This is a genomic window from Rhodovulum strictum, from assembly GCF_009649175.1.
Lineage (GTDB): Bacteria > Pseudomonadota > Alphaproteobacteria > Rhodobacterales > Rhodobacteraceae > Rhodovulum > Rhodovulum strictum.
In genome coordinates this window covers 166,793-224,463 of record NZ_WJPO01000001.1, presented here as the reverse complement: position 1 = coordinate 224,463, position 57,671 = coordinate 166,793, and the positions used below count along the sequence as shown (strand labels likewise).

Annotated in this window: 47 protein-coding genes and 1 riboswitch (2 of these 48 running past the window's edge); of the genes, 29 read left to right on the top strand and 18 right to left on the bottom strand. The window is 68.6% G+C overall.

The features are described 5' to 3' along the window. From GH815_RS01065 to GH815_RS01055, 3 genes are all read left to right on the top strand, one after another. Positions 1 to 691: the 3' portion of a DUF1624 domain-containing protein gene (locus GH815_RS01065; protein WP_246176244.1), read on the top strand. 53 nt of this gene lie to the left of the window's left edge; the window shows 691 of its 744 coding nt (coding positions 54–744); its start codon lies beyond the left edge, outside the window; the stop codon is at positions 689 to 691. 252 nt (positions 692 to 943) lie between these two features. Next, positions 944 to 1,522, top strand: coding sequence for a hypothetical protein (locus tag GH815_RS01060; RefSeq protein WP_153746874.1), 579 nt, complete (start codon positions 944 to 946; stop codon positions 1,520 to 1,522). A gap of 39 nt (positions 1,523 to 1,561) precedes the next feature. Further along, complete coding sequence (locus GH815_RS01055; RefSeq protein WP_153746873.1) at positions 1,562 to 3,406, top strand: methyl-accepting chemotaxis protein; 1,845 nt, start codon at positions 1,562 to 1,564, stop codon at positions 3,404 to 3,406. Between the two features lie 95 nt (positions 3,407 to 3,501). On the opposite strand, the gene GH815_RS01050 is transcribed toward GH815_RS01055, so the two are convergent. The 5 genes from GH815_RS01050 to GH815_RS01030 all read right to left on the bottom strand — a co-directional run bounded on the left by GH815_RS01050 (position 3,502) and on the right by GH815_RS01030 (position 9,410). Beyond that, positions 3,502 to 4,776, bottom strand: coding sequence for a TRAP transporter large permease (locus GH815_RS01050; protein ID WP_153746872.1), 1,275 nt, complete (start codon positions 4,774 to 4,776; stop codon positions 3,502 to 3,504). A gap of 1 nt (position 4,777) precedes the next feature. Then, positions 4,778 to 5,305 (bottom strand): TRAP transporter small permease, encoded by a 528-nt coding sequence (locus GH815_RS01045; protein ID WP_343030598.1) that lies wholly within the window; start codon positions 5,303 to 5,305, stop codon positions 4,778 to 4,780. Positions 5,306 to 5,362: 57 nt separating this feature from the next. After that, positions 5,363 to 6,370 (bottom strand): TRAP transporter substrate-binding protein DctP, encoded by a 1,008-nt coding sequence (dctP, locus tag GH815_RS01040; RefSeq protein ID WP_153746871.1) that lies wholly within the window; start codon positions 6,368 to 6,370, stop codon positions 5,363 to 5,365. A gap of 24 nt (positions 6,371 to 6,394) precedes the next feature. After that, complete coding sequence (locus GH815_RS01035; RefSeq protein ID WP_211365027.1) at positions 6,395 to 7,294, bottom strand: shikimate dehydrogenase; 900 nt, start codon at positions 7,292 to 7,294, stop codon at positions 6,395 to 6,397. 88 nt (positions 7,295 to 7,382) lie between these two features. Continuing rightward, a complete protein-coding gene (locus GH815_RS01030) occupies positions 7,383 to 9,410 on the bottom strand; it encodes a transketolase family protein (RefSeq protein ID WP_343030597.1) in 2,028 nt (675 codons plus the stop codon). A 185-nt stretch (positions 9,411 to 9,595) separates the two neighbouring features. Between GH815_RS01030 and GH815_RS01025 the strand changes: the two genes are divergently transcribed. The 6 genes from GH815_RS01025 (at position 9,596) to GH815_RS01000 (ending at position 15,214) form a co-directional block, all read left to right on the top strand. Continuing rightward, the gene (locus GH815_RS01025; protein ID WP_153746870.1) at positions 9,596 to 10,450 is read left to right on the top strand and encodes a transketolase; all 855 of its coding nucleotides are present in this window, start codon (positions 9,596 to 9,598) and stop codon (positions 10,448 to 10,450) included. Then, positions 10,447 to 11,478: a transketolase family protein gene (locus tag GH815_RS01020; protein ID WP_153746869.1), complete on the top strand. Its 1,032-nt coding sequence runs from the start codon at positions 10,447 to 10,449 to the stop codon at positions 11,476 to 11,478. The genes GH815_RS01025 and GH815_RS01020 overlap by 4 nt, the downstream gene beginning before the upstream one ends. Positions 11,479 to 11,522: 44 nt before the next feature. Beyond that, entirely contained in the window at positions 11,523 to 12,278 is a 756-nt protein-coding gene (locus GH815_RS01015) for an SDR family NAD(P)-dependent oxidoreductase (protein ID WP_153746868.1), read from the top strand. Positions 12,279 to 12,404: 126 nt separating this feature from the next. Further along, a complete protein-coding gene (locus GH815_RS01010; RefSeq protein ID WP_153746867.1) occupies positions 12,405 to 13,370 on the top strand; it encodes a TRAP transporter substrate-binding protein in 966 nt (321 codons plus the stop codon). After that, positions 13,370 to 13,945, top strand: a complete 576-nt coding sequence (locus tag GH815_RS01005; protein WP_153746866.1) for a TRAP transporter small permease — start codon at positions 13,370 to 13,372, stop codon at positions 13,943 to 13,945. The genes GH815_RS01010 and GH815_RS01005 overlap by 1 nt, the downstream gene beginning before the upstream one ends. Before the next feature lie 12 nt (positions 13,946 to 13,957). Beyond that, positions 13,958 to 15,214 (top strand): TRAP transporter large permease, encoded by a 1,257-nt coding sequence (locus tag GH815_RS01000; RefSeq protein WP_153746865.1) that lies wholly within the window; start codon positions 13,958 to 13,960, stop codon positions 15,212 to 15,214. On the opposite strand, the gene GH815_RS00995 is transcribed toward GH815_RS01000, so the two are convergent. Further along, positions 15,208 to 16,194, bottom strand: a complete 987-nt coding sequence (locus GH815_RS00995) for a LysR family transcriptional regulator (protein ID WP_153746864.1) — start codon at positions 16,192 to 16,194, stop codon at positions 15,208 to 15,210. The two genes, GH815_RS01000 and GH815_RS00995, sit on opposite strands and share 7 nt — an antisense overlap. A gap of 94 nt (positions 16,195 to 16,288) precedes the next feature. Between GH815_RS00995 and GH815_RS00990 the strand changes: the two genes are divergently transcribed. Further along, complete coding sequence (locus tag GH815_RS00990) at positions 16,289 to 17,086, top strand: DUF1194 domain-containing protein (RefSeq protein WP_153746863.1); 798 nt, start codon at positions 16,289 to 16,291, stop codon at positions 17,084 to 17,086. Between the two features lie 10 nt (positions 17,087 to 17,096). On the opposite strand, the gene GH815_RS00985 is transcribed toward GH815_RS00990, so the two are convergent. The 5 genes from GH815_RS00985 to GH815_RS00965 form a co-directional block, all read right to left on the bottom strand. Continuing rightward, positions 17,097 to 19,124 carry a M3 family metallopeptidase gene (locus GH815_RS00985; protein WP_153746862.1) on the bottom strand — a complete coding sequence of 676 codons (2,028 nt, stop codon included), beginning with the start codon at positions 19,122 to 19,124 and terminating at the stop codon, positions 17,097 to 17,099. Between the two features lie 67 nt (positions 19,125 to 19,191). Then, the gene (locus GH815_RS00980; protein ID WP_153746861.1) at positions 19,192 to 21,393 is read right to left on the bottom strand and encodes a hybrid sensor histidine kinase/response regulator; all 2,202 of its coding nucleotides are present in this window, start codon (positions 21,391 to 21,393) and stop codon (positions 19,192 to 19,194) included. A gap of 10 nt (positions 21,394 to 21,403) precedes the next feature. After that, on the bottom strand, positions 21,404 to 21,928 hold the full coding sequence (locus GH815_RS00975; RefSeq protein WP_153746860.1) for an oxidoreductase: 525 nt from the start codon (positions 21,926 to 21,928) through the stop codon (positions 21,404 to 21,406). Between the two features lie 210 nt (positions 21,929 to 22,138). After that, positions 22,139 to 23,353: a CoA transferase gene (locus GH815_RS00970; protein ID WP_343030596.1), complete on the bottom strand. Its 1,215-nt coding sequence runs from the start codon at positions 23,351 to 23,353 to the stop codon at positions 22,139 to 22,141. Beyond that, complete coding sequence (locus GH815_RS00965; RefSeq protein ID WP_246176242.1) at positions 23,350 to 24,204, bottom strand: FAS1-like dehydratase domain-containing protein; 855 nt, start codon at positions 24,202 to 24,204, stop codon at positions 23,350 to 23,352. Before GH815_RS00965 ends, GH815_RS00970 begins: the two co-directional genes overlap by 4 nt. A 240-nt stretch (positions 24,205 to 24,444) precedes the next feature. Here GH815_RS00965 and GH815_RS00960 point away from each other — a divergent pair, with 240 nt between their 5' ends. After that, positions 24,445 to 26,424 (top strand): DNA/RNA non-specific endonuclease, encoded by a 1,980-nt coding sequence (locus GH815_RS00960; protein ID WP_153746858.1) that lies wholly within the window; start codon positions 24,445 to 24,447, stop codon positions 26,422 to 26,424. Here the strand turns inward: GH815_RS00960 and GH815_RS00955 are convergent. The 3 genes from GH815_RS00955 to GH815_RS00945 form a co-directional block, all read right to left on the bottom strand. Continuing rightward, positions 26,411 to 27,778: a lipase/acyltransferase domain-containing protein gene (locus GH815_RS00955; RefSeq protein ID WP_153746857.1), complete on the bottom strand. Its 1,368-nt coding sequence runs from the start codon at positions 27,776 to 27,778 to the stop codon at positions 26,411 to 26,413. The genes GH815_RS00960 and GH815_RS00955 overlap by 14 nt on opposite strands. Positions 27,779 to 27,999: 221 nt before the next feature. Then, entirely contained in the window at positions 28,000 to 28,779 is a 780-nt protein-coding gene (locus GH815_RS00950; protein WP_153746856.1) for an SDR family oxidoreductase, read from the bottom strand. A gap of 123 nt (positions 28,780 to 28,902) precedes the next feature. Then, entirely contained in the window at positions 28,903 to 29,529 is a 627-nt protein-coding gene (locus GH815_RS00945) for a ParA family protein (RefSeq protein ID WP_153746855.1), read from the bottom strand. Between the two features lie 130 nt (positions 29,530 to 29,659). Between GH815_RS00945 and GH815_RS00940 the strand changes: the two genes are divergently transcribed. From GH815_RS00940 to metH, 6 genes are all read left to right on the top strand, one after another. Further along, positions 29,660 to 30,490, top strand: a complete 831-nt coding sequence (locus GH815_RS00940; RefSeq protein ID WP_170290268.1) for a universal stress protein — start codon at positions 29,660 to 29,662, stop codon at positions 30,488 to 30,490. Positions 30,491 to 30,741: 251 nt separating this feature from the next. Next, entirely contained in the window at positions 30,742 to 30,948 is a 207-nt protein-coding gene (locus tag GH815_RS00935; protein WP_132693150.1) for a cold-shock protein, read from the top strand. Positions 30,949 to 31,137: 189 nt separating this feature from the next. Continuing rightward, positions 31,138 to 32,178 (top strand): TRAP transporter substrate-binding protein, encoded by a 1,041-nt coding sequence (locus GH815_RS00930; RefSeq protein WP_153746853.1) that lies wholly within the window; start codon positions 31,138 to 31,140, stop codon positions 32,176 to 32,178. Then, positions 32,178 to 32,696 carry a TRAP transporter small permease gene (locus GH815_RS00925; RefSeq protein ID WP_153746852.1) on the top strand — a complete coding sequence of 173 codons (519 nt, stop codon included), beginning with the start codon at positions 32,178 to 32,180 and terminating at the stop codon, positions 32,694 to 32,696. The genes GH815_RS00930 and GH815_RS00925 overlap by 1 nt, the downstream gene beginning before the upstream one ends. Beyond that, positions 32,689 to 34,047 carry a TRAP transporter large permease gene (locus tag GH815_RS00920; RefSeq protein ID WP_153746851.1) on the top strand — a complete coding sequence of 453 codons (1,359 nt, stop codon included), beginning with the start codon at positions 32,689 to 32,691 and terminating at the stop codon, positions 34,045 to 34,047. The genes GH815_RS00925 and GH815_RS00920 overlap by 8 nt, the downstream gene beginning before the upstream one ends. A gap of 84 nt (positions 34,048 to 34,131) precedes the next feature. After that, the gene (gene metH / locus GH815_RS00915) at positions 34,132 to 37,905 is read left to right on the top strand and encodes a methionine synthase (RefSeq protein WP_211365026.1); all 3,774 of its coding nucleotides are present in this window, start codon (positions 34,132 to 34,134) and stop codon (positions 37,903 to 37,905) included. A 7-nt stretch (positions 37,906 to 37,912) separates the two neighbouring features. Here the strand turns inward: metH and murJ are convergent, their stop codons facing one another. Further along, positions 37,913 to 39,427, bottom strand: coding sequence for a murein biosynthesis integral membrane protein MurJ (gene murJ / locus GH815_RS00910; protein WP_153746849.1), 1,515 nt, complete (start codon positions 39,425 to 39,427; stop codon positions 37,913 to 37,915). A 131-nt stretch (positions 39,428 to 39,558) separates the two neighbouring features. Here murJ and GH815_RS00905 point away from each other — a divergent pair, with 131 nt between their 5' ends. Next, the gene (locus GH815_RS00905) at positions 39,559 to 41,334 is read left to right on the top strand and encodes an SLC13 family permease (RefSeq protein ID WP_153746848.1); all 1,776 of its coding nucleotides are present in this window, start codon (positions 39,559 to 39,561) and stop codon (positions 41,332 to 41,334) included. Between the two features lie 21 nt (positions 41,335 to 41,355). Here GH815_RS00905 and chrA read toward each other — a convergent pair whose 3' ends face one another. From chrA to GH815_RS00890, 3 genes are all read right to left on the bottom strand, one after another. Next, positions 41,356 to 42,555 carry a chromate efflux transporter gene (gene chrA, locus GH815_RS00900; RefSeq protein ID WP_153746847.1) on the bottom strand — a complete coding sequence of 400 codons (1,200 nt, stop codon included), beginning with the start codon at positions 42,553 to 42,555 and terminating at the stop codon, positions 41,356 to 41,358. Positions 42,556 to 42,722: 167 nt separating this feature from the next. Further along, positions 42,723 to 44,144 (bottom strand): cardiolipin synthase, encoded by a 1,422-nt coding sequence (gene cls / locus GH815_RS00895; protein ID WP_153746846.1) that lies wholly within the window; start codon positions 44,142 to 44,144, stop codon positions 42,723 to 42,725. 57 nt (positions 44,145 to 44,201) lie between these two features. Beyond that, positions 44,202 to 44,951 (bottom strand): endonuclease/exonuclease/phosphatase family protein, encoded by a 750-nt coding sequence (locus GH815_RS00890; RefSeq protein ID WP_246176240.1) that lies wholly within the window; start codon positions 44,949 to 44,951, stop codon positions 44,202 to 44,204. A gap of 324 nt (positions 44,952 to 45,275) precedes the next feature. On the opposite strand from GH815_RS00890, the gene GH815_RS00885 reads away from it, so the two are divergent. The 11 genes from GH815_RS00885 to GH815_RS00835 form a co-directional block, all read left to right on the top strand. Continuing rightward, a complete protein-coding gene (locus GH815_RS00885; RefSeq protein WP_153746845.1) occupies positions 45,276 to 46,556 on the top strand; it encodes a serine/threonine-protein kinase in 1,281 nt (426 codons plus the stop codon). 47 nt (positions 46,557 to 46,603) lie between these two features. Then, a complete protein-coding gene (locus GH815_RS00880; protein WP_246176238.1) occupies positions 46,604 to 47,674 on the top strand; it encodes an FHA domain-containing protein in 1,071 nt (356 codons plus the stop codon). Further along, positions 47,658 to 48,614, top strand: a complete 957-nt coding sequence (locus GH815_RS00875) for a PP2C family protein-serine/threonine phosphatase (protein WP_153746844.1) — start codon at positions 47,658 to 47,660, stop codon at positions 48,612 to 48,614. The genes GH815_RS00880 and GH815_RS00875 overlap by 17 nt, the downstream gene beginning before the upstream one ends. Then, a complete protein-coding gene (locus tag GH815_RS00870) occupies positions 48,611 to 49,732 on the top strand; it encodes a hypothetical protein (RefSeq protein WP_153746843.1) in 1,122 nt (373 codons plus the stop codon). Before GH815_RS00875 ends, GH815_RS00870 begins: the two co-directional genes overlap by 4 nt. A gap of 154 nt (positions 49,733 to 49,886) precedes the next feature. After that, positions 49,887 to 51,959, top strand: coding sequence for a dynamin family protein (locus GH815_RS00865; protein WP_170290267.1), 2,073 nt, complete (start codon positions 49,887 to 49,889; stop codon positions 51,957 to 51,959). 24 nt (positions 51,960 to 51,983) lie between these two features. Next, a complete protein-coding gene (locus tag GH815_RS00860; RefSeq protein ID WP_153746841.1) occupies positions 51,984 to 52,904 on the top strand; it encodes a dynamin family protein in 921 nt (306 codons plus the stop codon). A 210-nt stretch (positions 52,905 to 53,114) separates the two neighbouring features. Next, on the top strand, positions 53,115 to 53,441 hold the full coding sequence (locus tag GH815_RS00855; protein WP_153746840.1) for a hypothetical protein: 327 nt from the start codon (positions 53,115 to 53,117) through the stop codon (positions 53,439 to 53,441). 1 nt (position 53,442) lies between these two features. Beyond that, a complete protein-coding gene (locus GH815_RS00850; protein ID WP_153746839.1) occupies positions 53,443 to 54,168 on the top strand; it encodes a hypothetical protein in 726 nt (241 codons plus the stop codon). A 63-nt stretch (positions 54,169 to 54,231) separates the two neighbouring features. Then, positions 54,232 to 54,437: riboswitch (cobalamin riboswitch) on the top strand. Positions 54,438 to 54,570: 133 nt separating this feature from the next. Then, positions 54,571 to 56,382, top strand: coding sequence for a TonB-dependent receptor plug domain-containing protein (locus GH815_RS00845; protein WP_153746838.1), 1,812 nt, complete (start codon positions 54,571 to 54,573; stop codon positions 56,380 to 56,382). After that, positions 56,369 to 57,199 (top strand): ABC transporter substrate-binding protein, encoded by an 831-nt coding sequence (locus tag GH815_RS00840; protein ID WP_343030595.1) that lies wholly within the window; start codon positions 56,369 to 56,371, stop codon positions 57,197 to 57,199. The genes GH815_RS00845 and GH815_RS00840 overlap by 14 nt, the downstream gene beginning before the upstream one ends. 99 nt (positions 57,200 to 57,298) lie before the next feature. Continuing rightward, positions 57,299 to 57,671 carry the 5' end (the start) of a cobyric acid synthase gene (locus tag GH815_RS00835; protein WP_153746989.1) on the top strand. It continues 1,088 nt past the right edge of the window, so the window shows 373 of its 1,461 coding nt (coding positions 1–373); its start codon is at positions 57,299 to 57,301; its stop codon lies beyond the right edge, outside the window.

Genomic DNA, 57,671 nt, shown 5'->3' with positions numbered 1-57,671 from the left:
AACGCTGGCGCTGGCCGGGATGGCCGTCTTTCATCTGGTCTTTGACCTTGAGATGTTCGGTCACCTGCCCCAAGGCACCGCCGTCACCGGCGGCTGGCGTATCCTGTCCTATGTCGTCGCCGGGTCGTTCCTGTTTCTTGCAGGCGTCAGCCTGCAACTGGCCCACGGGAACGGCTTGCGCTTGCGTGCCTTCCTGCGCCGATTGGCCATGATCGGCGCTGCGGCGGGGGCGGTCAGCCTGGGCACCTGGATCGTCTTCCCCGCCAGCTTCGTCTATTTCGGGATCCTCCATGCCATCGCCATGGCCAGCATCCTGGGCCTCGCCTTCCTGCGCCTGCCCGCATTGCTGACGCTGGCCGTCGCATTGGCCCTGCTGCTGGCGGCGCACGGCGCCCCTGCCCTGCCCGGGCTCGATGCGGGCTGGCTTGACTGGACCGGCCTGACAGCGCGGGCGCGGCCCAGCGTCGATTATGTGCCGCTCGTGCCATGGCTCGCCCCGTTCCTTGCCGGGCTCGCGCTGGCAAGGCTGGCCGCGCGGGCCGGGCTCTGGGCGCGGCTGGAACGCCGGGGGGACAGGCGGCCGCTGCTGCGCAGGCTGACCTGGCCCGGACGCCACAGCCTTGCGATCTACCTGCTGCACCAGCCCGTCCTGATCGGGATGGTCTGGGCGGGCACATTGCTGGTCCAATAGGCGACCCTGCGGGCATGACCCTCGATTGCGCAGCCTGTCGGCACGACAGCGCATGAGGGGCGGCCCGCAAAACAAGGGAATAGAAGCGCAGGCAGAACACCGGCCCGGTTCGCGTTGCATCTTGCGCAGACGCATGGCTGCCCACGCGCAAAAAGCATGGCGTTAAGCCTTCGGTAGATGATTCGCCCTACTCCTCCTGGATATCCGCGTCATCCATGCAAGGCGCGTCAACCGATCCAGGAAAGGACTCCCATGGTTCGCTCGATCACCAGACTGACTGCCGTTCTTGCCATCGTGACCGCCACTGGCACCCATGCCGGCGAATTCGACGCCCAGTTGACCGCCTATCTCGACAGCAATGTCCGCGCCTGGGCGACAGCGCCCATCATCATCGACGCGATCAAGGCCCAGAACGCCCATACCTCGGGCTATGACCAGGCCCGCATCGACGAGCTTGACCTTGCCTGGCGCGCGCAGGTCGGACAGGCCGACAGCCCGCTGATCGCACCGATGCTGGCCAGCCCCGTCTCGGAATACCTGCGCGAACAATCGGCCGCGAGCGGCGGTCAGGTGACCGAGATCATCCTGATGGACGCACAGGGGCTGAACGTTGCGGTATCCGAGGTGACGTCGGATTACTGGCAGGGCGACGAGGAAAAGCACTCGCATACCTATGGCATGGGCCCCGACGCGATCCATTTCGGCGAGATCGAGTTCGACGAGTCGACCCAGCGCTATCAGGTCCAGATCTCGTTCACCATCAACGATCCCGAGACCGGCACGCCGATCGGCGCGATGACCGTCGGGGTCGACGGCGAAGCCTTCATGTAAGCCACCGAAACGCGAGCCGTCTGAAAGAGGAGAGGCAAGATGCAAGGCATGTCCGCAACGACGGCTCGCAACCGGGTCGGCAACTCGGTGTTCATCAAGGGCGCGGCGCTGGTCGCGATCACGACCATTGTCGTCGCGGCAATGGTCCTGATTGCCTCGACACGCAGCGCCTATGAAATCACGCACCAGCAGCTGGGCGAACTCATGGTCGAGGTGACGGAATCCGGCGCTGAAAGCGTCGCCGGTCACCTTCGCTTTGGCAAGATCGACGCAGTGGAAGCCCAGCTCCAGAACTATGCCGTGCGCGCGCATGACCATTTCATGCAGGTCGCCGTCTGGTCGGCTGGCGGCGAGCGGGTGGCACAACTGGGCACGGCCAGCGCGGCTGAATCCGGGCGCATGGCCGAACTTGCCCGCCAGGCGCTTGCAACCGGCACGATGGCGATGGACGACGATACGCTGATCATCGCCGTGCCTGTGATCTATGGCGGCGCACCGGTGGGCGCGGTGGCCGCGGTCTGGTCAGCCAAGATGCTGATGGGCGAGATCCTGATCGCTTCCCTGCCCGCGATGTCTCTGGCGGGGCTTCTGTTCCTTGTCCTTCTTGCGGGCGCGACGCTGCTGCTGCGCAAGATGATCGGCCAGCCGCTGCAACAGGTCAGCAGCGCCATGGCGCGGGTCACGGCAGGCGCCTATGACGACGAAATCCCGATGACCGGCAAGGGCGACGAGATCGGCGTGATCGCCCGCAGCCTCGACTCGCTGCGGGTCCGCCTGCAATCTGCCGCGGCCGCCGAAGCCGACCGCGAGCGGGCGCGTTCAGACCAGACCTATGCGGTCGAGCGTCTGGGCCGCGGGCTGACGGCGCTTGCCGCAGGCGATCTGACGCATCGTCTGGACGCGGCCTTTGCGCCCGATTACGAGCAGTTGCGCCATGATTTCAACGCGACGGTCGCGACGCTGAACGAGATGCTGGGCTCGATCGTCGAGAACGCGACCGAGATCCACGCCCGCGCCGAGGAAATCGGCACCGCCTCGGACGACCTGTCCCACCGCACCGAAAACCAGGCCGCGACGCTGGAGGAAACGGCGGCCGCGCTGGACGAACTGACCTCGAGCGTGCGCTCGGCTGCCGAAGGTGCGGCCGAGGTCGAGCGGGTCGTGTCAGCCGCCCGCGGCGATGCCGAAGCCTCGGGCCGGGTGGTGAGCGACGCGATCGGCGCGATGTCCGAGATCAAGCGGTCCTCGGACGAGATCGGCCAGATCATCGGCGTGATCGACGACATCGCGTTCCAGACCAACCTGCTGGCCCTGAATGCCGGGGTCGAGGCCGCGCGGGCGGGCGAGGCCGGGCGCGGCTTTGCGGTCGTGGCATCGGAAGTGCGGGCACTGGCGCAGCGCAGTTCGGACGCGGCCAAGGAAATCAAGACCCTGATCGGCACCAGTTCCGAACAGGTCGAATCCGGCGTGGCGCTGGTCAACCGCGCGGGCGAGGCGCTGGCGGATATCGTCGGGCGGGTCGCGAACATCGCCGACCTGGTCTCGGGCATCGCCACGGGCGCGCAGGAACAATCGGTCGGCCTGGGCGAGATCAATGTGGGTGTCACCCAGCTTGACCAGGTGACGCAGCAGAACGCCGCCATGGTCGAGGAAGCCACCGCCGCCAGCGCCACCCTGCGCCACGAGGCCGAGACGCTGCAAGGCCTGGTCGCCCGGTTCCGGCTGCAAGGCGGCCAGCCCGGCCCCGCCGCGGCCCTGCCGCCGCTGCGCCTGGCCACCCCCACCCGCCCCGCGCCGCCCAGCCAACCGAAAGCCGCCGCGGAGCTTTCCTTCCCCGCCCAGCGCAAGGCCGCAAACGACACAACAACCTGGCAGGATTTCTGACAAGGCGCAGGCGGCCACGCCTTCTGGAGCCCGCTCCGGAAACGGCCTGACGCACCGCCGCGACGCATGGCGGATCGCCCTTGGCGAGGGGTCGGTCAGAAGCCCAGCGCCCGCGGCAGCCAGGTTACCAGAGGCGGAAGGAAGGCGATGAGTAGCAGCACCAGAACCTCGACCAGAAAGAAGGGCAGGATCGCGCGGACAAGGCGCAGCATGCCCACCCCGGCCACCGACTCGGCCACGAACAGGCAAAGCCCCAGCGGCGGGGTGATCAGCCCGATCATCAGGTTGAAGATGACGATGATGCCGAAATGCACCGGGTCGATCCCCAGGCTGACGGCGATCGGGTGCAGGATCGGCACCAGCACCAGCATCGCCGCGATCCCTTCGAGAAAGAGGCCGACGAACAGGAACAGCAGGATCACCGCAATCAGAAACGCGGTCTGGCCGCCGACATTGGCCAGCACCCAGTCGGTCAGCATGTTGGGCACGCGGTTATAGGTCAGCACCCAGTTCGCCGCCGCCACCGCCGCGATGATCGCCAGGATCGCCGCGCTCGACAGCATCGCGTCGCGAAAGATGCGCGGCAGCGCCGAAAGCGGGATGGTGCGGTAGACCACGATGCCCAGAAACAGCGCATAGGCCACGGCAAAGCTGGCCGCCTCGGTCGGGGTGACGACGCCCATCAGGATCGAGCCGACCACGAAGACCGGCATCAGAACCGGCAGGATGCCCGCCAGCAGCGCCTCGCGGTCCGGGCGGCGGGGGCTGTCGGCCGCGCCGTTGACCCGCCGCTCGCGCACCGTCAGCATCACATAGACCGATAGCCCCAGCGCCAGCACCAGCCCCGGCACGATCCCGGCCAGAAACAGCGCCGGGACCGACACGCCCGAGACGATCAGGGCATAGATGATGACCGGGATCGAGGGCGGGATGATCGGGCCGATCACCGACGAGGCGGCGGTCAGCGCGGCAGCATAGGCGCGGTCATAGCCCTGCCGCTCCATCTCGGGGATGAAGACCCGCCCGATGGCCGAGGTATCCGCCACCGCCGAACCCGACAGCCCGGCGAAGATCACCGAGGCCCAGATATTGACCAGCGCCAGCCCCGCCCGCAGCCGCCCGACGAAGACATTGGCAAAGCCGATGATGTGCCGCGTGATGCCGCTTTCGTTCATCACCTCGCCCGCCAGCACGAAAAGCGGGATCGCCAGCAGCGGATAGGAATTCAGCCCACGGAACATCTCGGCCGCGACAAGGCCGATCGAATAGGGCGGATCGCCCAGCGCCATGAAGACCAGAAGCGCCGCGATGATGGCGATGGCGATGGGCACACCCGCAAGAAGGGCGGCAAGGAGGACGGCATAGACCATGCTAGACCGCCCGCAATCGCGCCAGCCGCTCGGCCAGCCGCAAGAGCGCGGCCAAAGCCAGCGCAGCCCCGCCAAAGGCGATCGCGTATTGCCAGCTGCCCATCCGGCCCAGCGCGGCCAGCGCCTCGATCCCGGTCGCCTCGGCCAGATCGCGCGATACCCGCACGAGGCCCGAGGCGTCGATGCCGCCGCGCCGCTCGGCGAACAGATGGCCCGCCCGCGCCAGCGTCAGCCCGACCGCGATGGCCAGCACGTCGCCCGCCGCCAGAATCCGCTCGCGCAGCCGCATCGACAAGCCGTCCAGAAGGATGGTGAAGCGGATATGGCTGTCATTCATGTAGGCCAGCGCCAGCCCGGACATCGTGCCGTAGATCGTCAGATAGACCGGCAATTCCTCGCCCCAGGGCACCGACGCGCCAAACAGGTAGCGGCGCAGGGCGTTGACGAACACGATCAGGAAGACCAGCGCAAGCGACAGGCCCGCGGCCAGCCCGAACAGGCGGCGGAAGATGTCGGAAATCCTGGTCACGGCGCGCACTCTCCCCGGTTCGGGCCGGCCCCGCGGACCGGCCCGCCCAGCCTGTGTCTATTGCGCAGCCGCGGCAACGGCCTCTTGCAGGCGGTCGATCCAGACGGCATCCGCGCCCAGTTCGCCGCGCAGATAGTCCACCACCGCGGGCTGCGCCCTTTCGGCGAAAGCCTGCAATTCCGCGGCGGTGGGGGCATAGACCTGCATGCCCTCGGCCTGTACCCTGGTCACGCCATCGGCGCTGGTCCATTGCTGGATCGCCCGGCCCATCGTGCCCGCCACCCGGCCAGCCCGGCGCACAACTTCGCGGTCCGAGGGCGAAAGCGCCTGAAAGAAGTCCTCGTTGATCAGGATGAAATCGGCGGCATAGACATGGCCGTCCAGCGTCATGAATTTCTGCAACTTGTGCAGGCCGTTGTTGTAGATCACGCCAACCGGGTTTTCCTGCCCGTCGACAACGCCGGTGGACAGCGCGTTGGGCAGTTCGGTCCAGGCGATGGGCGTGGGCTCGCCGCCCAGGCCCTTGACCAGTTCGATGTAAAGCGGGACCGGCTGGACGCGGAATTTCAGCCCGGCCATGTCCTCGGGGCTGCGGATTTCGCGCTTGCTGTTGGTGAAGTTGCGAAAGCCGGTCTCGCCATAGGCCAGCGTCCTGAGCCCGGTGCGCGCAAGGCAGTCCTCGGCCAGCGCATCGCCGAAGGGGCCATCCAGAACGTCCCAGGCGATGGTGGCCGAGGCAAAGGAATAGGGGATGTCCAGCACCGCGGCGGGCGGACAGATCTTGGACATCGCGCCCGAGACCAGCACGACCTGGGTCAGCCCCTCCTGCGCCTGGCCGACCAGATCATCCTCGTTGCCCAGCGCCCCGGCGGGAAAGATCTCGACCTTGAGCCCGGTTTCGCCCTCGACGATGTTCTTGAAGACATGCGCCGCGGCACCCTTCTTCGAGCCGGTCCAGTCATCCGGATCGACATGGGCGATGCGCATCGTCTGGGCGCTGGCGGCAGACCCCAAGCCAAGCGCAAGGGCCGCGGCGGCGGCGATCAGCTTCGGTTGGAAACGCATGTCGTGGTCCTCCCTGTTGCGTCTTCAATGCCCCGGCTCAGGGCGCGGGGTGTCGGTGTCGAAGGTTTCGAAGGTGGCGCGCATCCGCGCCGGATCGGCGGGCCGCCCGGTGAACAGTTCAAACGCGCGCACCGCCTGGAACACCGCCATGCCCGAGCCGTCAAGCACCCGGCAGCCCCGCGCCCGCGCCGCGCGCAACAGCGCGGTTTCAAGCGGCACATAGACGATGTCCGCCACCCAGAGCGCGGGGTCCAGCAGATCGGCGGGAACCGCCATGCCGGGCAGCGCGGCCATGCCCATGGGCGTGGCGTTCACCAGCCCGTCGGGGCGGTCGGCGGCGAACAGCGCGGCAATGTCATCCACCGCGGCCGCGACAAGGCCCGGGCGCGTCTGCCGCAGCCGGTCGGCCAGCGCTGCGGCGCGCGCGCCCTCGCTGTCATGGATCGACAGCCGCGCCACGCCGCAATCGGCCAGCGCATGGGCCACCGCGGCGCCCGCGCCCCCGGCGCCCACCAGCAGCACATGCGCCCGGCACGCATCGGGCAGGCCCCGGCGAAACCCCTCGGCAAAGCCCCAAAGATCGGTGTTGTGCCCGACCCGCCGCCCGCCGCGCAGCACCACGGTATTGACCGCCCCCACCGCGGCCGCGTTGTCCGACAGCGCGTCCAGCAGGGCCACGATCTCGACCTTGAACGGATAGGTGACGTTCAGCCCGTCAAAGCCCCCGGCCTCGGCGGCGCTCAGGATTGCGGCCAGGTCCATGCCGCGCCAGCCGGGCATGTCGGTGTCAAGCAACCGGTACTCGCCCGCCAGACCCTGCGCCCGCGCCTCGGCCATGTGCATCGCGGGCGTGCGCGAGCGCGAGATACCGCGGCCCACAAGGCCCGCCAGAACTGTGCCGCATTGCGGCGCGATCAGGCTCAAGGCGCTTCTCCCGGGCGGCTGGACGATTCTTGTCCGCCACCTTGACCGCCACCGCCTTGCTGGTCAACGCAGCATCGGTCAGCCCGGTTCAGCGGCCCAGAAGACCGTGCGCGGTTGCGACGATGCTGGCTTCGGTCAGGCCGAAATGGTCGTAAAGCACGTCGGCCCGCGCCGAGGCGCCAAAGCCCTGCATGCCGATGAAGCGGTCGGCCGGGCGCAGCCAGCGGTCCCACCCGAAGGACAGCGCGGCCTCGATCGCGATTCGCGGCGCCGTGCCCAGAACCGCTTCGCGATATTCTGGCTCCTGCGCCTCGAACAGCTCCCAGCAGGGCATCGAGACGACGGCCGCGCCGATCCCCTGTCCGGCCAGCGCCCGTTGCGCCCGCATCGCCAGCCCGACCTCGGTGCCGGTGGCGATCAGGGTCAGATCGCGCCGGCAGCCCGGCTCGGACAGGACATAGGCGCCGCGCCGGGTCAGGTTGGCGGCGCCGGGGCTGCGCACCTGCTCGGCGGGTTGCTTCGACAGCGCCAGCAGGCTGGGACCGTCGCGGGTTTCCAGCGCGATGGCCCAGGCCTCGGCGGTCTCGACGGCATCGGCGGGGCGGAACACGCGCATGTTCGGCATGGCGCGGAAGCTGGCGAGGATCTCCACCGGCTGATGCGTGGGCCCGTTCGAGCCCACCCCGATGCTGTCATGGCTGAAGACGAACAGCGCGGGCAGGCCCATCAGCGCGGCCATGCGCATCGCCGGGCGTTCGTAATCGGCAAAGGCAAGATAGGTGACATTGATCGGGCGCAGCCCGCCATGCGCCGCGATCCCGTCCGCCATCGCGCCCATCAGATGCTCGCGCACGCCGCAATGGACATAGCTGCCCGCGCGCTCGGCCGAGGTAAAGGCCGCCCGGCTGCGCTTGTGATCGGTCGGCGCCTCGAGATCGGCGCAGAGCACCAGAGTCTCGGGCAGATGCCCGGCCAGCGCGTCGCAGATCTCGCCCGACGCGGCGATGGTGGGGTGCGGTTCGGCCGTCGCGACCTCCCGCGTCAGTCGCGCCACGATCCCGTCCCAATCCTCGGGCAGCGCGCCCGCCTTCCAGCGGCGGAACGCCGCCGCCTGCGGATGCGTGGCAAGCCGCTCGGTCCAGGCCGCCTGTGCCGCCGCGCCCCGCGTCATCGCCCGCGCCCAGTCGGCCCGAACGGCGGCGGGCACCTCGAAGGGCGGATGGTGCCAACCGCGCGCCACGCGCGCCTCGTCGGCATCGCCGGGGACAAGCGGCGCGGAATGGCCGCCGCGCTTGCCCTGAAGCCGCGGGATGCCGCGCGCGATCACGGTCCGGCACGCTATGATCGAGGGGCGGGGATCGAGCATCGCCATGCGCATCGCCACGTCGATGGCGCCAATGTCATGCCCGTCCACCGCCTGCACATGCCAGCCCGCCGCGCGGAACCGTTCGGGCACATCCTCGCTGATCGACAGGGCGGTATCGCCATCGTCGGTGATGTGGTTGTCGTCCCACAGGAAGGTCAGCTTGCCCAGCCGCAGATGCCCGGCAAGCGAGATCGCCTCTTGCCCGATCCCCTCTTGCAGGCAGCCGTCGCCGACAAAGGCCCAGGTCCGGTGATCGACCAGCCCGGCACCGAATTCGGCGGCCAGCCGCTGCTCGGCCACCGCCATGCCCACCGCGCAGGCAATCCCCTGCCCCAGAAGGCCGGTGGTGATCTCGATGCCCGCCTCCTGCTCGATCTCGGGATGACCGGCGCAGACCGAATAGAGCTTGCGAAAGGATTTCAGCGCATCGACCGTGACATGGTCATAGCCCGCAAGATGCAGCAGCGCGTAAAGCAGCATCGAGCCATGCCCGTTCGACAGCACCACCCGGTCGCGGTCGGGCCAGAGCGGATCCTTGGGGTTGGCCTTGAGATGGCGGGCATAAAGCGTCGCGGCGATCTCGGCCATGCCAAGCGGCACGCCCTGATGCCCCTCGCCCGCATTCAGGATGCTGTCGAGCGCGAGAAAGCGGATCGCATCGGCCATGGCCTGCACATCGGCGCCGGGCCCGTTCGCAGGGATCGGCAACTCGGTGTCAGGGATCATGTGGGCGGGGATCGAGCCGAACATCTGCATCTCCTGCGTTCGCCAGTCCCGCGCGTCACGCGCGATGGCCTGCCTGCGTCTAGCGCAGATCGGTGTCGATTGATGTTAAGTTATTCTAACAAGGTTTTGCGATTTTCGAACAGTTCGGCCGCCGGAACGGCTGTTATCAGACTGGACAACGGTCGATCCGACGACCCCGGGAGGACATCATGAACGCATCGCCCCGCCCGAGCGTGCTGGCCAACATGTCGCTGGAACTGCGCGCCTGGAACATCCGCCGCAAGGCCCTGCTGATGGGCGAGGTGCAGGGCCAGGGCTATGTCGGCCAGGCGCTGGGTGTTGCCGATGTGCTGGCGACCGCCTGGTTCCACGCGATGGATTACCGCGCCGAAGACCCCGAATGGGAAGGGCGCGACCGCTTCTACCTGTCGATCGGGCATTACGCCATCGCGCTTTACGCCGCGCTGATGGAGGCCGGCATCCTGCCCGAGGACGAGCTGGAAACCTATGGCATGGATGACAGCCGGATGCCGATGTCGGGCATGGCCTCCTACACGCCGGGGATGGAAATCACGGGCGGCTCGCTGGGTCACGGGCTGGGCATCGCGGTCGGCGCGGCGCTGGGGCTGAAACGCAAGGGCAACCCCGCCTTCGTCTACAACCTGATGTCGGATGGCGAACTGGGCGAAGGCTCGACCTGGGAGGCGGTGATGTCCGCCAATCAATGGCAGCTCGACAACCTGATCTGCATCGTCGATTTCAACAACCAGCAGGCCGACGGTCCAAGCCGCGAGATGCTGGCCCGGGGCCCCGAGGCGCCGAAATGGGCGGCCTTCGGCTGGCATGCGCAAGAGGTCGACGGCAACGATCTGGCGGCCCTGGTCGCGGCCTTCGACACCGCACGCGCGCTGACGGATCCGAAGCCGCGCGTCATTATCTGCAACACCCGCATGTGCAAGGGCGTCGATTTCCTGGAGGCGCGCGAGATCACCCATTTCGTCCGCGTCGAACCCGACGAATGGGCCAAGGCGCTGGCGAAGCTGGACGAAGGAAAACCGCAATGACCCTTGCCTCGATGGCCCGCAAATACGAACCCCGCAAGGCACCCGCGGCCCGGGTCGCGACCTCGGCGATGATCGCCTCGCTGGCGGCCGAGGGGTATGAGACGGTCGCCGCCCCCTTCGGGCATGCCCTGGTCGAGGCCGCTAAGAAGGATGCGCGCATCGTCGGGCTGTCGGCGGATCTGTCGAAATATACCGACCTGCATGTGTTCGCGAACGCGATGCCGGACCGGTTCTACCAGATGGGCATGGCCGAGCAGCTTTTGATGTCGGCGGCTTCGGGGCTCGCGCGCGAGGGTTTCATCCCCGTCGCCACGACCTATGCGGTCTTTGCCGCGCGCCGGGCCTATGACTTCATCGCAATGGCCATCGCCGAGGAAAACCTGCCGGTCAAGATCGTCTGCGCCCTGCCCGGCCTGACCACGGGCTATGGCCCCAGCCATCAGGCGACCGAGGATCTGGCGATCTTCCGCGGCCTGCCGAACATGGTCATCATCGACCCCTGCGATGCCGATGATGTGGCCGGAATGGTGCCCGAGATGCTGCGCCACGAGGGGCCGGTCTATGCGCGGCTGTTGCGCGGCAAGGTGCCCACGGTGCTGACCCGGCACAAGCCCGACTACCGCTTCAGGCTGGGCAAGGCACAGATGATCCGCGAGGGGCGCGATGCGCTGGTGATATCGTCGGGCATCATGACCATGCGCGCGCTCGATGCCGCCGAGATGCTGGCGGCCGATCAGGTGGATGTGGGCGTGCTGCATGTGCCCACGATCAAGCCGCTCGATGTGCAGACCATCGTGACCGAGGCGCGCAGGAACGGCCGTCTGGTCGTCACCGCGGAAAACCACACCGTCAATGGCGGGCTGGGCGAGGCGGTGGCGCGCGAGCTGATGCTGGCTGGTGCCGCGACGCGGTTCCGCATGATCGGGCTGCCGGACGAATTTCTCGAGGCGGGGGCGCTGCCCACGCTGCACGAGATGTACGGGCTGACGGCCGCCAGGGTCGCCGAACGGATCAAGGGCTGGCTCTGACGCCTGCCCGCACACAACTGCAAGAAAACGGAGGAACGGGGTCCATGGGACTTCTCGACGGCAAGACCGCGATCATCACCGGCGCCGCCAGCCCGCGCGGGCTGGGCAAGGCCACGGCGCTTCTGTTCGCCGAACATGGCTGCCGCGTTGCCATCGTCGATCTGGACGCGGCGCAGGCACAGGCCGCAGCGGCCGACCTGCCCGGCGAGGGCCATATCGGGCTGGCGGGCAATGTCACCGACAAGGCGTCGTGTGAGACGGCAGCGCAGGCCGCGCTGGCGGCCTTTGGCCGGATCGACATCCTCGTGAACAATGCGGGCATCACCCAGCCGCTGAAGCTGATGGACATCCGGCCCGAGAATTACGAGGCGGTGACCGATGTCAGCCTGCGCGGCACGCTCTACATGAGTCAGGCCGTGATCCCCACGATGCGGGCGCAGAAATCGGGCTCGATCGTCAACCTGTCCTCGGTCTCGGCGCAGCGCGGCGGCGGCATCTTCGGCGGCCCGCATTATTCCGCGGCCAAGGCAGGCGTTCTGGGGCTGACCAAGGCGATGGCGCGGGAACTGGCGCCAGATGGCGTCCGCTCGAACGCGATCTGCCCGGGCTTCATCGCAACCGACATCACCCAGGGCAAGCTGACCCCAGAGATGCGCGAACAGGTGCTGGCCGGCATCCCGATGGGACGCGCGGGCGAGGCACGGGACGTTGCGGGCTGTGCGCTGTTCCTGGCCTCGGATCTTTCGGCCTATTGCACCGGCACCGAGGTTGACGTGAACGGCGGTTCGCTGATCCACTGAACGCGGCCGGGACGGGAGGAGACCCATCCCGGTCGTCAGTCCCGATCGCAGGCCCGGCACATGGAGTTCCGAACGCGGCCGCCCCGGGTGGCGGCCCACCAAGGTCTGACAAGGAGGAGAAGACCCATGAAACCCAGAATGCTGGCAGTGCTGGCCGCCACCACGATGATCGCAGGCCCGGCCATGGCCACCGAGGTGATCCTTGCCCATGGCGCGAACCCGGGCAATCCGCGCTATGTCGCGGCCGAGAAATGGGCCGAGATCTTTGCCGATTGCACCGGCGGCGCGCATAGCGTCAATGTCGCGCCGTCCTCGACCATGGGCGACGATACCGAGATGCTGACCTCGGCCTCGGCGGGCGTGATCCAGGTCACCGCCAACAGCCAGGGCGCGATGAGCCAGATCGTGCCCGAGATCGGGCTTCTGGGCCTGCCCTTCCTGTTCGCCGATCTGCCCGCGGCCTGGGCCGTTCTGGACGGCGAGGTGGGCGAGATGCTGGACCAGCGCGCGCAGCGGGCGGGGCTGAAGATCCTGGGCTTCTGGGATAACGGCATCCGCAACGTCACCCATACCGCCAAGCATGTCACCGACCCCGCCGACCTGAGGGGGATGAAGATCCGCACGCCGCCCGACCAGATGACCATCGACATCTTCGAGGCGCTGGGCGCCGCGCCCGCCCCGCTGGCCTGGTCGGAGCTGCCGACCGCGCTGCAATCGGGGGTGTTCGACGGGCAGGAAAACCCGCTGACCAACATCTATTCGGCCAAGCTGCACGAGATCACGCCCTATGTCACGATCACCGGCCACAAATACGAGGCAACGCCCGTGGTCGCCGGGATGATCTGGTGGGCCGGGCTTGATGCGGCGACGCAGGCCTGCGCCTTGCAGGCCACGGCCGAGGCGGGCGCGTTGCAGCGCAGCCTGTCGCTTGAGGCGGACGAGGACTTGCGTCCCAAGATGGAAGCCGAGGGCGCAAGCTTCGCCATCGCCGACCGCGACGCCTATATCGCGGCGACCGCCTCGGTCTATGACAAATACGCCGCCCGCTTCCCCGAACTGGTCGCGGCCCTCAAGCAGGCGGCGGGCCAGTAATGTCCCCCGGGCAACCCGGGGCCCCGCCACGGGAAAAGGGGGGGCGGCAACGCCCCCTTCTGCTGCGCGGTGCGCAGGGGCTGGTCACGATCCTTGAATGGAGCGGCAAGCTGATCGCCGTTGCCACGCTGGGGGTGATGTTCGGGGCCCTTCTGGTCAATGTGGTGCTGCGCTATGCCTTTGGCACCGGCATCCCCTGGGCCTACGAGATTCATGCTGTGCTGCTGCCCTGGCTGGTCGCGGGCGGCATCGTCATCGCCGCGGCGCGCAGCCGCAACATCGCGATCAGCCTTTTGCCCGACCTGACGCCCGCGCGCTATCAGCGCTTTCTGCTGCTGGCGGTGGAAATCGCCATCGTGACGATTGCGGCAAGCGTCCTGTGGTCGAGCCAGCCGATCCTGCGCGCCTCCAGCTTCCAGACGCTGTCGACGCTGGGGATCAAGCAGGTCTGGGGCTATTCCAGCCTGGTCTACGCCTTTGGCGGCATGGTGGTCATCGGCGCGATGAACATCCTCCAGCTTCTGGGCGGCATCGACCGGCCCGGCCCCGACCCCGCCCGCACCAGCCTCAGCTGAAAGGGACGCAGCATGTCCGCCACGATGATCTGGGTCTTTCTTGCGCTTCTGGCGATCTCGGTGCCGGTGGCGCATGCGATGCTGGGCGGGGCGGCCGTGGCGCTTTGGCTGGACGGCAAGCCGATGGCGGTGATCGCGCAGCGGCTTTATTCGCCGACGCAAAGCTTTCCGATGCTGGCGATCCCGTTCTTCATCCTGGCGGGCAACCTGATGATGTCGGGCAAGTTCGGGGTCTATCTGGTCAATATCGCGCGGCTTCTGGTCGGGCACATGAAGGGCGGGCTGGGGCAGGTCTCGATCCTGGGCTCGGTGATGTTCGGGGGGGTCTCGGGCTCGGCGGTGGCGGATGCCTCGGCGCTGGGCAACGCGCTGATCCCGGTGCAGAAGAAAGAGGGCTATCCGGGGGGATTTGCCGCGGCGATCAACTCGGCCTCATCGACCGTCTCGGTGCTGATCCCACCCTCGATCCCGCTGATCCTGTACGGTCTGGTGGCGAATGTCTCGATCGTGAACCTGTTCATCGCGGGCATCCTGCCCGGCGTCCTGCTGGGCGCGGGCATGTTCGTTGCGGTCTGGCTGGTCGCGCGCCGCCGCGATCTGCCACGCTCACCGCTCGCAGGCGGGTTCCGCGCCTTTCGCGGCCAGCTTCTGGTGGCGATCCCGGCGCTTCTGATGCCGGTCTTCGTGATCGGCACGCTGCGTTTCGGTGTCGCCACGCCGACCGAGGTCAGCGTCATGGCGGTGGCCTATGCCCTGCTTGTCAGCGGCCTTGTCTATCGCGATCTCAGCTGGAAAGGCATCTGGGAGGCCGCGGTCAACACCGCGATGATGACCGGCGCGGTGATGTTCATCATCATGGCCTCGTCGACCATCCAGTGGGTGCTGACCGCCGAGCGCGTGCCCCAGGATCTGGCCGCCTGGGTCGCCGCGACGATCACCGAACCATGGCTGGTGATCCTGGCGCTGAACGTGGTGATGCTGGTGGTCGGCGCGTTTCTCGACCTGCCCGCCGCGGTGCTGCTGCTGGGGCCGCTTTTCGTGACCATCGGGCAGGCCATCGGGCTTGATCCGGTGCAACTGGGCCTGATGATGGTGGTCAACCTGTCGATCGGGCTTTACACCCCGCCCGTGGGCACGACGCTGTTCATCTCGGCCGCGATTGCACGGGTCGGGATCGGCGAGGTGGTGAAATCGCTCTTGCCCTTCTATCTGGTGGCGCTGGCGCTGCTGATGGCGATCTCGTTCATCCCGGCGCTGACGATCTACTGACGGCCGGTTCCCGCGTCGATCAGGTCCGGCCCGCTTTCCTCGCGATAGCTGCATCCCAGCCGGTCCAGAAGCGCGCGGGAGCGCACCTCATGCGCCTGCGCCTCGCCGGTGATCCAGGCGGCGAAACGGGTCACGATGCGCCGGTTCAGATGCCGGGGCGGACAGACGAACCAGTAGCCCGGGAACACGATGACCGGAATGGCCGGAGCAAAGGGCACCAGATCGCCGCGTTCCAGTTCGTCAAGGCAAAGCCCCGCACTGTCCAGCGCCACGCCGCCGCCGCTCCGCGCCATCTCGATCGACATCGACGAGCGGTCGAAGCGGAACGGATAGCTCAGGTCGCGCAGCTCGATCCGGTTCGCCGCCAGCCAGATATCCCAGCGATAGAGCGCCTTGACGCTGTCGATCAGCCGGGCCTGGCGCAACTGTTCCACCGGATCGTCCGACAGCGCGCGCAGCCTTTCCAGATAGTCGCGGCTGCACATCGGCATCACGAAATCATGCAGGATGCAGTCCACCGTCAGCCCCGCCCAGGCGCCAAGCCCGTAGCGCAGGTCCAGATCGACCGCCTCGGTCTCGAAGGAACTGAAATCGGGGGTCGCGTCGATGCGGATGTTCCAGTCGGGGTTCGCGGCCGCGAAATCCGCGATCCGCGGCCCCAGCCAGCGCACGCCGAAACTGGGGCTGACCCGGATCGTCAGCGCGCGCATGTCGCGCTGACGGCCGATGGCGCTGCGCGCGTTGCGCAGCGCGCCAAAGGCCTGCGTCGTGGTCTGGAACAGCCGGTCGCCATCCAGCGTCAGCGTCAGCCGCCGTTTCTCGCGCCGGAAAAGGCGCACCCCGAACTGCGTTTCCAGCGCGCGGATCTGCTGGCTGACCGCCGAGGGCGAGACGCCAAGCTCGGCCGCCGCCCTGGTCACGGTGCCCAGCCGCGCGACCGCTTCGAAATACTCGGTGGCCTTGAGGTTGATGTCCCGCATGGACCTAGCCTAGGCGCGGCGGCCGGATTCGGGAACGCCCGATGTCGAGCCATTGTGATTGGACCGCAGCCCCCCTGCCCCGCATCCTGAGCCAATGCGCCCCCTTCGTCCCCTGCTTGCGGCGGCCCTGTGCCTTGTCGCTGCCGCGCCCGCCGGTGCCGGTGACCGCATCGAGGTCGATCTGGAACTGGTGCTGATGGCCGATGTCTCGCGGTCGATGAGCGCGCGCGAACTGGAAATCCAGCGGCGCGGCTATGCGGCCGCGCTGGATTCCGACGCGGTGCATGCGGCGGTGCGCTCGGGGATGCTGGGCCGGATCGCGCTGGCCTATGTCGAATGGGCGGGCAGCCAGAAGGTGGTGATCGACTGGCGGCTGGTGGAAACGCGCGCGGATCTGGCCGCCTTTGCCGAAGAACTCGCCAGCACTATCAGCGCGCCCCTGCAACGGACCTCGATCTCCGAGGCGCTGGTCTTTGGCGCGGCGATGATAGACGGCAACGCCTATGCCGGGTTGCGGCAGGTGATCGACATTTCGGGCGACGGCCCGAACAACGAGGGCCGCCCGGTGACCGAGGCGCGCGACGCGGTGATAGCGCGGGGCATCGTCATCAACGGACTGCCGTTGATGACCCGGGACGGCGTGGGCGCGGCCTGGCATCTTGACGATCTGGACGCCTATTACGCGCATTGCGTGATCGGCGGGCCGGGCGCCTTTGTCCTGCCGGTGCAGGACTGGGCCGATTTCACCGATGCCGTCCGCCGCAAGCTGGTGCGCGAGATCGCGGCGCTGCCGCCGCCCGGGCCGGAACAACTGACCCGGGTGGCGGGCTATGATTGCCTGATCGGCGAACGGATGTGGCAGGACCGGCGCCGCTACTGGGCCGACCCCTGATCGCCCCCGCTCAGGCCGCCACGTCCAGCCCCCTGCCCTTCAACAGCGCCTCGATCCCCGGCAACCGGCCGCGGAACGCCACATACAGCGCGTCCGGCTCGGCCGTGCCGCCGGCCGACAGGATATGCGCCTCCAGCGCGCGGGCGGTTTCGGGGTCGAACGGGTCGCCCGCCTCGTCAAAGGCGGAAAAGGCGTCGGCATCCATCACCTCGGACCACATGTAGGAATAATAACCCGCGGCATAGCCCCCGCCCGAGAAGACATGCGCGAAATGCGGCGTCGCGTGCCGCATCCCGATCGCGCGCGGCATGCCGATGGCCTGCAAGACCTCGGCCTCGCGCTGGATCGGATCGGCGGGTGGCGGGCCTTCGTGGAAATCCAGATCGACCAGCGCCGAGGCGATGAACTCGACGGTCTGGAACCCCATGTCGAATTTCGCCGCCCCCAGCAGGCGGGCCAGCATGTCGGCGGGCATCGGCGCGCCGGTCTCGGCATGGGTGGCAAAGCGTTCCAGCACCTGCGGCACCTCGAGCCAGTGTTCGTAAAGCTGGCTGGGCAGTTCCACGAAATCGCGCGCGACCGAGGTGCCCGACAGGCTTTCATAAGTCACATCGCTCAGCATCTGGTGCAGCGCATGGCCGAATTCGTGGAACAGCGTGCGCGCGTCGTCCCAGGACAGAAGCGCGGGCCGCCCCTCGGCCGGTCTGGCGAAATTGCACACGTTCAGCACATGCGGCCGGATCTCGCCTGCCAGTTTCTGCTGGGCGCGCAACGCCGTGCACCAGGCGCCCGAGCGTTTGCCCGGCCGGGCGAAATAATCGCCAATGAAGACCGCCATGTGACGGCCCGCGCGCGTAACCTCCCAGGCGCGGGCGTCGGGATGGTGCAGCGTCACGTCAAGCGGCACGAAGTCCAGCCCGAACAGCCTATGCGCACAGTCAAAGGCCGCCTCGATCATCCGGTCGAGTTGCAGGAAGGGTTTCAGCGCGGCCTCGTCCAGATCATGCTCGGCCATGCGCCGTTTCTCGGCATAGTAACGCCAGTCCCAGGGCTCCAGCGGCGCGGGGTGGCCATCGGCGGTCAGCATCGCCTCCAGCAGCGCGGCATCGGCCTCGGCCTGCGCCCTGGCCGGGGTCCAGACCGCCATCAGCAGATCGCGCACCGCCTGCGGGGTCTTGGCCATTTCGGTTTCCAGCTTGCCGGCGGCGAAACTGTCGAAACCCAGCAGCGCCGCGCGTTCGGCCCGCAGCGCCAGCGTTTCGGCCACGATGGCACGGTTGTCGGTCGCACCACCGCGCGCGCCGCGCGCCATCCAAGCCCGCCAGGCCCGTTCGCGCAGATCTCGGCGGGGCGAGAATTGCAGGAACGGCACGATCAGCGAGCGCGACAGCGTCACCACCGGCCCCGCGCCATCGCGCTCGGCCCCGGCGGCGCGGACGGCGTCGATCACGAAACCGGGCAGCCCGTCCAGATCGGCTTCGGCCAACGACATCGTCCAGTCGCGTTCGTCGGCCAGAAGGTTTTGGGCAAAGGCGGTGCCAAGCTCGGCCAGCCGCGTGTTGATCGCCCGCAACCGCGCGCGCCCCTCCTCGGCCAGCGCCGCGCCCGCACGAACGAAATCGCGGTGCTTGACCTCAAGCAGGCGCGCCTGTTCGGGGGCCAGATCCAGCGCCGCGCGCCCCTGCCAAAGCGCGTCGATCCGCGCGAACAGGGCGGCGTTCAGCACGACATCGGACGAGAACTCGGCCAGTTTCGGCGAAAAGGCGCGTTGCAGCGCCTCACGCTCGGGCGTGGAATCGACCGAGGCGAACAGGAAGAAGACCCCCAGCATATCGGACAGCGCCCGGCCGGACCGTTCCAGCGCCTCGATGGTATTGACGAAATCGGGCGGCTCGGGATTGGCGGCGATGGCGTCGATTTCGGCCCGCGCCTCGGCCAGCGCAGTCTCGAAGGCGGGCGCGAACTCGGCATCCGTGACGGCGGCGAAATCGGGCAGGTCAAAGGGCGCGGTGCGCGGCGCAAGCAGGGAATTGATCATGGGGCCTCCGTTTGCGGCAAGCTAGCGGGATCGCGGGGCGGTGCAAGCCCCCGCCCCCGCGCAGGGGCTATTCCGCGGCACAGCCGGGCGCGGTCCGGCCCAGCAGAGCGGCCAGCTGGCGGCGCGAAACGGGCTTGAAGCCGATCTCGTCCATGCCTGCGCGGCGGAAGCCTTCGATCTCGTGCGGCATGGCATGCGCGGTCAGCGCGATGATCCGGGCATTGCGCGACCGCCCGCCCAGCCGGATCCGCCGGGTCGCCTCGACCCCGTCGAGCCGGGGCATGCTGACATCCATCAGGATCACGTCATAGGCGGTGGCAAAGGCCATCTCGACGCCCTCGGCCCCATCTGTCGCCTCGGTCACGCAATGGCCCAGCCGCTCCAGCATCGCCCGCGCCACGCGCCGGTTCACGCGATTGTCCTCGACCAGAAGGATGCGCAGGGGCGTGGTGGCCGGGCTGTCGGCCGCGGGGTCGGCCTCGGGCAATGTGACGGGCGCGGCACGGGGGGCAAGCGGCAGGCACAGGGTAAAGACGCTGCCCAGCCCCGGCGTGCTGTCGACCGCGATCTCGCCGCCCAGAAGCCGGACCAGCCGCGCGGTGATCGCCAGCCCCAGCCCGGTACCGCCCGCGCGGCGACCATAGGTCGGATCGGCGGTAAAGAACTCGTCGAAGATGTGCGCACGATCCTCGGGTGAAATCCCAATCCCGGTATCGCGCACCGCGATCGAAACCCTGTCCGTGCCATCGGGCCGCGCGGCCAGAACCGTCACCGTGCCGTCGCAGGTGAATTTCAGCGCATTGCCGATCAGGTTGACAAGGATCTGGCGCAGCCGCCGCGGGTCGCCCGCGACATGGCCCAGCCCCTGCCCGGGATCCAGCACCAGGCGGTTGCCGCCTGAGGCGGCCAGCGAGCCATGCATCGCGACCGTCTCGGCCAGAAGCGCGTCAAGGTCGAAAACCTCGGTCTCGGGCGACGCGCGCCCAGAGTCGAGATGGGCAATGTCCAGAACGTCGTTGACATGGTGCAGCAACAGCCGCCCCGAGGGTTCCATGATCGAAAGAAGGTTCCGCTGGTCGGCATCAAGCGGGGTGTCGCGCATCAGTTCCATCGCGCCCAGCATGCCGTTCAGCGGCGTGCGCATCTCGTGGCTCATCACCGCCAGCAGGTTGGCCTTGGCCTTTTCGCCCGCCAGCGCGTCGTCGCGGGCACGCAGCAATTCGGCCTCGGCGGCCTTGCGCGCCGAGATGTCACGCAGGAAGGACACAAGGATCTTGCCGCTTTCGCTGTCGGCGATGCTGACCGAAATCTCGGCCGGAAACACCTCGCCGGTCTTGCGCCGCGCCTCCATCTCGACGCGGTCCCCGGCGAACAGTTCCAGTTCGCCGGTTTCGCGAAACCGCTCCATCCCGGCTTGCAGAAGTGGGCGGATATGGTCGGGCACGATCATGTCATCCATCCGCCGACCGATCACCTCGTCGCGGCGATAGCCAAAGATCGCCTCGGCCGCCGGGTTGAAATCGAGGATGCGCCCCTCGCCATCGGCGACCACCACCGCGTCAATCGCACTCGACACCGTGGCGCAGAGCCGCGAACTGGTCATTTCCAGCGCCCGCGTCCGCCGCCCCATGTCGCGGTTCAGCCGCGCAAGGATGGCCAGCGAGCCCAGCAGCAGGACCACCAGCCCCGTGGTCACCAGTGCAAGCCGCACGAGCAGATGCACCACCTTTTCGCGTTGGTGATCGGCATCGACCGCCAGCAATTGCACCCCACCCAGCGCCATCGCGCGGAAGGGCGCGCGCAATTCGCCCAGCGACGCGCGCAGCGCGGGCAGCGCGGCGGCCAGCGCCGCGTCCGGCCCGTCGATCAGCGGCTCGGCCGCGGCAAGCGCGCCCCAGACCTGCGCCGCCTCGGGCGCAAGGCCCGCGCGGACGATCATTTCGGCATAGATCGCGCCATTGGTGGCGATATCGGCGCGGTTGTGCAGGATGTCGAAGCGGCGGCGCACCTCGTCCAGCGGCAGCCCGTCCCGCTCGGCCGCCAGAAGCGCGTTTTCGAGGTCGACCAGTTCGACCATGACCGAGGCAAAGGTCCATTGCACATTGTCGGAATGGGCCATGGCCAGCCGGTCGACCCGCCGCATCACGTCAAGCGACAGGAAGGCGGTGATCCCGATCAGCAGCGACAGCATCGCCGCCAGGATCGCGGCCTGCGCGCGCCAGGCTGCAAAGCGCCCGGTCGGGCCGCGGGAAGGGGCCGGGGCGCGCATCCCGCAAGCCTCAGCGCGCCACGTCGATCCGGTCGAGCTGCCAGATGCTGCGCGAATAGATCACGTCCGTACGGTAGGCGGGGCTGTCGTCATAGGGATAGACGATCCAGAGCGGTCCGCGCTTGCGCCGCGGCATCTCGGCGCCGTTTTCCAGATAGGCGATGATCGGCCCGCCCGGCACCGCATCCGATACCGGGATCTCGACCGCGTAATCGTTGATCGCCGTCGCCGTCAGCCGCCCGCCTTCCACACCCAGCCGCGCCAGCAGCGCATCCAGCGGCACGCCGGTCAGGTCCAGTTTGCCCGTGGTCCAGATCGTCGTGGTTCGGATCGTCGTGGCAGGCAGCGCGCGCAGCATGTCCATGTCGAAGACGGCCGCCGCGCCGTCATTGGCCACCGCGATCTCGCCGGTCACGGTCAGCACGACCGGACCGGACGGCGATGGCAGCGGCGCGGGATCGGCCCACAGCGCCGGGGCGCTCAGCGCCAGCGCAACCCAGGCAGCCGGAAAGCAAAGGTTCACGGGTGCGGGCATGGCGTCTTCCTCCGTTCAGGCCGCGACAAGTTGCCCCAGCATACCGACTTTGGCAGAAGGATACGGAACGGGGATAACGACATGGTTAAACCGTTTCCGGCCAAGAAACGCGGACAGGAAAACTAAAATTTTCCGCAGTTCCCGTTTCGCGATCGCGGTCAATGCCGGGTCACAGGGGAGCGAATCACCCCGCCCCCGGCTGCGCGGATCTCAGGCGCCCCTGACGATGCCCTCGTCGAACAGCCGCGCGATCTCGCCCCCGGGCAGGCCCGCGACATCGGCCAGGATTTCCTCGGTATGCTGACCAAGCAGCGGCGCGGGCGCCGGGGGTTCGCGGCCTGCTGCGGAAAACGCGAAGGGCGAGCCCGGCACCGGGTAGCTGCCGATGCCCGGCTGGTCGATCTGGGCAAAGATCGGGTTCGCGGACGAGAAATCGGGGTCTTCGTCAAGCGCGCGGGCAAAGCTGCGGAACAACGACCAGGTAACGCCCGCCTTGTCGAATGCCGCGCCGAATTCGGCCACGCGGTTCGCGGCGAACCAGGGTGCCAGGATCGCCGTGATCCGTGCCCGGTGCAGCCAGCGCGCACCCTCGTCGGCAAGGCTGGTGCCCAGTTCCGCCTCAAGCGCGGCGATTGCCGCGCCGGTGTTCGTCACCTCGACCAGCCCGCGCCACTGCCGGTCGGTCAGCCCGATCACCATGACCCGCTCGCCATCGGCGCAGACGAAATCCTGCCCATAGGCGCCGTAAAGCGCATTGCCGTTCTTGGGCCGGTCGACACCGTTCACCGCCACCTCGCCGATGATGCCGAGATTGCCCAGCATCGCCGCGGCGACATCCTTCAGCGCGATCTCGACCGACTGGCCCTGCCCGGTGCGCAGCCTGTGGCGTTCGGCGGCCAGCAGACCCGTGACCGCCATGTTGCCCGCGATGCAATCCCAGGCGGGCAGCACATGGGCGACGGGATCGGCGCTGCCCTCGGGGCCGGTCGCGTCGGGAAAGCCCACCGCGGGGTTGACCGTGTAATCGACCGCCGGGCGGCCATGCCGGTCGCCCAGCAGCGTGACCATGACCAGATCGGGACGATGGGTCGAGAGCGTCTCGTGATCCATCCAGCCGCGCACACGCAGATTGGTCAGGAACAGCCCCGCATCGGGCCCCGGCGCGCAGATGATCTGGGTGATCAGTTCGCGCCCGCGCGGATGCTTCATGTCGATCGCGATCGAACGCTTGCCCTTGTTCAGCCCTGCCCAGAACAGGCTTTGCCCGTCCTTCGTGACCGGCCAGCGGTGATGGTCAAGCCCGCCCTCCAGCCGGTCGAAGCGGATCACGTCCGCGCCCATCTGCGCCAGCGTCATCCCCGCCAGCGGAATCGCCACGAAGGCCGAGCCCTCGACCACGCGCATGCCCTTGAGAACACCCATCACGCTACCTCCAGCCGGGCCTGAAGACATTGATGCCCCGAAGGCGTGCCGGTGCACAACTCCAGCGCGCCATCCTCGGTGCGGGTGCCGATCAGGCGCATGTCCTCGTCGGCGAACATCGGATGCACCCCGCGAAAGCGGAAGGTGCGCGGCGCACCGCCGACATGGCGCAGCCCTGCCTCCATCACCAGGCTGGCCTGCATGGGTCCATGCACGACAAGGGCGGGATATTTCTCGACCTCTCTTGCATAGGGCAGGTCGTAATGGATGCGGTGGGCGTTGTAGGTGGCGGCCGAATAACGGAACAGCCGCGCCTCGTTCACCACCACGCGCTCGTCGAAACCGGGCGCCTCGGGCGGGGGCAGTTTCCTGGGGGGCGTGAATTTCTCGGGGATGTCGAGATAGACGATATCCTGTTCTTCCTCGATCAGCCCGCCCGCCGCGCCCGTTATCCGGTGGCCGACGCGCACGAAGACCATCGGCCCGGTCGCGCCCTGCTTTTCGTCCACCGCCAGAATCTCCGAACGCTTGTGCAATTCCTCGCCGATGCTGAACCCGCCCTCGAAGCGCAGCCGCCCGCCGGCCCACATCCGCCGCGCATAGGGCAAGGGCGGCAGGAAGCCCCCCAGCCGCGGGTGGCCGTCGGTGCCGAGTTCCGCAATCGGCACGAATTCGGGAAACGCCGCCCAGTGCCAGAGCGGCGGCATCGGGGCACCGGGGGCGATATCGGGCAAGGGCGCCGCGTCATGGCCCAGCGCACCGGCAAGCATCCCGGCCAGATCCGCCGTCAGGCAACCCGTCCGCGTCTCGGTCCGCCCGATCCAGTCCTGTTGCCTTGCCTCGGCCATCGTCATCCGCACTGTCCCCTGTCTGTCCCTGTCCCCCGCTCCGCGCGTCTGTACGCCGGGGCGTGACGCGATGATATGGAAACGGGCCGCCCCTGATCAAGCGAGCGGAGGTGAGGCCAATGCGCCCGATGCCCCTTCAGGTCAAGGGGCCGCGGATCACGGGGCCGTCAACCGAATCCCGGCTTGCCAGAAACCGGGGACAGGGCGCAGGATGCGGATGCAACCCACAAGAGAGGGAGCCGCCCGATGCCTACCGCCCTTGGCAAGCTTCGCGGACGCGATCCGCATTATGCGGAAGCCCTGGAACGGGCGCGCGACGTGCTGGATCATTTCGCCCCGCCCGCCACCGCCGGGGCCGAGGCGGGCGATGAGGGTTTCGTGACCTTCGAACTGGACGCCGCGATGGCCGATCTGGACAGCGGCGCCGAGGAAAGCGCCTTTGCCACGCGCGGCGGTGCGGCGGTCGAGGCGATCGTGCGCAGCACGCTGCGGCCATCCTTCTACATCTCGCGCGACCGGGTGCTCAGCGCGCGCGAAGGGCTGTCGGATATCGCGCGGCAATTGATGGAGGGGATGGATCTCGATTTCGACGACCGCGACCTGTTCGAGGCGCAGCGCAAGCTGGTCGAGACCCGCGCGCTGGCGGCGGGGCGGCTGAACCTGTTCAACGGCTTTCGCGAATATGCAGGCACCGGCTGGCTGGTCGACGACGGCATCGCGGTGACGAACCGCCATGTCGCGCAATTGTTCGCGCGGCGCTGGATGGGCGAGGACTGGGATTTCCAGGAGGGCCAGTTCGACCGCAGGATCGAGGTGCGGCTGAACCCGCTGGAACAGATCGACACGCCCGAGGATCCGACGCGCGCGGCCTTCGTGACCGGCATCCTGTGGGTTGCGGGCTCGGGCGAGCCCGACATGGCCTTGCTGAAGGTCCACGCGCCCGGCGCCGAGCCGGTGCCGCTGGCCGCGGATCTGCCCGATCCCGAGACGCCGGTATCGGTGATCGGCTATCCCGAACGCGACCCGCGCGACAATCCCCAGCATCTGATCGTGTCCTTCTTCGGCGACCGCTTCGGGGTCAAGCGCTGCGCGCCGGGCCGGGTGATGCGGGCCGATGCCTGGATGCTGGAACATGACGCCTCGACGCTGGGGGGCAATTCGGGCTCGGTCGTGATCGCGACCGAAACCGGTCAGGCGGTGGGGCTGCATTTTGCCGGCGCCGCCCAGGAACGCAATGTCGCCGTGCCCGCCGGAACCGTCGCGGCCGCGCTGCGGCGGCTGAAATCACAGCTTGCGGTGCCCGCGCTGGGCGGCGCGGCGACCGATGCCGAGATCGAGACCAGCCGCGCGGATTTCGCCGACCGCGAGGGGTTCGACCGCGCGTTTCTGGGGGTCGAGACCGCCCTGCCCGAGTTCGGCGCCTGGCAGGACGACCTTGCCCCGGTCGCGGGCGGCGGCAACGAATTGCGCTATGTGCATTTCTCGGTCTGGCAAAGCGCCTCGCGCAGGCTGCCGCTGCTGACGGCGGTCAATATCGACGGCGCCCGTTTGCGGCGCGTGCCGCGGCGGGGCACCTGGCGGCTGGACGGGCGGCTTGACCGGGCGCATCAGGCGGGCAACGAGCTTTACCGATCGAACCCGCTGGACAAGGGCCATATGGTGCGGCGGCTGGATCCGTGCTGGGCCGAGGACATCAATGACGAGGCGACGATCCTCAAGGCGCAGGCCGACACCTTCCACTACACCAATTCCGCCCCGCAGCATGAACAGTTGAACCAGCGCGACTGGGTGGGGCTGGAGGATTACATCCTCGATGCATCCGAGGAATATGCGTTCAAGGTCAGCGTGCTGACCGGCCCGGTCTTTCGCGCCGATGACCGGCGGCTCAGGAACCAGCCCGGCGCCGAGGATATCGCCATCCCGCGCGAGTTCTGGAAACTCGCGGTGATGCGGCGGCAAAGCGACGGCGTGCTGTCGGCCACGGGCTATGTGCTGAGCCATGGCGAGATCATCAAGGGCCTGACCGAGGCCGAATTCGTGCTGGGCGCCTATGAAACCTATCAGGTGCCGCTGGCGCTGATCGAAGGGGCCACGGGGCTGGATTTCGGGACGCTCAAACAGGCCGATCCGCTGCATGTCGCCGACATGCACGAGGCCGCGTTCGGCCGTCAGGTTCTGCGCGTGCGCGGTCCGGGCGATCTGACGCTGGCGGCTACGCCTCGCTGACGGCGAAACGGACATCGTTCTCGGCCTGCGCGCCGCTGGCAAAGCGCAGCAGGAACAGGCCCGGTTCGTCGATGGCAGGCAGATGCACCGTCAGCCGGTTGATCCCCGGCCCGTCATAGGCAAGCGCCGTCTCGCGGAAGCCGCGCGCAATGATCTGGCCCTCGTCATCCACCTGGTCGAGGATGAACCGCCCCTCGATCTGGGTCGCGGTGGCCTGATCGGCCTCGCCCGCGGGCGGAATGATCGACAGCGTGACCTCGATCGGTTCGCCGACCTGCTGCACCGGCTGGTCGATGCTGAGCGCGACGGTCATATGCGCCGCCTCGCCGCCCACCAGTTCCACCGGCGGACCGGCATCGGCCCCGAACAGCCGGAAGAAGACCCGCTTGAACGGCAAACCCTCGAACACGGTGGAATGTTCGTTCACCACCAGTTGCCGCTGTCCGATCCGCGGCAGCGCACTGTAGATCGGCACCGTGCCGTCACCGCCATCGGGCGTCCTGGTCATCACCGTCCGCGCGTGATCGGCCTGCGCCGCCGCGCCCAGCGCCACATTGACCCGCGTCACCGTCTTGTGACCCACACCCGCGAAATAGAAGTAGCGCACATGGCCGGGCTGGTTGCCCTGCCCCAGCACGTCATGCACCGCCCGCGCGCGGTCAACCAGCGCGGGCACCATGCCCAGCCGGGGCGCCATTGCCGGATCATAGGGGTCGAGCGCGGCCAGATCGGAACTGGCCAGATCCCAGATCGCCTGTTCGCCCGGCGCGGGGATCAACTGGTAGCCCGACGGATATTTCGGGTTCGCGGCCAGCCTGGCGAAATCGCTGCCCTTGATCCCAAGCGTGCTGTCCACCCCGAAGATGCGCGCCAGCGCCAGCGGCGCCCCCAGATGCGGCGAGGCCAGCGCGACGAACAGGTTGATCCGGGCGAACCAGGGTTCGGCATCGAAGCGCCCCGATTCCAGCAGCAGACGGCACAGAAGCCCGCCCATCGAATGGCCGACCAGCGCGATTTCCTCGGCACCCTCGTCATGCAGCGCCTTCAGCCGGTCGGCCAGGACATCGACCGTCTCGAACAGGTCGCGCCGCCAGTCATAGGGAAAATCGACATAGCGTTTCTGCGCCCCGCCCGGCACATAGCCCGCCCCTGCCAGCAGGTCGCGCAGCGTGGAATAGAACCGGAAACTGAGCACGTTATAGATCAGTTCCGTGGGCCGGACGGCATCATCCTGCAACTTGTCGATGCGCTTGTAGCCGAACTTGGTTTCCAGCGGCGTCGGCGGCCAGACCTCCTCGGCGCCAAGGGCAAGCCGCGTGGCCATGATGCCGGGAACGAGAAAGGCGATCTTCATGGGCTATACCTCCGGTCACGGTGCTCCCCGGCCGAAGGCGCCGCTTCCTGGCATGGCCAGCAGGCTGGGCCGGCGGTCGGAACGGGTACAGGGCACTCGTGACCAATCGGGCGCAACGCGCGCCGACGGGCCGAGTATGGGCCAAGCCCGCCATTCGTGCAACGATCAGGCCGGGCCACGGCGGGCGATTGCGCCGGGGACCGCGCCCATGCGCGGCCCGCTCAGAGCGTTGCGTTGACCGCCCCGCCATCGAGCAGGATGTTCTGCCCCACGATGAACCCCGCCTGCTGCGAGCACAGAAAGGCGCAGGCCGCACCGAACTCGGCCGCGGTGCCGTAGCGGCGGGCAGGGATCGTGGCGGCCCGCCGGGCGCGGGCCTCGTCCAGCGTGATGCCCTCGGCCTCGGCCACTGTACGATCCAGCGCGTCGGCCCGGTCGGTGGCGTGGATGCCGGGCAGGAGGTTGTTGATCGTCACGCCATGCGGGGCGACCTGGCGCGCGGTGCCCGCGACATAGCCCGTCAGCCCCGCCCGCGCCGCGTTCGACAGCCCCAGCACCGGGATCGGCGCCTTGACCGACTGACTGGTGATGTTCACCACCCGGCCCCAGCCGCGCGCCATCATGCCGGGCAGCAGCGCCTTCATCAGCGCGATGGGCGTCAGCATATTGGCATCGAGCGCGGCGATGAAATCCGCTCGCTCCCAGTCGGTCCACATCCCCGGCGGCGGACCGCCCGCGTTCGTCACAAGTATGTCGACCTCGCCTGCCGCGGCAAGCACCCGCGCGCGGCCCTCCCCGGTGGTGATGTCGGCCGCAACCTCGGTCACCGTCACGCCGTGGGCTGCGCGGATCCCGGCCGCAGCGGCCGCCAGCGCAGCCACGCCGCGGGCGTTCAACACCAGATCGACCCCCGCCGCGGCCAGTGCCTCGGCGCAACCCTGGCCGAGCCCCTTCGAGGCGGCGCAGACCAGTGCGCGCTTGCCGGAAATCCCCAGATCCATGACGACTCCTTTCTTCGGACGCTTTTCGTTCCGCCTGAAGGGCCCATCCGACGCCGGGGCTGGACCCAAGAAATTCCTTGATTTCATTTGAAAAATTCTTTCAGGAATCTTGCGCGCGACGTCTCAGGACGTCAGCGCGCCAAGCAGCGGGGTCCATTGCGCGCGCATCGGCGCATAGACCCGTTGCGGCCGGTCGAACACCGTCAGCCCCAGCTCGGCCAGGTCGCCATAGGCCACCCGTTCCGAGATTTCCGCCACCGGCGCCTGCCCGATCTGCCCGGCAAAGGCGGCCAGCCGCGCGGCGTCGCGTCCGCGCGGGCGCACCCGGTTGGCCACCAGCTCGACCCCCGCCTTGCCCTTGCGGATGCGCTTGATCCCCGCGATCTCCTTCAGAAAGCGCCGCGTCGCATCGGCATCGAAGAACGAGGGCAGGACCGGCACCACCACCGCCCGCGCCTCGGCGACAAGGGCGGCGGCGTCATCCTCGTAGATCGAGCCGGGCGCATCCACGATCACCCAATCCGCCCCCTTGGTGCCGCTGCCCAGCGCCCCCGCCCCGGTCCAGTCGAGCGCCCGGATCGGCGCGGCACCGGCTGGCCGACGCCTGAGCCAGCGGAGGGCCGATTTCTGCGGATCGGCATCGGCCAGCGCCACCTGCCAGCCGCCATCGGCCAGCGCCGCGGCCAGTGTCACCGCGATCGTGGTCTTGCCGCAACCGCCCTTGCGATTGGCGATCAGAACCGTCTTCATGCTGTCCCCCTCCACCGCGCAGGACCAGCATACTGCCTGCGCCTTGCGCCGCAATCGCCGTGCTGCGGGTGTCCTTGACAGTGAGGGCCGCGCCGCCCGATCCTTGACCCGTGCCAGACCGGGGATCCCCATGCCGCAGACCTTTCTTGTCGCCACCGATCTCAGCCCCCGCGCCGACCGCGCGGTGCAGCGGGCGTTCCGGCTGGCGGGCTGGGTCGGGGCCGATCTGGTGCTGGTCTCGGTGATCGACGCCGATCTGCCCGCCGAGATCGCGGGCCAGATGAGTTCCGCGGCCGAGTTGCGGCTGGCCCAGTTCGCCGCCTCGATCCCCCATTCGGGCGAGGTGACCCACGACACCCGCGTCGTCCTTGGCGATCCGACCGAAGCGATCCCGGCGCTGGCGGCCGAGCTTGACGCGGCGCTGGTGATCCTGGGGCTGCACCGGCCGCGCGCCTTTCTCGACATGCTGCGCGAAACCACAATGGAACGGATCGTGCGCCATTCGCCCCGCCCCGTGCTCCTGGTGCGCGATCCGGTCGATCATGCCTATGCAACGGTGCTGGCCGCGCTGGATTTCGCGCCCGCCTCGGACGCGGCGCTGGCGCTTGCGGCGCAGTTGGCCCCCGAGGCCGATATTCACGGCCTGCACGCGCTGCATGTCCCCTATCGCGGCTTCCTGGCGCCCGAGCCTGCACCAGGCACGCCCTCGCCCCTGCGCGCCGATGCCGAGGCGCGGCTGGCGGGTTGGCGCGACAGACACGCCCTGCCCGCGAACCTGCGCAGCGTCGAGATCGTCGAAGGCCCCGCCCACCGGGTGCTGGCCGAGCGGATCGCCGCCCTCGATCCCGATCTGATCGCGCTGGGGGCCCATGGCCGGGCGGGTGCGGCCCCCTCGATCCTGGGAAGTCTTGCCAACGACATGATGCGCGACCCGCCCTGCGACCTGCTGATCGCGCGCTGAGCATGGGCATTGCCGCATGGCGTGATCGGCAACATCCCGCCGCCCGAGGCCCGCAAGCGCCACGCCCGGTCCGATCTGCGTCGCACGGTGGCGAATCCCCTTGCAAATCTGCGGGAGACAGGCGATAAAGCGCCGGCGACGTTACGACTTTCGACCACTGTCTACCTTCACTGGCTGCAGTTTCTCGATCGACCACTGACTGCGCCGACCCGCTGCAATGGTGCGAGCGGTTTGACTGAAGGAGACGACGGATGGCCACTGGCACCGTGAAATGGTTCAACGAAACCAAAGGCTACGGCTTCATCGCCCCCGATGGCGGCAAGAAGGACGTGTTCGTCCACATCACCGCCTTGGAGCGTGCCGGCCTGCGTACGCTGGCTGACAACCAGAAAGTGACGTTCGACATCGAATCCGGCCGTGACGGCCGCGAAAGCGCGACGAACATCTCGCTGGCCTGATCGCCAACGCATTGAGAATTCAGCAAAAGGGCGCCCATTACGGGCGCCCTTTTCGCATGGCGCGCGCAGCCCGCGTTGACCGGAAACCGGACTCGGTGTAGGCGAATGCGGGGTGACAGGGAACGCCCGAGGGGACCGCGCGCGGACGGCCTGACCCGCGCAGGACCGTACTTCGGACAGGGGGAATCCATGAAAATCAGACATCTGGCCGCCGCTCTTGCCGCGAGTACCGGCTTGCTTTGGGCATCCGGGGCCGCCTGGGCGCAGGACTATACCTTCAAGCTGCACCATTTCCTTGGCGCCAATTCGCCCACACAGACCGAGACGCTGGAACCCTGGGCGCGCGCGGTCGAGGAGAGGTCCGGCGGCCGGGTCAGGATCGAGATCTACCCGGCGATGACGCTGGGTGGGCGGCCGCCCGAACTGATCAACCAGGTGCGCGACGGGGTGGTGGATCTGGTCTGGACCGCGAACGGCTATACGCCGGGGCTGTTCCCGCGGACCGAGGTCATCGAATTGCCCTTCGTCTATCTCAACGATCCGGGCGCGGCGAACCTTGCGCTGCACGAGATGTTCGAGACCGATCTGAAACCCGATTTCCCCGGGGTCGAGGTCATGTTCCTGCATGTCCATGCGGGTCATGCGATCGTGATGCGCGATGCCGGGATCCGCAGCCCGGCCGATTTCGCGGGCCGCAAGATGCGCATTCCCACCCGCACCGGCGCCTGGGTGCTGGAGGCGCTGGGCGCGGTGCCGGTGGCGATGCCGGTGCCCGACCTGCCGCAGGCGATGTCGAAGGGCGTTGTCGAAGGCGCGCTGATCCCGTTCGAGATCGTGCCCGCGCTGAAATTGCAGGAGCAGGCCGGGCAATATGTCGAACTGGCCGACCGCACGAGGCTGGGCACGCTGTCCTTCCAGATGTCGATGAACAAGGCGCGCTGGAACAGCCTGCCGCCCGAGATCCAGCAGGCGTTTCGCGATGCCTCGGGGCCGGAATGGCTGGCCGAACTGGGGCGCATCTGGCGCGGCACCGAGGATGCGGGCATCGCCATGGCCGAGGCTGCGGGCAGGACGCATGTCACCTTGGGCGACGAGGAAACCGCCGCCTTCCGCGCGGCGCTGGAGCCGGTGGTGGATCGCTGGATCGCCGATGTTGCGGCCAGGGGGATCGACGGGGCGACACTGGTCGAACGGGCGCGGGACCTCATCGCGAAACACGGGGCCCGCTGATGACCGACGGCGCGCTGGCCGGGCGGCGGGGCTTGGCCGCGCTGGTCGCGGCGCTGGTCACGGGCTGGGCGCTGCTGGGCGGGCTGGTGCTGGTCGCGGTGATCGCGATGAATGTGGTCTCGGTGATCGGCGGCATCTTCTGGGCGCCCTTTCCCGGCGATTTCGAGATGACGCAGGTGGGCGTTGCCATGGCGGTCTTTGCCTTCCTGCCTTGGTGCCAGTTGACCCGCGCCAATGTCAGCGCCGACATCTTCACCATGCGCGCCCCGCCGCGTTGGGTGGCGCGGCTGGGGCTGGTGGCCTCGGCCGTGGCGCTGGTCTTTGCCGCGCTGTTGCTGTGGCGGATGTCGCAGGGCATGGCCGACCAGCGCGCCTATGGCTACACCACCACGATCCTGCAATTCCCGGTCTGGATCGCCTTCGTGCCGGTGCTGGTCTCGCTGGGGCTGCTGGCGCTGGCAAGCCTTGTGACGCTTTTAGAGGATGCACGCGCCGCGCGCCGGGGCGCTGATGGCTGACGCACTGTCGCTGGGGCTGACGGGGCTTGCCGCGCTGGTCGTGCTGATCGCGGCCCGGATGCCCATTGCCTATGCGATGATCCTGGTGGGCGGCATCGGGATCGTGGCGCTGAACGGCCCGGCCTTGATGCTGAACCAGCTCAAGACGCTGGCATGGGGGCAGTTCTCGATCTACGATCTGTCGGTGGTGCCGATGTTCGTGCTGATGGGCGCGTTCGCGGCGCGCGCGGGGCTGTCGGCGGCGCTGTTCCGGGCGGGCAATGCCTGGCTTGGCTGGATGCGGGGCGGCACGGCGATGGCGGCGGTTGCGGCCTGTGCGGGCTTCGGGGCGGTCTGCGGTTCGTCACTGGCGACCGCCTCCACCATGGGCAAGGTCGCCCTGCCCGAACTGAAACGCCACGGCTATTCCGGCGCGCTGGCCACCGGCACGCTGGCGGCGGGGGGGGTGCTGGGCATCCTGATCCCGCCTTCGGTGGTGCTGATCCTTTATGCGATCCTGGTCGAGGCGAATATCGTCACGATGTTCCTGGCCGCGATGCTGCCTGCGGCGCTGGCGGTGGTGCTGTTCCTGCTGACCATCGCCGCCTATGTCGCGATCCGGCCCGGCGCGGGGCCTGCGGCGGGGGCGGCGGATCGGGCTGAGTTCCGCGCGGCCACGCTGGGCGTGCTGCCGGTCCTTGGGATTTTTGCGCTGGTGCTGGGGGGGATCTATGCGGGGTTCTACAATCCCACGCCGGGGGCCGCGGTGGGGGTGGCGCTGGTCTGGCTTTACGGCACGCTCAGGGGACGGCTGCGTCTGGGCGAGATGCGCGCCGCCCTGCTGGAGACCGCCTCGATCACCGGCATGATCTATCTGATCCTGCTGGGGGCGGAACTGATGAAGATCTTCCTGTCGCGCGCGGGCCTGCCGCAGGCCGCGGCCGAGTGGATCCTGGCCGCCGGGATGGAGCCGATGGCCGTGCTGGTCCTGGTGCTGCTGGCGCTGATCCTGCTGGGCTGCCTGATGGACAGCCTGTCGATGATCCTGCTGGTCATCCCGTTCTTCTGGCCGGTGCTGGTCGAGATCAATGGCGGGCCGTGGCAGGGCGCCGAAGGGGCGGGCTTCGGGATGAGCACCGAGGATCTGAAGATCTGGTTCGGCATCCTTGCTCTGGTCGTGGTGGAACTGGGCCTCATCACGCCGCCGGTGGGTATGAATGTCTTCGTGATCTCGGCCATGGCGCGGGGCACGCCGATGATCGACACCTTCAAGGGGGTGACGCCGTTCTTCCTGTCGGAACTGCTGCGGGTCGGGCTGTTGCTGGCCTTCCCGGCGCTGGTGCTGTGGCTACCGCGGATGCTGGGCGGATAGCCGCGCGTGAACATGCGCAGGATTCATAATCATCGTGACAAGGATGAATTGGACTCGTTTCGTCCAAGGCTCTAGATGCCGGACATGACGCAGCACGCCCAACCCCCCGCCCGCCCTGCCCTGTCGCCCGTCTTCGACGCGATCCGCGCCGCCGCGCGCGAGCGCATCCTTATCCTTGACGGGGCGATGGGCACGCAGATCCAGAAGCTTGGCCTGAGCGAGGGCGATTTCACCGGCTGCGGCGGGGGCTGCGCCTGTCATGTCCACAGCGACAAGCCGCAGAAGGGCAATAACGACCTTCTGAACCTGACCCGCCCCGACGTGATCGAGGAGATCCATTACCGCTATGCAAAGGCGGGCGCGGATATCGTCGAGACCAACACCTTTTCCTCGACCACCATCGCGCAGGCCGATTACGGGCTGGAGGATCGGGTCTTTGCCCTGAACGAGGCCGGCGCGCGGCTGGCGCGGGCCGCGATGGACCGGGCCGCGGCCGAGGACGGACGGCGCCGCTTTGTCGCCGGTGCGCTGGGGCCGACGAATCGCACGGCCTCGATCAGCCCGGATGTGAACGATCCGGGCTATCGCGCCGTCACATTCGACGATCTGCGGGTGGCCTATGGCGAGCAGATCCGCGGGCTGATCGCAGGCGGCGTCGATCTGATCCTGATCGAGACGATCTTCGACACGCTGAACGCCAAGGCCGCGATCTTCGCCTGCGAGGAGGTCTTTGCCGCGCGCGGGGAACGGCTGCCGGTGATGATTTCCGGCACGATCACGGATCTGTCGGGGCGCACGCTGTCGGGGCAGACGCCCACCGCCTTCTGGCATTCGGTGCGCCATGCAAGGCCGCTGAGCGTGGGGCTGAACTGCGCGCTGGGGGCGGATGCGATGCGCCCGCATCTGGCGGAACTGGCGGGCGTGGCCGATACGCTGATCTGCGCCTATCCCAATGCCGGGCTGCCCAACGAGATGGGCGAATACGACCAGACGCCCGACGAGATGGCGGCGCTGGTGGCGGGTTTCGCGCGCGAGGGGCTGGTCAACGTGGTGGGCGGCTGCTGCGGATCGACCTATGACCATATCGCCGCGATTGCCGAGGCGATGCAGGGCCACGCGCCGCGCGCCGTGCCGCAGGTCGCGCCGCGGATGCGGCTGTCGGGGCTGGAACCCTTCACACTGACCCCCGACATTCCCTTCGTGAACGTGGGCGAGCGGACGAACGTCACCGGCTCGGCACGGTTCCGCAAGCTCATCAAGGAAAGGGATTATGCCACCGCGCTGGAGGTTGCGCGCGATCAGGTCGAGAACGGCGCCCAGATCATCGACGTGAACATGGACGAGGGGCTGATCGACTCGAAGGCCGCGATGGTCGATTTCCTGAACCTCGTCGCCGCCGAGCCCGATATCGCGCGGGTGCCGGTGATGATCGACAGTTCCAAATGGGAGGTGATCGAGGCCGGCCTGAAATGCGTTCAGGGCAAGCCCGTGGTCAACTCGATCTCGCTGAAGGAGGGGGAAGCGGCGTTTCTGGAACAGGCGCGGCTCTGCCGGGCCTATGGCGCGGCGGTCGTGGTGATGGCCTTTGACGAGGCGGGCCAGGCCGATACCGAGAATCGCAAGGTGGAAATCTGCGCCCGCGCCTATCGGCTGCTGACCGAGGTGGCGGAATTCCCGCCCGAGGACATCATCTTTGACCCGAACATCTTTGCCGTGGCCACCGGCATCGAGGAGCATGACAATTACGGCGTCGATTTCATCGAGGCCGCGCGCCGCATCCGCGCAGATTGCCCGCATGTGCATGTCTCGGGCGGCGTGTCGAACCTGTCCTTCAGCTTCCGCGGCAACGAGCCCGTGCGCGAGGCGATGCATGCGGTGTTCCTGTATCACGCCATCGCGGCGGGGATGGACATGGGCATCGTCAACGCGGGGCAACTGGCGGTCTATGACTCGATCGACCCCGACTTGCGCGACGCCTGCGAAGATGTGGTGCTGAACCGCCGCAAGGACGCGACCGAGCGGCTCTTGGAGATCGCCGAGCGGTTCCGCGGCCAGGGTGGCGGCGCGGCGCGGGAACGGGATCTGGGCTGGCGCGACTGGCCGGTGGAGAAGCGGCTGGAACATGCGCTGGTCAACGGCATCACCGAGTTCATCGAGGCCGATACCGAGGAGGCGCGGCTGGCCGCGGCCCGGCCTCTGGACGTGATCGAAGGCCCGCTGATGGCAGGGATGAACGTGGTCGGCGACCTGTTCGGCGCGGGCAAGATGTTCCTGCCGCAGGTGGTGAAATCGGCCCGGGTGATGAAACAGGGGGTCGCGGTCCTGCTGCCGCATATGGAGGCGGAAAAGGCTGCCTCGGGCGCGCGGCAGAGCGCGGGCAAGGTGCTGATGGCGACCGTCAAGGGCGACGTGCACGATATCGGCAAGAACATCGTGGGCGTCGTTCTGGCCTGCAACAATTACGAGATCATCGACCTGGGCGTGATGGTGCCCGCCGAGAAGATCCTGAAGGTCGCGCGCGAGGAAGGGGTGGATGTGATCGGGCTTTCGGGGCTCATCACTCCGTCGCTGGACGAGATGGTGCATGTCGCCGCCGAGATGGAGCGCGAAGGGTTCGATGTGCCGCTGCTGATCGGGGGGGCGACGACCAGCCGGGTGCATACGGCCGTCAAGATCGCGCCCGCCTATCGGCGCGGGCAGGCGATCTATGTCACCGATGCCAGCCGCGCGGTGGGCGTGGTGTCGGCGCTGCTGTCCGAGGGCCAGCGCGAGGGCTATGTCGCAGGCATCCGCGAGGAATATCGCGACATTGCCGAGAAGCATGCCCGCGGCGAAGCCGCCAAGGCGCGGGTGCCGCTGGCGGCGGCGCGGGCCAATGCGCTGCGGCTGGACTGGGCGGGCCATGCGCCGGTGCGGCCTGCGATGCTGGGCACGCAGGTTCTGGACGATTGGGATCTGGCAGAGCTTGCCCGCTATATCGACTGGACACCCTTCTTCCATAGCTGGGAATTGCGCGGCGTCTTCCCGCGGCTGCTGGACGATCCTGAAAAGGGCGCCGCGGCGCGGGCGCTTTACGACGATGCGCAGGCGATGCTGGCGCAGATCGTGGCCGAAGGCTGGTTCCGGCCCCGCGCCGTGCTGGGGCTCTGGCCTGCCAATGCGGTGGGCGACGATATCCGGGTCTATGCGGATGAAAGCCGGAAGACCGTGCTGGCCACCCTGCACAGCCTGCGCCAGCAGACCGCGAAACGCGAGGGCGTGCCGCACCTTGCGCTTGCGGATTTCGTGGCGCCCGAGGGCATTGTGCCGGACTATGTCGGCGGCTTTGCCGTGACCGCAGGGGCCGAGGAAATCGCGATCGCGAAGCGCTTCGAGGCCGCGCATGACGATTACAGCGCGATCATGGTCAAGGCGCTGGCCGACCGCTTCGCCGAGGCGCTGGCCGAGCGGTTGCACGAAAGGGTGCGGCGCGAATTCTGGGGCTATGCGTCCGACGAAGCCTTTGCGCCCGAAGACCTGATCGCCGAGCCCTATGCGGGCATCCGCCCGGCCCCGGGCTATCCGGCCCAGCCCGACCATACCGAGAAACGCACGCTGTTCGATCTGCTCGATGCCGAGGCCGCGGTGGGCATCCGGCTGACCGACAGCATGGCGATGTGGCCGGGCGCGTCGGTCTCGGGACTTTTCATTGCACATCCCGAGGCGCGCTATTTCGGCGTCGGCAAGGTCGAGGCCGATCAGGTCGCTGATTATGCCGACCGCAAGGGCATTTCCGTGGCCGAGGCCGAACGCTGGCTGGCCCCGGTGCTGAACTACCGGCCGGGGCCGGGATCGGGCGCGGCGCAGGCGGCCGAGTAGCCGCGCCCTAGCGGCCGCCCCGGCCCCGCGCCAGCCGCAGCGCGGCCAGCGTTGCAAGGGCATGCAGCGCCAGCACGGCACCCGCAACGGCGCACAGGGCCAGGATCGGTCCGGCGACGGGCCAGGCAGCGCTCAGCGGCTGGTGGATGGCGTCGCGAAAGCCGACCACCCCCAGCGCCGCAAACGCCGCCGTGGCCAGCAGGATCGCGCCCTGTGCAGGGGGCGGTCCGGTCAGATGGCCGCGCCTGCGCCCGGTCACGAACAGCAAGGCCGCGTAAAGCGTGATCCCGGCCGAGGTCGCCAGCGCCAGCCCGACCGCACCCAGCGACGGCGCAAGCGCGATCTTGAGCGCGATGTTGAGCGTGGTCGCAATCGCCAACAGCCTGAGCGGCGTTCTTGTATCCCCCCGGCCGTGAAAGCCCGCGACCAGCGAGCGCAGCGCCAGCGCCGGAACAAGGCCCACGGCATAGGCGGCAAGGATCGCGGCGGAGGCCTGCGCGGCCTGCGGATCGAATGCCCCGCGCACGAACAGGATCTCCATCGCCCAATCGCCGGTAAAGGCCATCAGAACCGCGACCGGCAGCCCGACGGCAAGGCAGATCACCAGCGCCCGGTCCAGCACCCGGCGCATCCCCGTCTCGTCCCCGGTGCCTGCGCGCCGCCCGATATCGGGCAGGATGACCGTGCCCAGCGCCACCCCGATCAGCCCCACGGGCAACTGGTAAAGCCGATCGGCGTAATACAGATGCGACAGCGACCCCGCAGGCAGGAAGGTGGCGATGATCGTGTCGGCAAGGATCGCCACCTGCAACGCGCCCGAGGTCAGGATCGCTGGACCCAGGCGGCGAAAGAACAGCCGCGTATCCCCGGACAGGCCCAGCCGCGGCCGGGGCAGCGCGATGCCCGCCCGCCATGCCGCCAGGCCAAGTGCGACGACCTGCGCGATGCCCGAGGCCATCACCCCCCAGGCGGCGGCATGGGCGGTGCTGGGAAAGCGCTCGGCGATCAGCAGCGCGCCGATCATGAACAGGTTCAGCAGGATCGGCGCCGCCGCCGCCGCGGCAAAGCGGTCGCGCCCGTTCAGCAGCGCCGACAGGAACGCCACCAGCGACATGCACAACAGATAGGGAAAGGTGATCCGCGTCAGCGTGACGGTCAGCGGCCAGGTGGGATCGCCCGGCGACAGCCCCGGCGCCAGCACCGCCAGAACCCACCCGGTCGCCCCCAGCGCCAGCGCCAGCAGCGCCAGATTGGCCAGCATCAGCCAGCCCAGCACCTGCGCGCCAAGCCGTGTACTGTCGCCCCCGCGCGCATCCACCGCCGCCCAGGTCGGCAGGAAGGCGGCGTTGAACGCACCCTCGGCCAGGATCGCGCGGAAATGGTTGGGCAGCCGGAAGGCCAGCATGAAGGCATCCGCCACCGGCCCCGCGCCCAGCGTCGCCGCCAGCACGATATCGCGCAGAAAGCCGAGAATCCGGCTTGCCAATGTCAGGCCGGACACGGTTCCAAGCTTGCGCAGCATTCAGCGCTCATTTCCCGGGCGGAACCGGTCGCCATGCCCGAACCGCCGGGCGGGAACGGTTCCCCATTGTAAAGACGAACTGTCTTATCGTTCATGCCACAGAATCGCCACAGCCAACGAGTGAGTCGCCCATGGGCCTTGAGCAGATATTTGTCCTGGTGCTGCTGGGCGTGGTGTTCCTGAGCTTCATCAAGGAATTCTACCCGCCCGAGGTGACGGCGCTGGGCGCTTCTGCGGCGCTTCTGGCAACGGGGATCCTCGAGACCCGCGACTTTCTCAAGGTGTTCAGTTCCTCGGCCCCGATCACCATCGCGATGATGTTCATCATCTCGGCCGCCCTCGAACGCACCGGCGTCGTGGCGATCCTGGGCGAGTTCCTGAAGCGGCAGGCGCGCGGTTCGCTGTTGCGGGCGATGTTGTTGATGATGGTCGGCGCGATGGCGGCCTCGGCTTTCATGAACAACACACCTGTCGTGATCCTGCTGACGCCGGTGATGATCTCGGTGGCGGCCTCGGTCGGGGTGGCGCCCTCGCGGCTGCTGATCCCGCTGTCCTTTGCGGCGATCTTCGGCGGCACGCTGACGCTGGTCGGCACCTCGACCAACATCCTGATGAGCGGGGTGGCCGAACAGGCCGGGCAGCCGCCGATCACCATGTTCGAGATGACGCTGCCGGGGCTGATCTTTGCCTCGGTCGGGATGCTTTACATGGTGATCGCCGGGCGCTGGCTGCTGCCGGACCGTGCGTCGCTGTCCAGCGTTCTGGGCCAGGAAAGCAAGCGCCGGTTCATGGCGCGCCTTCTGATCCCGCAGGGGTCGAAATATGTCGGCAAGACGCTGAAGGATCTGCCCTTCAACACGGCCGAAACGCGCATCCTGGACGTGGTGCGCGGCGAGGTCTCGATGCGGCGCAGGATGAATGAACTGGCGCTGGAACCGGGCGACCGGGTGGTGCTCAAGACCGGCACGGGCGAGATCCTGGGACTGAAGGAAAACGGCCAGGTCGAATTCCGCGACATGGACGATCAGGGTCTTGCCCCGGTGACCGCCGAGCAGACGATCACCATGGAGGCCAGCGTCGGGCCGAAATCGCATCTGCGCGGGCGGCCGATCAAGGATCTGAAGCTGCGCCGGAAATACGGCGTCTACCTGATGGCGGTGCATCGCGCCGAACAGAACATCTCGCAGGATCTGCCCGAGTTGCGGCTGCAATTCGCCGACACGCTGCTGCTGGAAGGGCCGCCCGAAGGCATCCAGCGGCTGATGGAGGATGGCGGCATCATCAACCTTTCGGCCCCGTCCGAACGCGCCACGCGCCGCGCGAAGGCGCCGATCGCCATTGCCACGATCCTGGGCGTGATGGGACTGGCGGCGTTGAACGTGATGGATATTGCCGGGCTGGCGGTGATCGGCGCGGTGATCGTGATGATGACCCGCTGCGTCGACCCGGAAGAGGCGTTCGACGCCATCGACTGGCGCATCCTTTTCCTGATCTTCGGCATGCTGGGGTTGTCGATGGGGCTGGAAACGACCGGCACGGCACGGGTGATCGTCGAGAATGCGGTCTTGGCGGTTGGCGGCCTCGGGCCGCTGGCGATCCTGGCCGTGGTCTATGTGCTGACAAGTGCCCTGACCGAAATGGTGTCGAACAATGCCGTGGCGGTGCTGATCGGGCCCATCGTAATCGCGCTCGCGGTCGAGCTGGGGCTTGATCCGCGGCCCTTCATCCTGGCGGTGATGTTCGCCGCCTCGGCCAGTTTCGCCACGCCCATCGGCTATCAGACCAACACCTTCGTCTATGGCGCAGGCGGCTACAAGTTCAGCGATTTCATCAAGGTCGGTCTGCCGCTGAACGTGATCTTCGCCGTGATCGCGGTGCTGGTCATCCCGCTGTTCTTCCCGTTCTGACGCCCGGCGGCGCGCGCGCGCCTAGCCGATCAGGGCAAGCCCCGCGCCCCCCGATGCGGCCAGGATCACCACCGCCCAGGGCGGCGCCCGCCACAGCATGAGCGCCAGGAAACAGGCCAGCGCAAGCGCGAAATCCCGCATGTCGCCGATGGCGCCGGTGAAGACCGGCGCATAAAGCGCCGCCCCCAGGATGCCGACAACCGCCGCATTCGCCCCGCGCATCAGCGATTGCGCCCGCGCCATGGCGCGGAACCGGTCCCAGAAGGGCAGAACCCCGGTCAGGATCAGAAAGCCCGGCAGGAAGATCGCGGCCAGCGCCAGCGCCGCGCCCAGGACGCCGCCCGGCCCCTGCCCCTGCACCGCGCCCAGGTAGGCCGCGAATGTGAACAGCGGCCCGGGCACCGCCTGCGCCGCGCCATAGCCCGCCAGGAACGCCTCTTGCGAGACATGGCCGGGACCGACCAGTTCGGCCTGCAACAGCGGCAACACCACATGCCCGCCCCCGAAGACCAGCGCGCCCGCGCGGTAGAAGCTGTCGACAAGCGCCAGCACCGGGGAAAATCCCGCCACAAGCGGCAACAGCACCAGAAGCGCCACGAACGCGCCCAGCGCAGCAAGGGCCGCGCGGCGCGAGACGGGCATCGCGACCGGACCGCCGACCGCGCCGCCCGCACCAGGCCCCAGCACCAGCCCGGCCAGCGCGCCCAGCGCGATGGCCCCCACCATGCCCCATGCGCCCGGCACGAAGGCCAGCAGAACGACCGCCCCCAGGGCAATGGCCGCGCGCGCGCGGTCGGGGCAGAGCGTGCGCGCCATGCCCCAGACAGCCTGTGCCACGATGGCCACGGCAACGATCTTGAGCCCGGCCAGCGCACCGGTCCCGACCGGTCCCGCTATCGCGGCGGCGGTCATCGCAAAGACCAGAAGGATCAGCGCCGAAGGCAGCGTGAAGGCGGCAAAGGCCGCCAGCGCCCCGCGCCATCCCGCCCGCATCAGCCCCAGCGCAAAGCCCGCCTGCGACGAGGCCGGGCCGGGCAGGAACTGGCACAGCGCGACAAGATCGGCATAGGCGGCATCGGACAGCCAGCGCCGCCGCGTCACCAGTTCGTCGCGGAAGTAACCCAGATGCGCGATGGGCCCGCCGAAAGAGGTCAGCCCGAGTTTCAGGAATACGGCAAAGACCTCGCCCGCTCCTGCCTTGCCCCCTGCCCTGTCCGGCATCGCCCCGGTCCCTCCGCTTGCAGCCGCCGCGCCCGCTGGCAGCCGGTTTCCGGTGCGCGACGGCCGCCGGATCACCGCGCCACCGATCAGGCGACCGGCCAGCCCCCCATGGCAGCGATCCTAGGCCCCGCGCAGGGGCGCGGCAAGGCAGGGGCGCGGCGGTGCGCTCAGAGGATCGGCGCGAACAGCCGCGCCACCCGCGCGCCGCTGCGGCGCAACAGGTTCGGCGCGTCATCCAGCCGGGTTGTGTGGGGTTGGCTGCGGGCGAAATCGGCGCTCAGCATGTCGGCGACGGTGCGCGCGAAATCGCGGTCGAAGACCAGCGCCGTCACCTCGAAATTCAGTCGGCAGGACCGGTTGTCGAGATTGACCGTGCCGACCGAGGCCATCGCCTCGTCCACCACCAGAACCTTCTGGTGCATGAAACCGTCGGTGTAGCGGAAAATGCCCACCCCGGCATCCAGCATCTCGTCGAAATAGGCGAAGGCAGCCAGCCAGACCAGCCAGTGATCGCGCCGGGCCGCGACGAGGATGCGCACATCCACCCCGCGCAGCGCGGCCAGCGACAGCGCGGACAGGATGTCGGTATCGGGCACGAAATAGGGCGAGGCGATCCAGATGCGGTGCTGCGCGGCATGGATCGCGTTGCAGAAATACAGGCTTCCGGTCTCCAGCCGATCGGCGGGACCGGGTGCGACCACCAGAACGTCCAGATCCTGCGCCGCCGCGGGGGGCTGCCAGTCGAGATCCAGACGTTCCTCGGTGGCCCAGAACCAGTCCTCGGCGAAGATCAGTTGCAACTGGGCGACGGCAGGCCCCGACAGCGCCAGATGGGTATCGCGCCAGCGCCCGATGCGCGCGTCCCGCCCCACATATTCGTCCCCGACATTGTGCCCGCCCAGAAAGCCCTCGCGCCCGTCCACCACGACGATCTTGCGGTGGTTGCGGAAATTCACCTGGAACCGGCTGTGCGGACGGCGCAGCGAGTGGAAATCGGCCACGACCACACCGGCCTCGCGCAGCGCGGCGCCATAGGCTGCGGGCAGGCGGTGGCTGCCCAGCGCATCGTAAAGCAGCCGCACCTTGCAGCCCGCCTGCGCCCGCGCGATCAGCCGGCGCTGCAAGTCGCGGCCCAGGTCGTCGTCGCGCAGGATATAGGTCTGCACCAGCACGAAGCGTTCGGCCCGGTCGATGGCCGCGAAGATCGCCGCATAGGTCGCAGGCCCGTCGACCAGCAGCCGCACCCCGTTGCCCGAAACCGCATGCAGCCCCGCGATCGCCTCGAAGCCCGCCAGCGGGCGGCGCAGCCCCTCGGGCAGGGCCGAGGCGTCGGCGCGGCTGGCCGGGTCGAAATCGGGCAGCGCCGCGATCGAGGTTTGCGAGGATCGCCGCGCGGTCACGTAGCCCGGCAGCCGCCAATGGCCGAGAAAAAGGAAGATGGGCAGCGCCAGATAGGGGGCAGCGATCAGGAAAACCACCCAGCCCACCGCACCCTGCGGTGTGCGCGAGATCCGGATCGCCCGAAAGGCCGCCCAGATCGCCGCGGCCTCGAGCGTCAGCACAAGGACGGGGATGAGAACCTCCAGCATGGGATGATGCTGTCCCTGCCCGGCGCGGAAGGCAAGCGCAGGGTGGTCGCGGGGGGCTCAGCCAGCCGCCGCCATGTCGGCCCAGATCGGCAGGTGATCGGAACTGACCCGCGCGCGCGGGCTTTCATGGACCCCCGCCGCAGCCAGCGTCAGCCCGCGCCCATGCGCGATCCGGTCAAGCCCGGCACGCGGGCGGCTGGCGTGATAGGTCTTGCCGGGTGCGACGACCCGGAAGCGGCCCGCCAGCGGCTCGAAGCCGCGATCCTCGGACCATTCGTTGAAATCGCCCAGGATCACGGTGCGCGCGCTTTCATCCTCGCAAAACCGCGCGCCGATGGTTTCGAGCTGGCGCCGCCGCCAGCGCCTGAGCAGCGCCAGATGCACGCCGACCAGCGTGATCGCCCGCCCGTCATTGCAGCCGATCCGCACCATGACCGCGCCGCGCGGCTCCAGCCCCGGCAGGGTGATCCGCTCGGAGGCCATGATTGTGGTGCCGCGGCGCACCAGCACCGCGTTGCCATGCCAGCCAAGGCTGACATCGTTCGCGGCCAGATCGACGACGACCAGATCGGTCTCGCGCTCGATCAGCGCGCGCGGCAGCGCCGCGGGCCGGTCGCCGAGGCGCTTGTCGGCCTCTTGCAGCACGACCGCGTCGGCGCCGATCTCGTTGATCACGTCAATCACCCGCGGCGCATCGCGCTTCCAGTCAAGCCCGACGGCCTTGCGGATGTTGTAGCTGGCCACGCGCAGCGGCAGCGCCTGCGCGTCGGTCCGGGGCGGCATTGGCAGGCGGGGGGCGGGCGTCATGCGCCGGAAGGTAAGACCGAGGGGGCCGGAAAACAACCACCGCGCACAGGGTCGGCCGCGTTGCGACGCCGGAATTGGGCGGATCGCCCGGTTCCCCGCCCCAAACCGCGCCCATCGTCGCGAAATGCGCACCCGTCCGGCGACTTGCGGGGCTTTGGCACCGCGGACGCTGCGAAAGCTCCGCGCGTTTGCCGGGTTTTCGCCGCAATTGCCGGGGCCGGAGCCATGTTTTGGTCCAGCTTATCGGGAACACTCCGAGCACACCCGTAAAGGCAGGGTGCCTGCCGCCCCGTTGGACCCCGAATCGCGAAGCCAGATCGCCAGATGAACGCAGTGCCAGACATCAGGTTTCCCCTGCCCCCGGACGTCCCGGCAGAGGAATTGCAGCCCGGCACCGAGCTTCTGCACGGCCAGTACCGGATCGAGCGGTTCCTGAACTCCGGCGGGTTCGGCCTGACCTATCTGGCGCGCGACAGCCTCGATCGTATCGTGGTCATCAAGGAATGCTTTCCCGAGGCGCTGTGCATGCGCACGGGGCAGGACGTGCATGCACGCTCGCGCAGTTGCAGCCAGGAATTCCACTCGATCGTCCAGCATTTCATCGACGAGGCGCGGCGGCTGGCACGGCTGAACCATCCGGGGATCGTCGGCGTCCATCAGGTATTCTCGGACAACACCACCGCCTATATGGCGCTTGACTACATCAAGGGCAAAAGCCTGCTGGAGATCATCGAGGATCCGCGCGAGACACCCTCGCCCGACACGATCCGCGATATCCTGATCAAGGTGCTGGACGCCGTTGCCTTCGTCCATGACCAGAGCCTTCTGCACCGCGACATCTCGCCCGACAACATCCTGATCGACCTGAGCGGCAACCCGGTCCTGATAGATTTCGGCGCGGCACGGGAACGGGCCACGCGCAGCAGCCGGGTTCTGTCGCGTCTTCAGGTGGTCAAGGACGGCTACTCGCCGCAGGAATTCTACGTTGCAGGCATCCGGCAGGGTCCGCCCAGTGATCTCTATGCGCTGGCGGCCACCTTCTACCACCTGATCGCCGGGGTGGCGCCGCCCGACAGCCAGCAGCGCATGGCCGCGCTGGCCGCGAACGAGCCCGACCCCTACCACCCGCTGAGGGGCCGGGTGCCGGGCTATGCGCCGGACTTTCTGGGCGCTATCGACACGGCAATGAATGTCGTGCCGAAAGAGCGGCCGCAATCGGCGCATGAATGGCTGGCGATGATCGAGACAGGCCCGCGGCAGGCGGCCGAAGGGCGCATCCTGCCGATGGACGAGGAGGTGATGGTCTCGATCTCGCGGCTGGTCGAGGAGACCAACCGCGCGGTGATGGAGGCCCGGATGCGAACCGAGCACACGGAAAGGTCGCGCATCCCCGAGCCGCCGAAACCGCCCGAGCGCAAGCCCGCCTTTACCTGGCAATCGCTTTATGACGACGACGAGGACGAGGACGCGACCGGCGCCGATCCCGGCATCGCCGAGGCCGAAGCCGTCTCGCCGCGCGAGGCGCCGCGCCGCGCGCGCGGTGCCCGGCTCGGCGGGATCGGGGCGCTGCTCGGGCTCGCCCGCAGACTGACCGCACGGCCGTAACCGGACCGGCCAAGACCGCAGCAAGGACAAGCACGGAAGGCAGAGGCATGAAATTCCTCAAACGCAGAGGCGGCGACAAACCGGGCGCCGACGACTTCAACGATTATGTCGAGCCTTTTCCGCCGCTTCGCCGCAGCGCCCCCGAGCCGCTGGAGGTCGATCCGGACCCGCGCCCGGCATCCCGGGCCATGACACGGGCGATCCACCCGACAGCGCGGGAGGCCGAAGCCTTTCGCGACCGGCTGAGCGAGCTTGACTTCGATCCGCAGGTCGACCTTGACGATGACGATTTCGACGAGATCGCGGATTTTCCGGCCGGGGACGAGGCCATGGCCCTTGCCCGGCGCGTGGCCGAGGGGACAGCATCGGCCGCACCCGCGCATGCGGCGCCGGGCACCACGCGGACGGTCCTGTTTCCGGGCGAGGGCAGCGCCCCGGCCGCCGATGGAGTGGCAAGGCGGCAGCCATGGCCGCAGACCGCCCCCGCCGATCCCGCGCCCACCCGCACCCTGGCCGACGCGCCCGAGCCGTTCGAGGACGCGCCGCAGCAGCGCATCGCGATGCCCCCGGCGCAGGCCCAACGGCAGGAAACGCCCCCTGCCTTCGAGGCCCCGCCACCCGCTGCGGGCCGCGCAGGCCCCGGAACGGGGCGCGCGCGCACGCGGCTTCTGGGCTTCGGCCAGGTCGAGGATCCGGCGGTGGACCCCTTTGCCCGGGACGCGGCCCCGTCCCCGTCGGCCGCAACCATGCCCGGCTTTCCCGTCGGCTGGCTGGTGGTCATCGACGGCCCCGGCCGCGGCGCTCATTTCGCGCTGTTCAACGGCGTCTCGCAGATCGGGCGCGGTGCGGATCAGACGGTTGCGCTGGATTTCGGCGACACCTCGATCTCGCGCTCGGGCCATGCGCTGCTGGCCTTCGATGACGAACAGGGCAAGTTCTTTCTCGGCTCGGGCGGCAAGGTGAACATCGTGCGCCTGAACGGCCAGCCGCTGCTCAGCACCGAGGAGATGTCCGACCGCGACGCGATCCGCATCGGCGAGACCACGCTGCGCTTCGTCGCCTTCTGCGGTCCCGGGTTCACCTGGTCGACGGATCGGCCCGATGCAAACGGCGGTTGAACTGCGACTCGACGCAGCCACCGGCATCGGCCAGGGACGGCGCGAACATCAGGAAGACGCGATCATCGCCGATTTCACCATCGGCGACGAGATCGGCCTTGCGGTGCTGGGCGACGGCATGGGCGGGCATGCGGCGGGCGACGTGGCCAGCCGCATCGCGGTGACCGAGGTCTTCAGCGAGTTGAAGCTGCGCTGCGACGATCCCGACCGCTTCATCCGCTATGCGCCGGGCATCCTGCGCGCCGCCATGCGCGAGGCGAATGAATCCATCGCCGAGCATGTGCGCGGCCATGCCGAGACCGGCGGCATGGGCACGACGCTGATCGCGCTTGCGGTCGCGCGGGACCGGCTGTTCTGGGTCTCGGTCGGGGATTCGCCGCTGTTCCTGTTCCGCGACGGCCAGTTGCACCAGATCAACGAGGATCATTCGCTGGCGCCGCAGATCGACAGCATGGTGCGGTTGGGCATGCTCAGCGCGGACGAGGCGCGCAGCCATCCCGACCGCAACTGCCTGACCTCGGCCTTGACCGGGGCCGAGATCCACCAGATCGACTGCCCCGACCGGCCGATCGACCTGGCCGCGGGCGACATCATCGTGGCCGCCAGCGACGGGCTCGACTCGATCGACCGCAACCGGCTGCGCGCCATCCTGGCCGAGCATCGCCGCCGCACCAGCGCCGAGATCGCCAATGTGCTGTTCTCGGAACTGGAAACGCTGGCCGATCCCGAGCAGGACAATGTCTGCTTCACGGTGATCCGGGTCGTCGCCCATGGCTGGCAACCCGATATCAGGCCCTGCCGCCCGGTCCTGCCCAATCCGGCCGAACGGTCGGTCAAGCGGCCCGAACCCGCGGCGGCGCAGCGGCGCGGCGCAGGGCGGGTCTGGTCGCTGCCGCTGGCCGCACGGTTCCTTCTCAGTTTCGGGAGGCGGGCGCAATGAATGCGATGCTCGACCGCGATGTGCTGTCGCGGCTTGAACAGGCGGTGGCGGCGGATCATCTGCCCGGAAAGGCGCGCGACTACGGTCAACGGCTGCTGGCGCGGCTGCGCGCACCGCTGCGGCTGGTCGTGACCGGCCCCGCAGGCAGCGGCAAGTCGGAACTGGCGCGGCTGCTGTGCGGCCGGACCGACCCCGCGATGGCGCCTGGACCGGGGGGCGAGCCCGCGGAAACGCCTTCGGTGCTGTTTCGCAACCTCGTGGTGATCGAACTGGGACTGCCGGCCCCGGGCAGCGGAACGCCCAGCGCGGGCGCGATCGAGCAGACCTCGCCCGACATCATCCTGTGGTGCACGCAGGGCTTTGGCCATGCCGAAGCGCAGGTCTGGGCGCGGGTGCCCGACAATCTGAAGGATCACGCCTTTCTGGTGCTGACCAAGGCCGATGAGTTGATGCGCCACGGCGTGCTGGACGAGCGGCTCGACGATCTGCGCGAGGTGGTCGAGACCGAGTTCCACAGCCTCTTGCCGATTGCGACCGCGCAGGCCGCCGCCGCCATGGCGGGCACCGGGATCGCCGACGCGGCGCTGCATGCGCGCAGCGGCGCGACCGCGCTGTTCGAGGCGCTGACGCGCATGATCGAGCAGGGGCGCGGTGCCGACCAGGACGCCGCGGATCTGTTCATCCGCCGTCATGGGCACCCGGCGCTGCGGTCGCTGTCGATGGAGGCACCGACCGTCGATGCGTCCCCCGTCTGCCCGTCGCTGGCCGACGCGGTTACTGAAACGCAGGGCAACCCGGCGCTGCCGGACCCCGAGGCCGTGGTTTCCGAACGGGCGATCCACCTGCTGGACGCGCATTGCGCGGATTTCCCCGATGCGATCGACGGCGACGACCCGGCCGGGATCCGGGCGCTTCTGGCGCTTTGCGCCCGCACCGCCGGGGCGCTGGGCGATATCGTCGAGGAGGCCGGGCTTGCCGGGGATCTGGCCGAGGATGTTCTGGAAGCGAACGAGATGCTTCTGCTGCTGACGCTGGAACAGGACGAGACCGCCGCCGCCGATGCCGTCACGCTTCTGTTGCAGTTGCGCCGCGGCTTCGAGGCGCGGCTGGCCGCCTGAATCGCATGCACCGCCGCGGGAACGCCATGGGATCGCCACTCTCAGAACATCTTCGCAGGAAAAACTGTTTCGACGGCCGCGACAACCAGCCCTGGCGCGGCCGGATCCGGGCGGGCCTGCCCGGGTTCCGCAAAGTCAAGAGGGGTGTCGCAAGGTGACGCTGGACGAACGCGCAGGAATCGCATTGACGGCGGCCCGCCCCCGGACCGCCAATCCGGGGCTGCTGGCGCTGGGAATGGACGGTTTCGCCGGGTTCATGGAGCGGCTGGACCAGATGCGCCGGGCGCTGGCCGACCTGGCCGAGATCGGCGATGCGACCGTCGTCCGGGGCGCAGCGCGGCTGGCCGCGCAGCTCGACATGGTCGAGCCCTCGATAACCTTCATCGGACAGGTCAAGGCGGGCAAGACCTCGCTGATCAACGCGATGGCGGGCTGGCCGGGGCTGTTGCCCTCGGATGTGAACCCCTGGACCTCGGTCGTCACCTCGATCCACCTGTCGCCCGCCTGGTCGACCGCCGCCGCGGGGGCCAATTTCCGCTTCTTCGACCCGCAGGAATGGGACCGCCTGATCGAGAAGGGCGGGCGCATGGGCGAAATGGCCAGCCGCGCCGGTGCCGAGGAAGAACTGGAGAAGGTCCGCCGCCAGGTCGAGCGGATGCGCGAGAAATCCAAGGGCCGTCTGGGCCGCCGGTTCGAACTGTTGCTGGGCCAGGAACACCGCTACGGCACCTTCGACGAGGAACTGGTGGAACGCTATGTCTGCCTTGGCGACGATTTCGAGGAGGACGAGGGCGAGCCGTTCGACATGCGTGGCCGCTTTGCCGACATCACCAAGGCGGCCGACCTGCACGTTACCCATGCCAATGTGCCGTTCAAACTGTGCCTGCGCGACACGCCCGGCGTCAACGACACCTTCCTGATGCGCGAACAGATCACCATCGGCGCGATCCGCGACAGCCGGCTGTGCGTGCTGGTGCTGTCGGCGCATCAGGCGCTGTCCAGCGTCGACATGGCGCTGATCCGGCTGATCTCGGCGGTCAAGGCGCGCGAGGTGGTGATCTTCGTCAATCGCATCGACGAACTGCCCGATCCCGCATCCCAGATCGCCGAGATCCGCGAGTCGATCCGTGACACGCTGAAGAAGCACGAGGGACCGGCCGACGCGCCGATCCTGTTCGGCAGCGCGGTCTGGGGCCAGCACGCGCTGGAGGGCACGCTGTCGCAGATGAGCGAGGCGAGCCGCCAGGCGCTTCTGGCCTATGCGCGTGCCGAAGGCGCCACGGGCGACGCCCCGCAGGCCGCGATGGATGGCATCTGGACGCTGTCGGGCATCCCGGCACTGTACCGCGCGTTGGGCGAGCGCGTCGCCGAGGGTGTCGGTGGCGAGGCGATCGACAGGATCGCCCGCAGCGTCGGCAACCTTGCCCGGGGTGTCACCGCGGCGCAGCGGTCCATCGGGCTTGCGGTGGCGGGCGGCCAGGCGGTGACGCTTGATTGTGCCGCAATCTCGCGCGACCTCGACCAGATCGAACGGCGCGCGACCGCCCTGCTCGAAACCGCCTTTGCCGCCCAGCGCGCCGAGTTCTACATTCGGCTGGAGCGGTCGCACAACAATTTCCTCGACCGCGCCACGGCCGCGCTGATCGAGCATCTCGAACGCCATGGCGAGGGCACGGTCTGGTCCTATGAACCGACGGGGCTGCGGCTGTTGCTGCGCTCGGCCTGTCAGGTCTTTGGCAAACGTATCCAGGACGACGCCAGGGCGATCCTTGAAACCGCCGCCGCCGAGGTCGCCGCGACCTACCGCGCCGCCTTCGGGCTAACCGAGGCGCTGGCCATCGAACCGCCCGAACCGCCCCGGCTGAATCCGCCGGTCGCCATCGCCCAGACCATCGCGCTGGACGTCAAGGGGACCTGGTGGCGCCGCTGGTGGCTGCGCCGCAAGGGCTATCGCAGCTTCGCGGCCGAGTTCAACAAGATGATCCGGGAGGAAACCTCTCCGATCCTGGACGAACTGGGTCACGACCATGCCGAGGCGATCCGCACCGACCTGATGCGCACGCTTGCCGGTTTCCTTGAGGAACAGCGCGAGATCGTGACGGCGCTGGCCGAAAAGGCGGCACCGACTGCCCGGGATCTGGGCGCGGCACTCGGCTATCAGGAGCGCGCGGAGCGATTGCTCGCGATCGAGAACACGGTTGCAACGATGCGCCAGGAAGCGGCCTGAGCCCAAAGCCCGAGGCGGAAAGACATGACCAAGCCCCCCCTTCCCGGCGATTTCGCCCCTGACGGCGCGGCGCTGGCCGCTGCACCACCTGCGGCCAGGAAGCCCTGCATCGCCCTGATGGGAGAGTTCAGCGCGGGCAAGAGCACGCTTTCGAACCTGTTGATCGGCCAGAGCCCGCTGCCGGTCAAGGTGACCGCGACCCAGTTGCCGCCGGTGCGGCTGTCCTACGGCACCGACAAGGCATGGCGCGAGGATCACGACGGGCGCATCCATCCGCTGGACATCGCGGCGCTGTCCGATGTCTCGCCCGCCGAAACCCGGCTGGTCCAGCTTTTCGTCGAGGCCGACCTGCTGCGGCTCTGCGACCTGATCGACATGCCAGGCATTTCCGACCCGAACATGGACGCGGCCGTCTGGGAAGGCGTGATCGGACAGGCCGATGGCGTGATCTGGTGCACCCATGCCACCCAGGCCTGGCGCCAGACCGAGGCCGCCGTCTGGGAAGACCTGTCGGGCAGGCTTGGCGCCACCAGCCTCCTGTTGCTGACCCGTTGCGACAAGCTTCTGACCGAGGATGACCGCGCGCGCGTGCTGAAACGTGTCCGGCGCGAAACCGAGGGGCTGTTCGCCGCGAGTTTCCCGATCTCGCTGACCCAAGCGGTCGAGGGCAGGACCGACCGCGCGCTTTGGGCCGCCAGCGGCGCCGAGGCGTTCTGCGAGCGGTTCCTTGCGCTTCTGGACGGCCTGCGCGGCGGGCCCGCCCCCGAAGCCCTGCCGCCGCTTGCCCCCGCCGCGCTGGCACCGCCCCCTGCCCCCTGCACGGCACAACCCGACGAGACGGGCACCGGGGCGGCTGTGCTGCCGCGGCGTGTGACCCTTGACCGCGCGCCCGGCCGCGAGGCCCGGCCGCCCGCCGGCCGGACCTGGGGCCTCGGCCTGCGCTGACGGCGCGCCGCGCCCCGGCGCATTCGGCCGCAAACGCGGCAAGGAATTGTTTTCGAAGGCCCAGTCGGCAGGGAACGCGTTTTGGCTGTGGAAGCTTTGGAAATATCGACTAGAGTGCGCGCGATGGTTCCCGCCGAGCGCATAAAGTCCCTGCGCCGATCGACCCCCGGATGCCGGTCGCTTGTCTTTGTCGACCTGAAATCCCGGCTCGTGCTGTGCAGTGATTCCGACCTTCCTGTGCCGCCGCAGGAAGCCCTTGACGCCGTGTGCCTGCGCGGTGCGCGGCTGCTGACCGGGCCGATCCCGGCGGCTGCCGAGGCGGCGCTGGCGGCGCCGGTCTTCGAGGCGGTCGCGGTACAGGGCGGCCGGATCGAGGTTTTCCTGCGCAGCCCCGACGCCCCCGACGAGGCCCTGTGCGGTGTGCTTGAGGCAAGCGCCGATCCGGACGCGGCGCTGGACGTGCTTCGAGGCGGGATCGACGCGATCCTGACCGAAGACGCCGCCCACCCCGTCGCCGCATCCCCGCGAGGGCAATAAGGTGAGCGGTCTGGACAGGCTCAACAACAAGCTTGCCAAGCTCAAGGGCAGCGATGCGGGTCAGATCGTGACCGATGCGACGGACGGGATCGTGTCCGTCCTGCTGACCGAGATCGAGGAGACCATCCTGCCCCGCGAGATGGTCCTGACCAACGAGACCGGCGACCGCTTCGTGCTGCTCGTGGCAGGCCGCCGGTTGCTGGCGCTGGGCGGCCCCGGGGTGGACGACCCCGGCCCTGCCAGCGGCGACGATGCCGCCGCGCAGATCGTAGCGGCCTTCCAGGGGCCGTTCCGCAGATTTCTCGACCGTGCCCGCGAGATCAGCATCGACGCCGGGCGCCCGCATGACCGGATCGACGCCACGACGATCGGCTGCTCGGTCGAGGCGCTGGGCGCGGCGCTCGCCGGACCCGGACAGGGACCGCAAGGCGATCCGGTCGCCGCGGCGCTGGACCTTGCGCTGGCCGGGCTGCGGCTGGCCGGTGACGAGATCGTTGCGCGCAGCGGCGACGCCCCGGCCCTTGCCCGGCTGGAACGCTTTGCCGCGACCGGTGCGGCCGGTCTGGCCGGGGTCGTCGGCGGGGATGGCGATGCCCCCTCCTGCCTGTTCCTGTCCGGGACCGGACAGGGGGGCGCCATTCTTGCCCGGGTCGCCTTCCGCGGCGAGGCGGCGCTGATCCTTGCCCCGGCCGAGGCCCGCGCGGATCTGATCGCGCTCTGCCGCTGACCGGGCGCCACGCGCCCGGGCAAGGACCGGGTCACAAACGCTTGACAGCCCCCGCCGACAGAACTACCCCCGAGCCGTCTTGGTTCATCCGTTCCCCCGGGGCCGGGTGATGAAAAGGGAACACGGTGCGGCCCCCGGGCCAATTCCGTGGCTGCCCCCGCAACTGTAAGCGGCGAGCGCGGCTGAGTATGCCACTGGGCCAGCGCCCGGGAAGGCCAGCCAAGCGACGACCCGCAAGCCAGGAGACCTGCCAGGACGATCACCCGGTCCCGTCGCGGGGTGCGGCGCGGGCAGCGGTCCTTCCGCGGTGGTGATGCCTCACCGTCTGCGGAAAGCCACACCTTTCCAAGGACTTGCAGTCAGAACAGGCCAGCCGGACACACCGGCAGCCACGCAACGGACATGGGACACATGATTCGCAAGACCATCGCCCTGGGGCTGGGCGTCACCGCCCTCACCCCGCTTGCCGCCTTTGCACAGCAAAGCCTGCTGCTGGACGAGATCACGGCCTCGGCCAGCCTCGTACCGATCGAGATCAACCGCACCGGCACCACGGTCGAGACGCTGGACGGCGCCGACATCGCCGCAGGCGGTCTGAGCATCGGGCAGACGCTGGCGCTGTTGCCCGGCGTGTCGATCACCGCGAATGGCGGGCTGGGGGCAACCTCGACCCTGCGGCTCAGGGGTCTGGGCGGCAGCTATATCGGCGTGCGGATCGACGGGATGGACATGACCGACCCCTCCAGCACCCAGACCGCGTTCAATTTCGGCACGCTGATCGCCGGGATGCCCGACCGGATCGAGGTGCTGAAGGGGACGCAATCGGCGCTTTACGGCTCGAATGCCGTTGCCGGTGTTGTCGACATCACCACCTGGCGTCCCGATGCGCCGGGCTTCTCGGGGCGGGCCAATGTCGAGGCGGGCAGCTTCGACACCAGGGCCGCCACGGTCAATCTGGGTCAGAAAGGCGAACGCGGCGAAGTCGCGCTGACCTTCTCGCGGCTGACGTCCGAAGGCTTTTCGGCGCGCACCTCGGATACCGAAAAGGACGGCTTCGACCAGACGCAGCTGGTGCTTTTTGCCGCCTATGACGTGACCGACGAGCTGCGCATCGGCTTCTCGGCGCTCTATTCCGACGGCACGTCGGATTACGACCGCTCGACGGTCGATCCCACCGGCAAGATCGACCAGACCCGGCGCGGGCTGCGCAGCTTTGCCGAATTTGCGACGGGCGCAGTCGAGCACCAGTTTGCCCTGTCCTGGGTCGAGACCGACCGCTTCGATGCCGGCGGCTTCACCGAACGCTTTGTCGGCGAGCGCACGCGGATCGACTATCTCGGCCGGATGGACCTGGGCACCGATCTGACGCTGGCCTTCGGCGCGGACTGGACCGAGGAAAAGGCCGCACTGGACGCGGACCGCTACGAGGCCGACAGCGCAGCCGCGTTCGGCGAGTTGCAATATGCCGTCTCGCCCGCGCTCGATCTGGCGCTGTCGCTGCGCCATGACAGCCATTCCGATTTCGACAACCAGTTGTCGGGCCGCGCGGCGCTTGCCTGGCGGGTGCAGGACGACCTGATCCTGCGCGCGGTGGTCGGCACCGGCTACCGCGCGCCCTCGCTCTATGAACGCTTCGGTCCCTTCGGCAGCACGACGCTGCAACCCGAAAAAAGCCGCAGCGCCGAGATCGGGATCGAGAAGCGCTTCGGGCCGGAAAGCTTCGTCAAGGCCACGCTGTTCCATACCGAAATCGACGATCTGATCGACTTCGATTTCGGCACGAGCACCTATAACCAGGTTCCCGGTACCACCACCAGCAAGGGCATCGAACTGTCTGGCCGCCACGCGGTTTCGGACCGGGTGGCGCTGTTCGGCGCCTATACCTATACCGATGCCGCCAATCCGGGCGGGCGCATGGTCCGCGTGCCGCGCCACGATCTGAGCCTCGGGGTGGAAGCCGGGCTGACAGACCGGCTGGACGCCCAGATCGGAATTCAGGCGGTAGCCGACCGGACGGACACCAATGCCTGGCCACTGGGCCCCTCGGGCATCGCGGATTACACCCTGGTCAATCTGGGCCTGTCCTATGCGGTGACCGACAGGGCCCAAGCCTATCTGCGCGTCGAGAACCTGTTCGACCAGAGCTACGAACCCGTGCGCGGCTACAATGGCGCGGGCCGGGCCGTGTTTGTCGGCCTGCGTGCGTCCTTCTAGGCTGATATCGCTTGCCGCCGCCCTTACCCTGGCCGGGGCGGCGGCGCTGGCCGAGGCGCCGCGGCGCGTCGTCTCGATCAACCTGTGCACCGACCTTCTGGCCATGCTGATCGCGGAACCCGGCCAGCTTGTCTCGGTCAGCAAGCTTGCCGCCGATCCGCGAAGCTCGGCCATGGCCGGGGCGGCGCGCGCCTATCCCGCCAATCGCGGCGGCGCCGAGGAAATCGTGGCGCTGCGCCCCGATCTGGTGCTGGCCGGGCGGTTCTCCGACCCGGCCACGATCTCGATGCTGCGCCGTCTGGGCATCAAGGTCGAGCAGTTCGAGATCACACGCCGCATCGACGAGATCCCCGCCCAGATCCGCCAGGCCGGCCAGCTTCTTGGCCGCGAGGAGCGTGCCGAGGCACTGGTTGCCGAGTTTCAGGCCCGCCGCGCCGCCCTTGCCCCCCCGCCGGGCGTGCGGCCTCTCGCGGCGATCTTCCACCCCAATGGCTACAGCCAGGGCACGGGCACGCTGTCCGACGACATCCTTGCCCATGCCGGTTTCGACAATCTCGCGGCCCGGCTCGGCCGGACGGGCGGCGGGCTGATCGCGATCGAGGATCTGGTCATGGCCGATCCGGACCTGCTGATCCTCGCCCGCCCCTACCCCGCCACCTCGCGCGCCGAGGAAATCCTTGGCCACCCCGCGCTGCGCGCCACCGCAGCCGCCCGCCAACCCGCCTATACCGATCCCGACTGGACCTGCGGCGCGCCGCAGGTTCTGGACGCGGTCGCCCGGCTGGCCGAGCGCCGCCGCGCCCTTGCCGGAGAGTGAAATGCCTAGGCTGTCTTCTTCTTGGTCCAAATACCCAACTGCAACATCTGCCAGCCGCCCCGCCGCCGGGGAAAGGGCCTGCCCGTGACCCGCGCGCTGATGATCCAGGGCACCGGCTCGAATGTGGGCAAGTCGATCCTTGTCGCCGGGCTCTGCCGCGCGGCACGCGCGCGGGGGCTGTCGGTTGCGCCCTTCAAGCCGCAGAACATGTCGAACAACGCCGCCGTGACCGCCGACGGGGGCGAGATCGGCCGGGCGCAGGCCTTGCAGGCGCTCGCCGCCGGGCGCGATCCGGTGACCGACATGAACCCCGTGCTGATCAAGCCCGAAACCGACCGCGCCGCGCAGATCGTCGTTCAGGGCCGCGCGCGCGGCGCCTGGCGGGCTGCGGATTTCGCGGGCGAGCGGCCGGGGCTGATGGGCGCGGTTCTGGAGAGCTTTCACCGGCTCGCGGCCAGCGCCGATCTGATCC

Coding starts and splice junctions, on each gene's coding strand:
- GH815_RS00925 (WP_153746852.1), top strand. CDS start 32,178: ATGACCGACGGCGCGCTGGCCGGGCGGCGGGGCTTGGCCGCGCTGGTC.
- GH815_RS00950 (WP_153746856.1), bottom strand. CDS start 28,779: ATGGATCTGGGGATTTCCGGCAAGCGCGCACTGGTCTGCGCCGCCTCG.
- GH815_RS01025 (WP_153746870.1), top strand. CDS start 9,596: ATGAACGCATCGCCCCGCCCGAGCGTGCTGGCCAACATGTCGCTGGAA.
- GH815_RS00995 (WP_153746864.1), bottom strand. CDS start 16,194: ATGCGGGACATCAACCTCAAGGCCACCGAGTATTTCGAAGCGGTCGCG.
- GH815_RS00885 (WP_153746845.1), top strand. CDS start 45,276: ATGAACGCAGTGCCAGACATCAGGTTTCCCCTGCCCCCGGACGTCCCG.
- cls (WP_153746846.1), bottom strand. CDS start 44,144: ATGCTGGAGGTTCTCATCCCCGTCCTTGTGCTGACGCTCGAGGCCGCG.
- GH815_RS00990 (WP_153746863.1), top strand. CDS start 16,289: ATGCGCCCCCTTCGTCCCCTGCTTGCGGCGGCCCTGTGCCTTGTCGCT.
- GH815_RS00980 (WP_153746861.1), bottom strand. CDS start 21,393: ATGCGCGCCCCGGCCCCTTCCCGCGGCCCGACCGGGCGCTTTGCAGCC.
- GH815_RS00905 (WP_153746848.1), top strand. CDS start 39,559: ATGGGCCTTGAGCAGATATTTGTCCTGGTGCTGCTGGGCGTGGTGTTC.
- GH815_RS00845 (WP_153746838.1), top strand. CDS start 54,571: ATGGGACACATGATTCGCAAGACCATCGCCCTGGGGCTGGGCGTCACC.
- GH815_RS01050 (WP_153746872.1), bottom strand. CDS start 4,776: ATGGTCTATGCCGTCCTCCTTGCCGCCCTTCTTGCGGGTGTGCCCATC.
- dctP (WP_153746871.1), bottom strand. CDS start 6,370: ATGCGTTTCCAACCGAAGCTGATCGCCGCCGCCGCGGCCCTTGCGCTT.
- GH815_RS01055 (WP_153746873.1), top strand. CDS start 1,562: ATGCAAGGCATGTCCGCAACGACGGCTCGCAACCGGGTCGGCAACTCG.
- GH815_RS00930 (WP_153746853.1), top strand. CDS start 31,138: ATGAAAATCAGACATCTGGCCGCCGCTCTTGCCGCGAGTACCGGCTTG.
- GH815_RS00965 (WP_246176242.1), bottom strand. CDS start 24,204: ATGACGATGGCCGAGGCAAGGCAACAGGACTGGATCGGGCGGACCGAG.
- GH815_RS00870 (WP_153746843.1), top strand. CDS start 48,611: ATGAATGCGATGCTCGACCGCGATGTGCTGTCGCGGCTTGAACAGGCG.
- GH815_RS00935 (WP_132693150.1), top strand. CDS start 30,742: ATGGCCACTGGCACCGTGAAATGGTTCAACGAAACCAAAGGCTACGGC.
- GH815_RS00985 (WP_153746862.1), bottom strand. CDS start 19,124: ATGATCAATTCCCTGCTTGCGCCGCGCACCGCGCCCTTTGACCTGCCC.
- GH815_RS00860 (WP_153746841.1), top strand. CDS start 51,984: ATGACCAAGCCCCCCCTTCCCGGCGATTTCGCCCCTGACGGCGCGGCG.
- GH815_RS00880 (WP_246176238.1), top strand. CDS start 46,604: ATGAAATTCCTCAAACGCAGAGGCGGCGACAAACCGGGCGCCGACGAC.
- metH (WP_211365026.1), top strand. CDS start 34,132: ATGACGCAGCACGCCCAACCCCCCGCCCGCCCTGCCCTGTCGCCCGTC.
- GH815_RS00920 (WP_153746851.1), top strand. CDS start 32,689: ATGGCTGACGCACTGTCGCTGGGGCTGACGGGGCTTGCCGCGCTGGTC.
- GH815_RS01060 (WP_153746874.1), top strand. CDS start 944: ATGGTTCGCTCGATCACCAGACTGACTGCCGTTCTTGCCATCGTGACC.
- GH815_RS00975 (WP_153746860.1), bottom strand. CDS start 21,928: ATGCCCGCACCCGTGAACCTTTGCTTTCCGGCTGCCTGGGTTGCGCTG.
- GH815_RS00960 (WP_153746858.1), top strand. CDS start 24,445: ATGCCTACCGCCCTTGGCAAGCTTCGCGGACGCGATCCGCATTATGCG.
- GH815_RS01015 (WP_153746868.1), top strand. CDS start 11,523: ATGGGACTTCTCGACGGCAAGACCGCGATCATCACCGGCGCCGCCAGC.
- GH815_RS00955 (WP_153746857.1), bottom strand. CDS start 27,778: ATGAAGATCGCCTTTCTCGTTCCCGGCATCATGGCCACGCGGCTTGCC.
- chrA (WP_153746847.1), bottom strand. CDS start 42,555: ATGCCGGACAGGGCAGGGGGCAAGGCAGGAGCGGGCGAGGTCTTTGCC.
- GH815_RS01000 (WP_153746865.1), top strand. CDS start 13,958: ATGTCCGCCACGATGATCTGGGTCTTTCTTGCGCTTCTGGCGATCTCG.
- GH815_RS01010 (WP_153746867.1), top strand. CDS start 12,405: ATGAAACCCAGAATGCTGGCAGTGCTGGCCGCCACCACGATGATCGCA.
- GH815_RS00945 (WP_153746855.1), bottom strand. CDS start 29,529: ATGAAGACGGTTCTGATCGCCAATCGCAAGGGCGGTTGCGGCAAGACC.
- GH815_RS01020 (WP_153746869.1), top strand. CDS start 10,447: ATGACCCTTGCCTCGATGGCCCGCAAATACGAACCCCGCAAGGCACCC.
- GH815_RS01005 (WP_153746866.1), top strand. CDS start 13,370: ATGTCCCCCGGGCAACCCGGGGCCCCGCCACGGGAAAAGGGGGGGCGG.
- GH815_RS00890 (WP_246176240.1), bottom strand. CDS start 44,951: ATGACGCCCGCCCCCCGCCTGCCAATGCCGCCCCGGACCGACGCGCAG.
- GH815_RS00875 (WP_153746844.1), top strand. CDS start 47,658: ATGCAAACGGCGGTTGAACTGCGACTCGACGCAGCCACCGGCATCGGC.
- GH815_RS00940 (WP_170290268.1), top strand. CDS start 29,660: ATGCCGCAGACCTTTCTTGTCGCCACCGATCTCAGCCCCCGCGCCGAC.
- murJ (WP_153746849.1), bottom strand. CDS start 39,427: ATGCTGCGCAAGCTTGGAACCGTGTCCGGCCTGACATTGGCAAGCCGG.
- GH815_RS01030 (WP_343030597.1), bottom strand. CDS start 9,410: ATGTTCGGCTCGATCCCCGCCCACATGATCCCTGACACCGAGTTGCCG.